Annotated in this window: 57 protein-coding genes and 1 pseudogene (1 of these 58 cut by a window edge); 35 read left to right on the forward strand and 23 right to left on the reverse strand. The window is 68.4% G+C overall.

The features are described from left to right. The coding region (locus FM069_RS18630; RefSeq protein ID WP_143489877.1) for a transporter substrate-binding domain-containing protein at positions 1-424 on the reverse strand (424 nt) is incomplete at its 3' end. 231 nt (positions 425-655) lie between these two features. On the opposite strand from FM069_RS18630, the gene purL reads away from it, so the two are divergent. From purL to FM069_RS18645, 3 genes are all read left to right on the forward strand, one after another. Then, positions 656-4,552 (forward strand): phosphoribosylformylglycinamidine synthase, encoded by a 3,897-nt coding sequence (purL, locus tag FM069_RS18635; RefSeq protein ID WP_143489878.1) that lies wholly within the window; start codon positions 656-658, stop codon positions 4,550-4,552. 38 nt (positions 4,553-4,590) lie between these two features. Then, positions 4,591-4,839 (forward strand): CDGSH iron-sulfur domain-containing protein, encoded by a 249-nt coding sequence (locus tag FM069_RS18640; protein WP_233282084.1) that lies wholly within the window; start codon positions 4,591-4,593, stop codon positions 4,837-4,839. Positions 4,840-5,008: 169 nt separating this feature from the next. After that, the gene (locus tag FM069_RS18645) at positions 5,009-5,326 is read left to right on the forward strand and encodes a Nif3-like dinuclear metal center hexameric protein (RefSeq protein WP_143489880.1); all 318 of its coding nucleotides are present in this window, start codon (positions 5,009-5,011) and stop codon (positions 5,324-5,326) included. Positions 5,327-5,357: 31 nt separating this feature from the next. Here the strand turns inward: FM069_RS18645 and FM069_RS18650 are convergent, their stop codons facing one another. Both FM069_RS18650 and FM069_RS18655 read right to left on the reverse strand, forming a co-directional pair. Then, complete coding sequence (locus FM069_RS18650) at positions 5,358-5,861, reverse strand: L,D-transpeptidase family protein (protein ID WP_143489881.1); 504 nt, start codon at positions 5,859-5,861, stop codon at positions 5,358-5,360. A 38-nt stretch (positions 5,862-5,899) separates the two neighbouring features. Further along, a complete protein-coding gene (locus FM069_RS18655) occupies positions 5,900-6,454 on the reverse strand; it encodes an NUDIX hydrolase (protein WP_143489882.1) in 555 nt (184 codons plus the stop codon). 146 nt (positions 6,455-6,600) lie between these two features. Here FM069_RS18655 and FM069_RS18660 point away from each other — a divergent pair, with 146 nt between their 5' ends. The 4 genes from FM069_RS18660 to purT all read left to right on the forward strand — a co-directional run bounded on the left by FM069_RS18660 (position 6,601) and on the right by purT (position 9,237). Then, on the forward strand, positions 6,601-7,203 hold the full coding sequence (locus FM069_RS18660) for a CoA pyrophosphatase (protein WP_143489883.1): 603 nt from the start codon (positions 6,601-6,603) through the stop codon (positions 7,201-7,203). Positions 7,204-7,243: 40 nt separating this feature from the next. Next, positions 7,244-7,771 (forward strand): gamma carbonic anhydrase family protein, encoded by a 528-nt coding sequence (locus tag FM069_RS18665; protein ID WP_143489884.1) that lies wholly within the window; start codon positions 7,244-7,246, stop codon positions 7,769-7,771. Next, entirely contained in the window at positions 7,768-7,968 is a 201-nt protein-coding gene (locus tag FM069_RS18670; protein WP_143489885.1) for a DUF1289 domain-containing protein, read from the forward strand. Before FM069_RS18665 ends, FM069_RS18670 begins: the two co-directional genes overlap by 4 nt. 87 nt (positions 7,969-8,055) lie before the next feature. Then, on the forward strand, positions 8,056-9,237 hold the full coding sequence (purT, locus tag FM069_RS18675) for a formate-dependent phosphoribosylglycinamide formyltransferase (protein ID WP_143489886.1): 1,182 nt from the start codon (positions 8,056-8,058) through the stop codon (positions 9,235-9,237). A gap of 98 nt (positions 9,238-9,335) precedes the next feature. Here purT and FM069_RS18680 read toward each other — a convergent pair whose 3' ends face one another. Then, positions 9,336-10,172 (reverse strand): transporter associated domain-containing protein, encoded by an 837-nt coding sequence (locus FM069_RS18680; protein WP_143489887.1) that lies wholly within the window; start codon positions 10,170-10,172, stop codon positions 9,336-9,338. A gap of 7 nt (positions 10,173-10,179) precedes the next feature. Beyond that, a complete protein-coding gene (locus FM069_RS18685) occupies positions 10,180-10,980 on the reverse strand; it encodes a cytochrome C assembly family protein (RefSeq protein ID WP_143489888.1) in 801 nt (266 codons plus the stop codon). Between the two features lie 177 nt (positions 10,981-11,157). Here FM069_RS18685 and ffh point away from each other — a divergent pair, with 177 nt between their 5' ends. From ffh to FM069_RS18740, 11 genes are all read left to right on the forward strand, one after another. Continuing rightward, entirely contained in the window at positions 11,158-12,534 is a 1,377-nt protein-coding gene (gene ffh / locus FM069_RS18690; protein ID WP_143489889.1) for a signal recognition particle protein, read from the forward strand. 154 nt (positions 12,535-12,688) lie between these two features. Next, positions 12,689-12,940: a 30S ribosomal protein S16 gene (rpsP, locus tag FM069_RS18695; RefSeq protein ID WP_143489890.1), complete on the forward strand. Its 252-nt coding sequence runs from the start codon at positions 12,689-12,691 to the stop codon at positions 12,938-12,940. 17 nt (positions 12,941-12,957) lie between these two features. Further along, positions 12,958-13,494 carry a ribosome maturation factor RimM gene (gene rimM, locus FM069_RS18700; protein ID WP_143489891.1) on the forward strand — a complete coding sequence of 179 codons (537 nt, stop codon included), beginning with the start codon at positions 12,958-12,960 and terminating at the stop codon, positions 13,492-13,494. Between the two features lie 4 nt (positions 13,495-13,498). Next, on the forward strand, positions 13,499-14,281 hold the full coding sequence (gene trmD / locus FM069_RS18705) for a tRNA (guanosine(37)-N1)-methyltransferase TrmD (RefSeq protein ID WP_143489892.1): 783 nt from the start codon (positions 13,499-13,501) through the stop codon (positions 14,279-14,281). Between the two features lie 9 nt (positions 14,282-14,290). Continuing rightward, positions 14,291-14,641, forward strand: coding sequence for a 50S ribosomal protein L19 (gene rplS / locus FM069_RS18710; RefSeq protein WP_143489893.1), 351 nt, complete (start codon positions 14,291-14,293; stop codon positions 14,639-14,641). Between the two features lie 126 nt (positions 14,642-14,767). Then, complete coding sequence (xerD, locus tag FM069_RS18715) at positions 14,768-15,664, forward strand: site-specific tyrosine recombinase XerD (protein WP_143489945.1); 897 nt, start codon at positions 14,768-14,770, stop codon at positions 15,662-15,664. 79 nt (positions 15,665-15,743) lie between these two features. Further along, positions 15,744-16,496, forward strand: a complete 753-nt coding sequence (locus FM069_RS18720; protein WP_143489894.1) for a DsbC family protein — start codon at positions 15,744-15,746, stop codon at positions 16,494-16,496. 111 nt (positions 16,497-16,607) lie between these two features. Next, positions 16,608-17,096, forward strand: a complete 489-nt coding sequence (locus FM069_RS18725) for a GFA family protein (RefSeq protein WP_143489895.1) — start codon at positions 16,608-16,610, stop codon at positions 17,094-17,096. Between the two features lie 122 nt (positions 17,097-17,218). Next, positions 17,219-18,523 carry a homoserine dehydrogenase gene (locus FM069_RS18730; RefSeq protein ID WP_143489896.1) on the forward strand — a complete coding sequence of 435 codons (1,305 nt, stop codon included), beginning with the start codon at positions 17,219-17,221 and terminating at the stop codon, positions 18,521-18,523. Between the two features lie 73 nt (positions 18,524-18,596). Beyond that, positions 18,597-20,021: a threonine synthase gene (thrC, locus tag FM069_RS18735; RefSeq protein ID WP_143489897.1), complete on the forward strand. Its 1,425-nt coding sequence runs from the start codon at positions 18,597-18,599 to the stop codon at positions 20,019-20,021. Positions 20,022-20,180: 159 nt separating this feature from the next. Continuing rightward, positions 20,181-20,465: a DUF3509 domain-containing protein gene (locus FM069_RS18740; RefSeq protein WP_143489898.1), complete on the forward strand. Its 285-nt coding sequence runs from the start codon at positions 20,181-20,183 to the stop codon at positions 20,463-20,465. A 253-nt stretch (positions 20,466-20,718) separates the two neighbouring features. Here FM069_RS18740 and FM069_RS18745 read toward each other — a convergent pair whose 3' ends face one another. Beyond that, positions 20,719-21,123, reverse strand: coding sequence for an NUDIX hydrolase (locus FM069_RS18745; RefSeq protein WP_143489899.1), 405 nt, complete (start codon positions 21,121-21,123; stop codon positions 20,719-20,721). A gap of 137 nt (positions 21,124-21,260) precedes the next feature. Between FM069_RS18745 and FM069_RS18750 the strand changes: the two genes are divergently transcribed. Further along, positions 21,261-22,589 carry a DEAD/DEAH box helicase gene (locus FM069_RS18750; RefSeq protein WP_143489900.1) on the forward strand — a complete coding sequence of 443 codons (1,329 nt, stop codon included), beginning with the start codon at positions 21,261-21,263 and terminating at the stop codon, positions 22,587-22,589. A gap of 86 nt (positions 22,590-22,675) precedes the next feature. Here FM069_RS18750 and FM069_RS18755 read toward each other — a convergent pair whose 3' ends face one another. Both FM069_RS18755 and FM069_RS18760 read right to left on the reverse strand, forming a co-directional pair. Next, positions 22,676-22,981: a hypothetical protein gene (locus tag FM069_RS18755; RefSeq protein ID WP_143489901.1), complete on the reverse strand. Its 306-nt coding sequence runs from the start codon at positions 22,979-22,981 to the stop codon at positions 22,676-22,678. Positions 22,982-23,042: 61 nt separating this feature from the next. Continuing rightward, entirely contained in the window at positions 23,043-24,851 is a 1,809-nt protein-coding gene (locus tag FM069_RS18760) for a S8/S53 family peptidase (RefSeq protein ID WP_143489902.1), read from the reverse strand. A gap of 423 nt (positions 24,852-25,274) precedes the next feature. On the opposite strand from FM069_RS18760, the gene FM069_RS18765 reads away from it, so the two are divergent. Beyond that, positions 25,275-25,673 carry a transcriptional regulator gene (locus FM069_RS18765; RefSeq protein ID WP_143489903.1) on the forward strand — a complete coding sequence of 133 codons (399 nt, stop codon included), beginning with the start codon at positions 25,275-25,277 and terminating at the stop codon, positions 25,671-25,673. A gap of 84 nt (positions 25,674-25,757) precedes the next feature. Here the strand turns inward: FM069_RS18765 and egtD are convergent, their stop codons facing one another. The 3 genes from egtD to FM069_RS18780 form a co-directional block, all read right to left on the reverse strand. Beyond that, positions 25,758-26,720, reverse strand: coding sequence for an L-histidine N(alpha)-methyltransferase (gene egtD, locus FM069_RS18770; protein ID WP_143489904.1), 963 nt, complete (start codon positions 26,718-26,720; stop codon positions 25,758-25,760). 2 nt (positions 26,721-26,722) lie between these two features. Further along, on the reverse strand, positions 26,723-28,069 hold the full coding sequence (gene egtB, locus FM069_RS18775) for an ergothioneine biosynthesis protein EgtB (protein ID WP_143489905.1): 1,347 nt from the start codon (positions 28,067-28,069) through the stop codon (positions 26,723-26,725). Positions 28,070-28,234: 165 nt separating this feature from the next. Beyond that, positions 28,235-28,543: a hypothetical protein gene (locus FM069_RS18780; protein WP_143489906.1), complete on the reverse strand. Its 309-nt coding sequence runs from the start codon at positions 28,541-28,543 to the stop codon at positions 28,235-28,237. Positions 28,544-28,851: 308 nt separating this feature from the next. Here FM069_RS18780 and FM069_RS18785 point away from each other — a divergent pair, with 308 nt between their 5' ends. The 3 genes from FM069_RS18785 (at position 28,852) to FM069_RS18795 (ending at position 33,853) form a co-directional block, all read left to right on the forward strand. Beyond that, positions 28,852-29,457, forward strand: a complete 606-nt coding sequence (locus FM069_RS18785; RefSeq protein ID WP_143489907.1) for a biliverdin-producing heme oxygenase — start codon at positions 28,852-28,854, stop codon at positions 29,455-29,457. Continuing rightward, complete coding sequence (locus FM069_RS18790) at positions 29,445-31,625, forward strand: ATP-binding protein (RefSeq protein ID WP_178106847.1); 2,181 nt, start codon at positions 29,445-29,447, stop codon at positions 31,623-31,625. The genes FM069_RS18785 and FM069_RS18790 overlap by 13 nt, the downstream gene beginning before the upstream one ends. Before the next feature lie 98 nt (positions 31,626-31,723). Then, positions 31,724-33,853, forward strand: a complete 2,130-nt coding sequence (locus FM069_RS18795) for an ATP-binding protein (protein ID WP_143489908.1) — start codon at positions 31,724-31,726, stop codon at positions 33,851-33,853. A gap of 10 nt (positions 33,854-33,863) precedes the next feature. On the opposite strand, the gene FM069_RS18800 is transcribed toward FM069_RS18795, so the two are convergent. After that, positions 33,864-34,583 (reverse strand): RNA pseudouridine synthase, encoded by a 720-nt coding sequence (locus FM069_RS18800; RefSeq protein ID WP_143489909.1) that lies wholly within the window; start codon positions 34,581-34,583, stop codon positions 33,864-33,866. Between the two features lie 56 nt (positions 34,584-34,639). Next, on the reverse strand, positions 34,640-35,356 hold the full coding sequence (locus tag FM069_RS18805) for a TorF family putative porin (RefSeq protein ID WP_143489910.1): 717 nt from the start codon (positions 35,354-35,356) through the stop codon (positions 34,640-34,642). 372 nt (positions 35,357-35,728) lie between these two features. Here FM069_RS18805 and FM069_RS18810 point away from each other — a divergent pair, with 372 nt between their 5' ends. From FM069_RS18810 to FM069_RS18820, 3 genes are all read left to right on the forward strand, one after another. Then, complete coding sequence (locus FM069_RS18810) at positions 35,729-36,571, forward strand: CvfB family protein (protein WP_143489911.1); 843 nt, start codon at positions 35,729-35,731, stop codon at positions 36,569-36,571. Between the two features lie 93 nt (positions 36,572-36,664). Then, on the forward strand, positions 36,665-37,435 hold the full coding sequence (locus tag FM069_RS18815; protein WP_143489912.1) for a substrate-binding periplasmic protein: 771 nt from the start codon (positions 36,665-36,667) through the stop codon (positions 37,433-37,435). Between the two features lie 171 nt (positions 37,436-37,606). Next, positions 37,607-37,885 carry a DUF3509 domain-containing protein gene (locus FM069_RS18820; RefSeq protein ID WP_178106848.1) on the forward strand — a complete coding sequence of 93 codons (279 nt, stop codon included), beginning with the start codon at positions 37,607-37,609 and terminating at the stop codon, positions 37,883-37,885. Positions 37,886-37,925: 40 nt separating this feature from the next. Here FM069_RS18820 and FM069_RS18825 read toward each other — a convergent pair whose 3' ends face one another. The 3 genes from FM069_RS18825 to FM069_RS18835 are packed head-to-tail and all read right to left on the reverse strand — an operon-like array spanning position 37,926 to position 39,764. Next, positions 37,926-38,906, reverse strand: coding sequence for a zinc-dependent alcohol dehydrogenase family protein (locus FM069_RS18825; protein WP_143489914.1), 981 nt, complete (start codon positions 38,904-38,906; stop codon positions 37,926-37,928). Positions 38,907-38,952: 46 nt separating this feature from the next. Then, positions 38,953-39,555 carry a DUF488 domain-containing protein gene (locus FM069_RS18830; RefSeq protein ID WP_233282085.1) on the reverse strand — a complete coding sequence of 201 codons (603 nt, stop codon included), beginning with the start codon at positions 39,553-39,555 and terminating at the stop codon, positions 38,953-38,955. After that, positions 39,552-39,764 (reverse strand): hypervirulence associated TUDOR domain-containing protein, encoded by a 213-nt coding sequence (locus FM069_RS18835; protein WP_143489915.1) that lies wholly within the window; start codon positions 39,762-39,764, stop codon positions 39,552-39,554. The genes FM069_RS18830 and FM069_RS18835 overlap by 4 nt, the downstream gene beginning before the upstream one ends. Positions 39,765-39,996: 232 nt before the next feature. On the opposite strand from FM069_RS18835, the gene FM069_RS18840 reads away from it, so the two are divergent. Beyond that, a complete protein-coding gene (locus FM069_RS18840; protein WP_143489916.1) occupies positions 39,997-40,188 on the forward strand; it encodes a CsbD family protein in 192 nt (63 codons plus the stop codon). Positions 40,189-40,524: 336 nt separating this feature from the next. Continuing rightward, complete coding sequence (locus FM069_RS18845; protein ID WP_143489917.1) at positions 40,525-40,767, forward strand: DUF2789 domain-containing protein; 243 nt, start codon at positions 40,525-40,527, stop codon at positions 40,765-40,767. 55 nt (positions 40,768-40,822) lie between these two features. Here the strand turns inward: FM069_RS18845 and FM069_RS18850 are convergent, their stop codons facing one another. The 4 genes from FM069_RS18850 to FM069_RS18865 all read right to left on the reverse strand — a co-directional run bounded on the left by FM069_RS18850 (position 40,823) and on the right by FM069_RS18865 (position 42,754). Then, positions 40,823-41,266 carry a GNAT family N-acetyltransferase gene (locus FM069_RS18850; protein ID WP_143489918.1) on the reverse strand — a complete coding sequence of 148 codons (444 nt, stop codon included), beginning with the start codon at positions 41,264-41,266 and terminating at the stop codon, positions 40,823-40,825. A 10-nt stretch (positions 41,267-41,276) separates the two neighbouring features. Then, positions 41,277-41,498 (reverse strand): hypothetical protein, encoded by a 222-nt coding sequence (locus FM069_RS18855; RefSeq protein ID WP_143489919.1) that lies wholly within the window; start codon positions 41,496-41,498, stop codon positions 41,277-41,279. Positions 41,499-41,618: 120 nt separating this feature from the next. Further along, on the reverse strand, positions 41,619-42,191 hold the full coding sequence (locus tag FM069_RS18860) for a hypothetical protein (protein WP_143489920.1): 573 nt from the start codon (positions 42,189-42,191) through the stop codon (positions 41,619-41,621). 227 nt (positions 42,192-42,418) lie between these two features. Beyond that, entirely contained in the window at positions 42,419-42,754 is a 336-nt protein-coding gene (locus FM069_RS18865) for a DUF2025 family protein (RefSeq protein ID WP_143489921.1), read from the reverse strand. Positions 42,755-42,988: 234 nt separating this feature from the next. Here FM069_RS18865 and dgt point away from each other — a divergent pair, with 234 nt between their 5' ends. Continuing rightward, positions 42,989-44,485 carry a dGTPase gene (gene dgt, locus FM069_RS18870; RefSeq protein WP_143489922.1) on the forward strand — a complete coding sequence of 499 codons (1,497 nt, stop codon included), beginning with the start codon at positions 42,989-42,991 and terminating at the stop codon, positions 44,483-44,485. Between the two features lie 44 nt (positions 44,486-44,529). Further along, complete coding sequence (locus tag FM069_RS18875) at positions 44,530-45,717, forward strand: hypothetical protein (protein ID WP_143489923.1); 1,188 nt, start codon at positions 44,530-44,532, stop codon at positions 45,715-45,717. Between the two features lie 121 nt (positions 45,718-45,838). Here the strand turns inward: FM069_RS18875 and FM069_RS18880 are convergent, their stop codons facing one another. After that, positions 45,839-46,177 carry a YajD family HNH nuclease gene (locus tag FM069_RS18880; protein WP_143489924.1) on the reverse strand — a complete coding sequence of 113 codons (339 nt, stop codon included), beginning with the start codon at positions 46,175-46,177 and terminating at the stop codon, positions 45,839-45,841. Positions 46,178-46,579: 402 nt separating this feature from the next. Here FM069_RS18880 and FM069_RS22405 point away from each other — a divergent pair. The 4 genes and pseudogenes from FM069_RS22405 to FM069_RS18895 form a co-directional block, all read left to right on the forward strand. Continuing rightward, positions 46,580-47,476: pseudogene (locus FM069_RS22405) on the forward strand (HAMP domain-containing protein); the annotation flags it as partial. A gap of 141 nt (positions 47,477-47,617) precedes the next feature. After that, on the forward strand, positions 47,618-48,331 hold the full coding sequence (locus tag FM069_RS22410) for a methyl-accepting chemotaxis protein (RefSeq protein WP_407681598.1): 714 nt from the start codon (positions 47,618-47,620) through the stop codon (positions 48,329-48,331). Between the two features lie 91 nt (positions 48,332-48,422). Continuing rightward, positions 48,423-49,196, forward strand: coding sequence for an SDR family NAD(P)-dependent oxidoreductase (locus tag FM069_RS18890; protein WP_218570315.1), 774 nt, complete (start codon positions 48,423-48,425; stop codon positions 49,194-49,196). A 522-nt stretch (positions 49,197-49,718) separates the two neighbouring features. Beyond that, a complete protein-coding gene (locus FM069_RS18895) occupies positions 49,719-50,546 on the forward strand; it encodes an inositol monophosphatase family protein (protein ID WP_143489927.1) in 828 nt (275 codons plus the stop codon). Between the two features lie 255 nt (positions 50,547-50,801). Here the strand turns inward: FM069_RS18895 and FM069_RS18900 are convergent, their stop codons facing one another. Together FM069_RS18900 and FM069_RS18905 are read right to left on the reverse strand one after the other, a co-directional pair. Then, the gene (locus FM069_RS18900) at positions 50,802-51,701 is read right to left on the reverse strand and encodes a LysR family transcriptional regulator (RefSeq protein ID WP_143489928.1); all 900 of its coding nucleotides are present in this window, start codon (positions 51,699-51,701) and stop codon (positions 50,802-50,804) included. A 195-nt stretch (positions 51,702-51,896) separates the two neighbouring features. Further along, positions 51,897-52,670: an SDR family oxidoreductase gene (locus FM069_RS18905; protein ID WP_143489929.1), complete on the reverse strand. Its 774-nt coding sequence runs from the start codon at positions 52,668-52,670 to the stop codon at positions 51,897-51,899. 289 nt (positions 52,671-52,959) lie between these two features. Between FM069_RS18905 and FM069_RS18910 the strand changes: the two genes are divergently transcribed. Further along, positions 52,960-53,836, forward strand: the 5' portion of a protein-coding gene (locus FM069_RS18910) for a hypothetical protein (RefSeq protein WP_143489930.1). Its footprint extends 128 nt past the window's final position; the window shows 877 of its 1,005 coding nt (coding positions 1-877); its start codon is at positions 52,960-52,962; the stop codon falls past the right edge of the window.

The following is a 53,836-nucleotide window of genomic DNA, read 5'->3' on the forward strand; positions in this document are numbered from 1 at the left end:
GGCGGGGGGCGCCGTCGCGGTAGACGATCTGCGGGGTGACGTCCAGGTAGGAGTGGGAGAAGCGCGCCTGGACCTTGCGGGCATCGCTGGCCACCAGGCCGGCGGCCGCCAGCACCGGGCCGTTGGGCTGGTTCAGGCGGGCGTAGAGGTCGTCCAGGTTGTCCGCGGTCTCCACCTGCAGCTTCACCCCCAGGTCCTCGGCGAACCGCTTCACCAGCTCGTACTCGAAGCCGGTCTCGCCGTTGCGGTCCTGGAAATAGGTGGCCGGGCTGTTGCGGGTCACGACCCGCAGCACGCCGGCTTCCTTGACCCGCTCCAGGGTCGTGGGCTGCTGTTTCTCCTCGCAGCCGGCAAGGGCCATGAGCAGCCCGAGGGCCAGCGGCCAGACGGCGCGACGGAAACGGAACGCGGAGGGGTTGGGCATCGGCGCAGTATACGCAAAGCGGCGAGGGCGCCATATCTGGACAGCGGCGGGGCGCTCTGCTAGGCGGATGGGGTTTCCGGATCGGCGTGGGATCGCCGCCGAAGGGCCCAGGAAACCCGCGAAGAGCCGCCGGTTCGCCACCTCGGGCCGGGCCCGCCGCAGCCTTGGGCGATCAGCCCCGATAGGCTAGAATGCACGGCCCCAACGCACCCCCTCCGAGGCTGTTCCCCGATGCTTATCCTGCGCGGCGCTCCTGCTCTTTCCGCTTTCCGCCACGGCAAACTGCTCGAACTCCTGACCGCCCGCGTGCCGGCCGTGACCGGCCTCTACGCCGAGTTCGCGCACTTCGCCGACGTCGCCGGGACCCTCGGCGATGACCAACGGCAGGTACTGGAACGCCTGCTGGAATACGGGCCGAGCGTGCCGGTGCGCGAGCCGAGCGGCCGCCTGTTCCTCTGCGTGCCGCGTTTCGGCACCATTTCGCCCTGGTCGAGCAAGGCCACCGACATCGCCCGCAACTGCGGTCTGGACGGCATCCGGCGCCTGGAGCGGGGCATCGCCTACTACGTCGAGGGGACCCTGAGCGAAGCCGAGGCCGGCGAGGTCGCCGCGCTGCTGCACGACCGCATGACCCAGCGGGTGCTGCCGCGCCTGGAGGATGCTTCCGCGCTGTTCAGCCACGCCGAGCCGCGGCCGCTGACCGCGGTGGACGTGCTGGGGGGCGGGCGCGCTGCCCTGGAGCAGGCCAACGTGGCGCTGGGGCTGGCGCTGGCCGACGACGAGATCGACTACCTGGTGAAGAGCTTCGGCGAGCTGGGGCGCAACCCCCACGACATCGAGCTGATGATGTTCGCCCAGGCCAACTCCGAGCACTGCCGGCACAAGATCTTCAACGCCAGCTGGGACATCGACGGCGAGAGCCAGGAGAAGTCGCTGTTCGGCATGATCAAGAACACCCACGCCCTGCACGGCGAGGGGGTGCTCAGCGCCTACAAGGACAACGCCGCGGTGATCGTCGGCCACCGTGCCGGGCGTTTCTTCCCCGACCCCGAGTCGCGCCGCTACGGCGCCGTCGAGGAGCCGGTGCACATCCTGATGAAGGTGGAGACCCACAACCACCCCACGGCCATCGCCCCGTTCCCCGGCGCTTCCACCGGTTCCGGTGGCGAGATCCGCGACGAGGGCGCCACCGGCCGCGGTGCCAAGCCCAAGGCCGGGCTGACCGGCTTCACCGTCTCCAACCTGAACATCCCCGGCTTCCAGCAGCCCTGGGAGAAGCCCTATGGCAAGCCCGAGCGTATCGTCACCGCTCTCGACATCATGATCGAGGGCCCGCTGGGCGGCGCCGCGTTCAACAACGAATTCGGTCGCCCGGCCCTGACCGGCTACTTCCGTACCTTCGAGCAGGCCATCGACACGCCCCGCGGCGAGGAAGTGCGCGGCTACCACAAGCCGATCATGCTCGCCGGCGGCATGGGCAACATCCGCGAGGAGCACGTGCAGAAGGCGGACATCCCGGTGGGCGCCAAGCTCATCGTGCTGGGTGGCCCGGCCATGCTCATCGGCCTCGGCGGCGGCGCGGCATCCTCCATGGACACCGGCGCCAGCTCCGCCGACCTGGACTTCGCCTCGGTGCAGCGGGACAACCCGGAAATGGAACGGCGCTGCCAGGAGGTCATCGACCGCTGCTGGCAGCTGGGCGCCGACAACCCCATCACGTTCATCCACGACGTCGGCGCCGGCGGCCTCTCCAACGCCCTGCCGGAACTGATCAACGACGGCGGCCGCGGCGGCCGCTTCGAACTGCGCAACGTGCCCAATGACGAGCCGGGCATGAGCCCGCTGGAAATCTGGTGCAACGAATCCCAGGAGCGCTACGTGCTGTCGGTGGCCGCCGCCGACTTCGAGCGCTTCAAGGCCATCTGCGAGCGCGAACGCTGCCCCTTCGCGGTGGTCGGCGAGGCCATCGAGGAGCGCCGCCTGACCGTGGCCGACACGCACTTCGGCAACGACGCCGTGGACATGCCCCTGGAGGTGCTGCTGGGCAAGGCCCCGCGCATGCACCGCAGCGCCGGTCGCGAGGCGGCCCTGGGCGATGATTTCGACGGCACCGGCCTGGACCTGGCCGAGTCGGTCGAGCGCGTGCTGCGTCACCCGGCGGTGGCCAGCAAGAGCTTCCTCATCACCATCGGCGACCGCACCATCACCGGTCTGGTGGCCCGCGACCAGATGGTCGGCCCGTGGCAGGTGCCGGTGGCCGACTGCGCGGTGACCGCCACCAGCTTCGACGTCCACACCGGCGAGGCCATGGCCATGGGCGAGCGCACCCCGCTGGCCCTGCTGGACGCGCCGGCCTCCGGGCGCATGGCCATTGGCGAGACCCTCACCAACTTGGCGGCGGCGCGCATCGAGCAACTGGGCGACATCAAGCTGTCCGCCAACTGGATGGCCGCCGCCGGCCACCCGGGCGAGGACGCACGGCTCTACGACACCGTGCACGCGGTGGGCATGGAGCTGTGCCCGGCCCTGGGCATCGCCATCCCGGTGGGCAAGGACTCCATGTCCATGAAGACCCGCTGGCAGGAAGACGGCGCGGACAAGAGCGTCACCGCGCCGCTGTCCCTGATCGTCACCGGCTTCGCGCCGGTGAGCGACATCCGCGGCACGCTGACCCCGCAGCTGCGCCTGGACAAAGGCGAGACCGACCTGATCCTGATCGACCTGGGCCGCGGGCAGAACCGCCTGGGCGGCTCGATCCTGGCCCAGGTTCACGGCAAGATCGGCCGCCAGGGCCCGGACGTGGACGATGCCGAGGACCTCAAGGCGTTCTTCGCGGTGATTCAGGGGCTGAACGCCGACGGCCACCTGCTGGCCTACCACGACCGCTCCGACGGCGGCCTGCTGACCACCGTGCTGGAAATGGCCTTCGCCGGCCACTGCGGCCTGGACCTGGCCCTGGACCCCCTGGCCGACGACCGGTCGGAGCTGGCGAGCGTGCTGTTCAACGAAGAGCTGGGGGCGGTGATCCAGGTGCGCCAGGACGCCACTCCCGAGGTTCTGGCCCAGTTCAGCGCCGCCGGCCTGGACGATTGCGTCGCGGTGATCGGCCAGCCGGTGAACGGCGCCGACGTCGCCATCCGCTTCGACGGCGAGCAGGTGTTCGTCGGCCAGCGGCGGCTGCTGCAGCGCCAGTGGAGCGAAACCAGCTACCGCATCCAGCGCCTGCGGGACAACGCCGAGTGCGCCGAGCAGGAATTCGACGCCCTGCTGGACGAGGACAACCCGGGGCTCTCGGTGAAACTGGCCTACGACGTGAACCAGGACGTCGCCGCGCCCTACATCAAGAAGGGCGTGCGGCCGTCGGTGGCGATCCTGCGGGAGCAGGGCGTCAACGGCCAGGTGGAAATGGCCGCGGCCTTCGACCGCGCCGGCTTCGCCGCGGTGGACGTGCACATGAGCGACGTGCTCGCCGGTCGCGTGGACCTGGCGGACTTCAAGGGCCTGGTGGCCTGCGGCGGCTTCTCCTATGGCGATGTGCTGGGTGCCGGCGAGGGCTGGGCCAAGTCGATCCTGTTCAACGCCCGGGCGCGGGATGCCTTCCAGGCGTTCTTCGAGCGCAAGGACAGCTTCGCCCTGGGCGTCTGCAACGGTTGCCAGATGATGTCCAACCTCCATGAACTGGTGCCGGGCAGCGAAGCCTGGCCGCACTTCGTGCGCAACCGCTCGGAGCAGTTCGAGGCGCGGGTGGCCATGGTCCAGGTGCAGGAGTCGCCGTCGATCTTCCTGCGCGGCATGGCCGGTTCGCGGCTGCCCATCGCCATCGCCCACGGCGAGGGCCACGCCGAGTTCGAGTCCGAGGAAGCCCTGCTGGAAGCCGACCTCTCCGGCTGCGTGGCGCTGCGCTTCGTCGACAACCACGGCAAGGTCAGCGAGCGCTATCCGGCCAACCCCAACGGCTCGCCCCGGGGCATCACCGGCCTGAGCAGCCGCGACGGCCGCGTGACCATCATGATGCCGCACCCGGAGCGGGTGTTCCGCGCCGTGCAGAACTCCTGGCGCCCGGATGACTGGCAGGAAGACGGCGGCTGGCTGCGGATGTTCCGCAACGCCCGGGTCTGGGTGGACTGATGGAGGCGGGCGGCGATCCCCGCAAGGAGGCGCCGCCGTTGCCGGAAGCTCGCCGGGTCAGGCCCGGCGAGGCGCTGCACTTGTGCACCTGCCGGCGGTCTCCCTATTCCCCCGATTGCCCGGCCACCTGTGGCGCGGGCCTGCGGGTCACGGTGGCCCGGGAGCGCCTGCTGCTGCTGTGCCGCTGCGGCGGTTCCCGGCAATTGCCGTGGTGCGACGGCAGCCATGTCCCGCCCACGCCCTCGCTGCGGGCGCGCTGGCGACGCTTTCTCTACGGCGAGGGATAGCGGGAGGCTTACGCCAATCCCAGCCGTACGTCGCCGAACAGCGCGATGGGTAGCCGGTCGAATTCACTGGGCGCGTGAGCAAGTCCTTGTGGTTGAAGGCATAATGCCATCAATGCCTGGCGCATCTGGTCGCCGCATCCCATCCTCGCGTCTGTCTCCGGAGGCTCCGATGTACAAGCTGTGTTTCTTCGTTCCCGAAACCCATCTCGAAGCGGTCAAGCGCGCGGTCTTCGCCGCCGGGGCGGGGCGGATCGGCGCCTATGACCAGTGCGCCTGGCAGGTGCTGGGCCAGGGCCAGTTCCGTCCCCTGGAAGGCAGCAAGCCCTATCTGGGGGAAACCGATACCTTGGAGCGGGTGGCGGAATGGAAGGTGGAGATGGTGGTGGCCGACGAGCTGATCCACGCGGCGGTCAAGGCGCTGAAGGCCAGCCACCCCTACGAGACACCGGCCTTCGACGTCTGGCGGCTGTCCGATCTGCAGTTCTAGCGAGATCCTGTTCTGAGCGAGATGCGGCGCCTCAGGGGCGGATCTCGATCATCGTGCCGTCCTTCACCAGGTTCCACACTTCGCGCATGTCGCTGTTGGTCATGGCGATGCAGCCCTCGGTCCAGTCCAGGGTGTGGAAGTACCATTCCGGGTATTCCGCGCTCAGCGGGGTCCCGTGGATCAGGATCATCCCGCCCGGCTTGACGTTGCGCGCCTTCGCCTCGGCGATGTCGCGGGCGTTGGGGTAGGAAATGTGCATGGCCAGGTTGTAGCGGGAGCTGGGCTTGCGCCAGTCGATCCAGTAGAAGCCTTCCGGCGTGCGCTGATCCCCCTCGCGGACCTTCGGCCCCTTCGGCTGCTTGCCCAGGGAGATGCGGTAGCTCTTCACCAGCTCGCCGCGATTGAGCAGGTGCAGTTTGTGCTCGCCCTTGAGCACCAGCACCTTGTCCACCGGCTTGCCTTCCACCCGGGCAGCAGTGTCGGCATGAGTAAAGGCCGCCGCGGCCAGGCAGAAGAGGGCGAACAACCAGCGCATCGAAGAGAATTCCCAGGGGGATCGCGACCGCGGCGCGGTCAGGGTTTGTCGAGAGCGGCCGCCAACGGCGCCAGGGGCTCGTTGCGAACCGGGAAGACCTGGGTCCGGCGGTCGGCGAAGAAGCATTCTAAGGTACGCCCCACGGTGGGGAAAGCCAGCTCTGACCAGGGGATCTCCTGTTCGTCGAACAGCCTCACCTCCAGGCTTTCCTCGCCCACCGCATAGGTCCCGTCGGCCAGCTCGGCACGGAAGAACAGGTACACCTGGTCGATGTGGGGCAGGTCGAAGAGCATGTAGAGCGCCAGGTCCTTCACCGGGGCGCCGGCTTCCTCCAGGGTTTCCCGGGCGGCGGCCTGGGCCAGGGTCTCGCCGTTCTCCATGAAACCGGCGGGCAGGGTCCAGTAGCCGCGGCGCGGTTCGATGGCGCGCCGGCAGAGCAGCACCCGGCCTTGCCACACCGGCAGGCAGCCGGCCACCACCCGCGGGTTCTGGTAGTGGATCGCCTGGCAGCCGTCGCAGACGTAGCGCAGGCGGTTGTCCCCGCTGGGGATGCGCTGGCACACGGGGCTGCCGCACTGGTTGCAGAATTTCATCGGGACTCCTCGAAGGCTGCGGCCATCTTGGCGGCAGTCACCGTCCCCGGCAAGCGCGGGCGGGCATCCGGGCGCGCGGTGGCGGGGCTTGGGCCGCTGGCGCGTTCGTGCCATGATGCCCGGCAGAACCCAAATCGAGGCCCCCGATGCTGGACGAGTTGCTGCGGCGCGTGCAGAGCCATACTCCCCGCCTGCTGGAAACCGACCGGGTATTCCCGGAAGCCGCCGTCCTGGTGCCGGTCACCCGCAGCGACGAGCCGGAGCTGGTGCTCACCCTGCGCGCCAGCGGCCTGTCCACCCACGGCGGCGAGGTGGCGTTCCCCGGCGGGCGCCGCGACCCCGAGGACCGCGACCTGGTGCATACCGCCCTGCGCGAGGCGGACGAGGAAATCGGCCTGCCGCCCGGCCTGGTGGAGGTGATCGGCCCCCTGAGCACGCTGGTGTCGCGCCACGGCATCAAGGTCACGCCCTACGTGGGCTTCGTGCCGGACTTCGTCGAGTACCGCCCCAACGACGCCGAGATCGCCGCGGTGTTCTCGGTGCCCCTGACATTCTTCTGCCGCGACCCCCGGGAAACCACCCACCGCATCGACTACCTGGGGCAGAGCTGGTACGTGCCCAGCTACCGCTTCGGCGAATTCAAGATCTGGGGCCTCACCGCGATCATGGTGGTGGAACTGGTCAACCTGGTCTTCGACGCCGGCATCGACCTGCACACGCCGCCGGCCACCTATCTCACCCTGAGCTGAGCCGGCACCCGCCGGCCCGAGTCCCGCAGAGGAACGCCTGATGAAATACGTCCTGGGCAACGACCGCGTCGACACCCATCCCGGCAGCTGGGTCGCCCCCGGCGCCACTCTGATCGGCAAGGTGCGCCTGGAGGCCGGCTCCAGCGTCTGGTTCGGCGCCGTGCTGCGCGGCGACAACGAGCTGATCCTGATCGGCGAGAACAGCAACGTGCAGGACGGGACGGTGATGCACACCGACCCCGGCTCGCCCCTGACCATCGGCCGCGGCGTGACCATCGGCCACAACGCCATGCTGCACGGCTGCAGCGTCGACGACTACAGCCTGATCGGCATCAACGCCGTGGTGCTCAACGGCGCCCGCATCGGCAAGCACTGCATCATCGGCGCCAACGCGCTGATTCCCGAGGGCAAGGTCATCCCCGATGGCAGCCTGGTGGTGGGCTCGCCCGGCCGGGTGGTGCGGGAGCTGGATGCGGCGCAGAAGAAGATGCTCGAAGCCAGCGCCGCCCACTATGTGCAGAACGCCCGGCGCTACGCCCGGGACCTGGTGGAGCAGCAGGACGGATGAGCGCGCCGCCGCGGGTCCCGTCGCCCTGCGTGCACATCTGCGCCCTGGACGACGAGGACATCTGCATCGGCTGCCAGCGCTCCATGGACGAGATCGTCCGCTGGGGCCGGATGGATGACGCCGAGCGCCGCCAGGTGCTGGTCCGCTGCGCCGCGCGCGGGCGGGCCAAGGGCGCCTATTTCGGCGATTCGCCCTGAGCGACCCGCCAGCCTTTCCCGGCCCGCGTCGCGGGCCTCCCCTCGCGGCCTCGGCCGCTCGTTCACCCGGATTGAGGAATGTCAGCGATGCCACGTATCGGAACCCCGCTTTCGCCCAGCGCGACCCGTGTCCTGCTTTGCGGCTCCGGCGAGCTCGGCAAGGAAGTGGCGATCGAACTGCAGCGCCTGGGCGTGGAAGTGATCGCGGTCGACCGGTATGCCGATGCGCCGGCCATGCAGGTGGCCCACCGCAGCCACGTCATCAGCATGCTGGACGGCGAGGCGTTGCGAGCGGTGATCGAGCGCGAGCGGCCCCACTTCATCGTCCCGGAGATCGAGGCCATCGCCACCGCGACCCTGGTGGAGCTGGAAGCCGAGGGCTACACCGTGGTGCCCACCGCCCGCGCCGCCCAGTTGACCATGAACCGCGAGGGCATCCGCCGGCTGGCCGCCGAGGAGCTGGGCCTGCCCACGTCGCCCTACCGCTTCGCCGACAGCCTGGAGGAGTACCGCGCCGGGGTCGCCGCGGTCGGTTACCCCTGCGTGGTGAAGCCGATCATGAGTTCCTCCGGCAAGGGCCAGAGCGTGCTCCGGTCCGACGCCGACCTGCAGGCCGCCTGGGATTACGCCCAGGAGGGCGGGCGCGCTGGCAAGGGACGGGTGATCGTCGAGGGGTTCATCGACTTCGACTACGAGATCACCCTGCTGACGGTGCGCCATGCCGGTGGCACCACCTTCTGCGCGCCCATCGGCCACCGTCAGGTGAAAGGCGATTACCACGAATCCTGGCAGCCCCAGGCCATGAGCCCGGCGGCCCTGGCCGAGTCCGAGCGTGTCGCCCGGGCGGTCACCGAGGCCCTGGGTGGGCGCGGGCTGTTCGGCGTGGAACTGTTCGTCAAGGGTGACCAGGTGTGGTTCAGCGAGGTGTCGCCGCGGCCCCACGACACCGGTCTGGTGACCCTGGTCTCCCAGGACCTGTCGGAATTCGCCCTGCACGCCCGGGCGATTCTCGGCCTGCCGATCCCGGCGATCCGCCAGTGCGGGCCGTCGGCCTCGGCGGTGATCCTGGTGGAAGGGGAGTCCACCCAGGTGAGCTACGGCAACCTGGGCGCGGCCCTGGCCGAGCCGGACACCGCGCTGCGCCTGTTCGGCAAGCCCGAGGTCAGCGGGCAGCGGCGCATGGGCGTGGCCCTGGCGCGCGATGAGTCCGTGCAAGCGGCCCGGGACAAGGCTGTGCGGGCGGCGGCTGCGGTACAGGTCCGGCTGTAAGCGAGAGGCCTGGCACGAGCCGAGCCCGCAGGGATACTCCTGGCGGGCTTGTTCGAAAGCGGTGATTGACCGTCGGGTGGGCGGAAGGCGTGTCCGGGCTAGCGCGCCCAGCGCTCGGCGGTGAAGCCGGCGTTCCACAGCTTCACCTGCTCCACCCGGTTGTGGGCGATCTCCTGGACCTCCAGGCGATACGGCCCGATCTTCAGGCACACGCCGCTTTCCGGCAGGCTCTCCAGGGCCTCGGTGATCAGGCCGTTGAGGGTCTTCGGCCCTTCGCTGGGCAACTGCCAGGACAGGCGCTGGTTGAGTTCGCGGATCAGCACGTTGCCGCTGATGCGGAAGCTGCCGTCCCCCAGCGCCTGGATGCCCTGGGGGAAGGGGGTCTCCAGGCTGGCGAAGTTGCCGATCAGTTGCTGGAGGATGTCCTCCAGGCTGACCAGGCCCACCAGTTCGCCGTACTCGTCCACCACCAGGGCGAGCCGGCGTTGCTGCTTCTGGAACTGGCGCAGCTGCTTGTCGAGGCTGGTGCTCTGGGGCACGAAATACGGCTCGCGGCTGGCGGCCAGCAGGGTATCCGCCTCGAACGTGCCTTCCCCCAGCAGACGGGCGATCTGCCGTACGTGAATCACCCCCTGGACCTGATTGACGTCGCCCCGGTACAGCGGCAGCCGGCTGTGGGGCGTGCGGCCCAGTTGCTCGATCATCTGCGCCGGCGTGCCGTTCAGGTCCAGCCCCTGGATCTGCCCGCGAGGCACCATCACCTCGCTGACCGTCAGGTGCTCGAGCACGCGCAGCGGGTCGTCGGCGGTCGGCACCGCGGCGTCAGCGGCCACGGGCGTACGCCGCCGGTGGCTCAGGTACACCAGCAGCAGGGCCAGGATCAGGGCGACCGACAAACCGAGCAGCAGGCCGGGAAGAAAACCGAAACCGTTCATGGGGCGTTCAGACGTGCAGGATGAATTCGCGGACCAGCTTGCTGCCGAAATACGCCAGCATCAGCAGGCAGAAGCCGGCCAGGGTCCAGCGGATCGCCTTGTGGCCGCGCCAGCCCAGGCGGTGGCGTCCCCACAGCAGCACGCCGAACACCACCCAGGCGAAGCAGGACAGGATGGTCTTGTGGGCCAGGTGCTGGGCGAACAGGTTCTCGACGAACAGCCAGCCGGACACCAAGGACAGCGACAGCAGCGCCCAGCCGGCCCAGAGGAAGCCAAACAGCAGGCTCTCCATGGTCTGCAGCGGCGGGAAGTTGCGGATCAGCCCGGACGGGTGCTTGTGCTTGAGCTGGTAGTCCTGCATCAGCAGCAGCAGCGACTGGAACACCGCCATGGTCAGCAGGCCGTAGGCGAGGATCGACAGCAGGATGTGGGCGAGAATGCCCGGCGCCTCGTCGATCGGGCTGACCGTGCCGGACGGCAGGAACTGCGCCAAGAGTACCGTCAGCAGGCCCAGGGGCAGCAGCACCAGCAGCAAGTTTTCCACCGGAATGCGCAGGCAGGCCAGCAGGGTCAGCAGGATGACCGCGAAGGCGATCAGGCTGGCGGCGTTGAAGAAGTCGAGGGACAGGCCCGGCGCCGCATGCAGCTGCATGAACAGGCTGCTGCCGTGGAACAGCAGCGCCACGGCGATGAGCAGCGCGAGCAGGGGTTTGTTCGGCTTTTCGTGTCTGGCCAGGCGAAGGCCTTGGTAGAAAGTGGCGCCGGCGTACAGGGCGGAGGCCACCAGGCTGGGCAGCAGGGGGTGCATAAATCCTTGTAAGGCAAGCCCGAAAGAGCGCGAGTGTGGCACAGAACCGGCCGCCCACGAAAGACCGCGGGCGGTGTCGAGGCGTTGAACTCTTCTATATAATCCGCGGCCTGTCGCATTGCCCGGGCGCGCTCGCCGTCGCCACGGCCTCCGCCTCCACGTTTCCAAGGAACGCGCATGTTCGAAAACCTCACAGACCGCCTCTCGCAGACGCTGCGCCACGTCACCGGCAAGGCCAAGCTGAGCGAGGAGAACATCAAGGACACCCTGCGCGAGGTCCGCATGGCCTTGCTGGAGGCGGACGTCGCGCTGCCGGTGGTCAAGGACTTCGTCAACAAGGTCAAGGAGCGGGCGGTGGGCACCGAGGTGTCCAAGAGCCTGACCCCGGGCCAGGCGTTCGTGAAGGTGGTGCGCGCCGAGCTGGAAGAGTTGATGGGCGCGGCCAACGAGGACCTGGCGCTGAACGCGGCGCCGCCCGCGGTGATCCTGATGGCCGGCCTGCAGGGCGCGGGCAAGACCACCACCGCCGGCAAGCTGGCGCGCTTCCTCAAGGAGCGCAAGAAGAAGACGGTGATGGTGGTGTCCGCCGACGTCTACCGCCCGGCGGCCATCAAGCAGCTGGAAACCCTCGCCGGGGAAGTCGGGGTGACTTTCTTCCCCTCCGACCTGAGCCAGAAGCCGGTGGCCATCGCCGAGGCGGCGATCCGCGAGGCCAAGCTCAAGTTCATCGACGTGGTCATCGTCGATACCGCCGGTCGCTTGCACGTCGACGCCGAGATGATGGACGAGATCAAGGCCGTCCACGGCGCGATCCGCCCGGTGGAGACCCTGTTCGTGGTGGACGCCATGACCGGTCAGGACGCCGCCAACACCGCCAAGGCCTTCAATGACGCATTGCCCCTGACCGGCGTGGTGCTGACCAAGGTGGACGGCGACGCCCGTGGCGGCGCGGCGCTGTCGGTGCGGGCCATCACCGGCAAGCCGATCAAGTTCCTCGGCATGGGCGAGAAGAGCGAGGCGCTCGACCCGTTCCACCCGGACCGCATCGCGTCGCGCATCCTCGGCATGGGCGACGTGCTCAGCCTGATCGAGCAGGCCGAGCAGAACCTGGATCGCGAGAAGGCCGAGAAGCTCACCAAGAAGCTGAAGAAGGGCAAGGGCTTCGACCTGGAAGACTTCCGCGACCAGTTGCAGCAGATGAAGAACATGGGCGGCCTCGGCGGCCTCATGGACAAGCTGCCGATGCTCGGCGGCCTCAACCTGGGGCAGATGGGCAACGCCCAGAACGTCGCGGAGAAGCAGTTCAAGCAGATGGAGGCGATCATCGACTCCATGACCCCGGCGGAGCGCCGCGACCCGGACATCATCAGCGGCTCGCGCAAGCGGCGCATCGCCCTGGGCTCGGGCACCCAGGTCCAGGACGTGGGCAAGCTCATCAAGCAGCACAAGCAGATGCAGAAGATGATGAAGAAATTCACCGCCAAGGGCGGCATGGCGAAGATGATGCGCGGCCTGGGCGGCATGCTCCCCGGCGGCGGCATGCCCAAGCTGTGAGCGGCGCGGCCCGCCCGGGCCGCTACCGTTGAGAGCGCCGGCTAAAAAGGCATTTGCAAACCGCCGGATAACCCTTAGAATATGCGGCCTTTCGGGCCCATGGCCCAGCCTGCAATCTCGTTTTGCAAAGCACCGACTACAGGAACGAAGTTCAATGGTAACCATCCGTCTTGCCCGTGGCGGCTCCAAGAAGCGCCCCTTCTACCACCTGACCGTGACCAACAGCCGCAATGCGCGCGACGGTCGTTTCGTGGAGCGTATCGGTTTCTTCAACCCGATCGCCACTGGCGCTGAAGTGAAGCTCTCCGTGGACCAGGAACGCGCCAACTACTGGCTGAGCCAGGGCGCCCAGCCGTCCGAGCGCGTCGCTCAACTGCTGAAGGAAGCGGCCAAGGCTGCTGCCTGAGCACGCTCCCAACCGACATGACCACGCTCCCGGCGCCTGCCGATGACCTCATTGTTCTCGGCACGATCACGTCGGTGCATGGCATACGGGGTGAAGTGAAGGTCTACTCCTTCACCGATCCGCTGGACAACCTGCTGGAGTATCGCCACTGGACGCTTCGGCGCGAGGGCGAGAGCCGGCAGGCCGAGCTGGTCTCGGGACGCCTGCAGGGCAAGGTCCTGGTGGCCAAGCTCAAGGGGCTGGACGATCGCGAGATCGCCCGCACCTACGCCGGCTACGACATCTGCGTGCCGCGCAGTGAACTGCCCGTATTGGACGACGACGAATACTACTGGTACCAGCTCGAAGGCCTGAGGGTCATCGATCTGGAGGGCCGGTTGTTCGGCGTCATCGACCACCTGCTGGAAACCGGCGCCAACGACGTCATCGTCGTCAAACCGTGCACCGGCAGCCTGGACGATCGCGAGCGCCTGCTGCCCTACACGGAGCAGTGCGTGCGTTCGGTGGACCTGGCGGCCGGCGAGATGCGGGTCGACTGGGACGTGGATTTCTGAGTCCATGTGCGCCATGCGGGTCGACGTCATCAGCATCTTTCCGGAGATGTTCGCCGCCATCGGCGAGTACGGCATCACCAGCCGGGCGATGAAGCAGGGGTTGTTGCAGTTGACCTGCTGGAATCCCCGGACCTTCACCGAAGACCGTCACCAGACCGTGGATGACCGGCCCTTCGGCGGCGGCCCCGGCATGGTGATGAAGATTCAGCCCCTGGAACGTGCCCTGGCTGCTGCCAGGCAATCGGCCGGGGAGGGGGCGAAGGTGATCTACCTGTCGCCCCAAGGCCGCCCGCTTCGGCAGGCGGCCGTGCGCGACCTGGCGAACGAGGAGGCGTTGATCCTCATCGCCGGTCGCTACGAAGGCATCGACGAGCGCTTCATCGAGGCGCACGTCGACGAGGAATGGTCGATCGGCGATTACGTGTTGTCCGGCGGTGAGCTGCCGGCGATGGTGCTGATCGACGCGGTGACCCGCCTGTTGCCCGGCGCGCTGGGCCATGCGGATTCCGCCGAGGAGGATTCGTTTACCGACGGCCTGCTCGACTGCCCTCATTACACCCGACCCGAGGTGTATGAGGGTAAAGGTGTTCCACCGGTGCTGCTCAGCGGCAACCACGAACACATCCGGCGCTGGCGTTTGCAGCAGTCCCTCGGACGGACCTACGAACGACGCGCCGATCTTCTGGATTGCCGCTCGCTTTCTGGAGAAGAACAGAAGCTGCTGACGGAGTACCTCCGCCAGCGGGACGATAGTCAACGTATCGATGGCGAACCCGGTTCGTCTTAGGAGCACAGCATGACCAACAAGATCATTCAGCAACTCGAAGCTGAACAAATGAGCAAAGAGATCCCGGCGTTCGCCCCCGGCGACACCGTGGTCGTACAGGTGAAAGTGAAGGAAGGCGACCGTTCCCGCCTGCAGGCCTTCGAAGGCGTGGTCATCGGCAAGCGTAATCGCGGCCTGAACAGCGCGTTCACCGTGCGCAAGATCTCCAGCGGCGTGGGCGTCGAGCGTACCTTCCAGACCTACTCCCCGCTGGTCGACAGCATCAGCGTCAAGCGCCGCGGCGACGTGCGCAAGGCCAAGCTTTACTACCTCCGCAACCTGTCCGGCAAGGCTGCGCGCATCAAGGAAAAACTGGCCTGAGGCCGGTCTTCCGTTCGAACGGAGCAGCCCTCGGGCTGCTCTTTTCGTTTCTGGCGTACCCTCCGTATGTCCGCGTCGCCCAAGACGGGCGCTGATCGTCACCCACTCGACCCGTTGCCGATGCCAATGGCCGTACTCGACCATCCGCTGATCGACCGCTACCTCGATGCCCTCTGGCTGGAGAAAGGCCTGTCGGCGCATACCCGGGCGGCCTATCACAGCGACCTCGGGCATTACCATGCCTGGCTGCACCAACGTGGCCTGGAACTCGAGCACGCCGGGCGCGAGCCGATCCTCAACTACCTGGCCTGGCGCCTGGGCGAGGGCTACAAGGCGCGCTCCACGGCACGGTTTCTCTCCGGCCTGCGGGGCTTTTACCGGTTCCTGCTGCGGGAGCGCCTGGTAATGGTCGACCCCACCTTGCAGGTAGAGATGCCGCAACTCGGCCGTCCCCTGCCCAAGTCGCTGTCCGAGCAGGATGTGGAAAGCCTGCTGGCTGCGCCCGAGGTGGACGACCCCCTGGGCCTGCGGGACCGCGCGATGCTGGAAGTGCTCTATGCCTGCGGGCTGCGGGTCAGCGAGCTGGTGGGCCTGACCCTGGAGCAGGTCAACCTGCGCCAGGGCGTGGTGCGGGTGACCGGCAAGGGTGACAAGGAGCGCCTGGTGCCGCTGGGGGAAGAGGCCATCGCCTGGCTGGAGCGCTATCAGCGGGAAGCGCGTCCGCTGTTGCTGGCGGGCAAGCCCAGCGACGTGCTGTTCCCCAGCCTGCGGGGCGAACAGATGACCCGCCAGACCTTCTGGCATCGGATCAAGCTTCACGCGAAGGTGGCCGGCATCGCCAAGGCGCTGTCGCCCCATACCCTGCGGCATGCCTTCGCCACCCACCTGCTCAACCACGGCGCTGACCTGCGGGTGGTGCAGATGCTGTTGGGCCACAGCGACCTTTCTACCACGCAGATCTACACCCATATCGCCCGGGCCCGCCTGCAGGACCTGCACGCCCAGCATCACCCGCGCGGCTGATGATGCCGCTCGGCAGCGGGCCCGGACGGCGCGCCGGCGATCTGTGGTAGGCTTTTCCCATTCCAGACAGGAGTGCCTCATGCGCGTTTCCCGAATCTTGACCGGCGCGGCGTTCACCCTCGCCGCCGCTTTCGTCCAGGCCGCTGCTAGCGATCCCGACAAAGCGATCCGGCAGACTCTCACGTCCATCCAGCCCGATCTGCCCATCGAGGCCGTTTCCGAGAGCCCGCTCAACGGCGTGTTCCAGGTGCACCTCAAGGGTGGCCGCGTCCTCTATGCCAGTGGCGATGGCCAGTACGTCATGCAAGGCATGCTGTTCCATGTGGAAAACGGCGAGGCGGTGAACCTCACCCAGAAGGCGGAAAGCAAGGGCATTGCCAAGGCGATCGGCAGCATTCCCACCAGCGACATGGTGGTGTTTGCGCCGAAGAATCCCAAGACCCACATCACCGTGTTCACCGACACCGACTGTGGTTATTGCCAAAAGCTGCACAGCGAAGTCGCCGAGCTGAACCGCGAAGGCGTCGAGGTGCGTTACGTGGCGTTCCCGCGCCAGGGCATCGGTTCACACGGCTACAACACCCTGGTCAGCGTCTGGTGCTCCAAGGATCGCCAGGCGGCCATGAACAAGGCGAAGAACCGCGAGGACATTCCGCCGGCCCAATGCGACAACCCGGTGGCGCGCGAGTACCAGCTCGGCCAGTCCATCGGCGTCAACGGCACCCCCGCGGTCGTGCTGGCCGACGGCCAGTTGATCCCCGGCTACCAGCCGGCCCCCGACCTGGCGAAGATCGCCCTGGCGGCCAGCAAGGCGGCCACCCAGGCCAACTGAGCCTGACCGCTCATCGGCCGCGGCGTCCTGCCGCGGCTTTCCTGGCAACCCTCCGGGTCGCTCCGGCTCGAACAGGTAACGGGTTCGCCCCGGTCCACCGGAGGAGATGCCATGAAACTCGAAGGGTCCTGCCATTGCCGCGCCGTGCGGTTTTCCCTGGAATCCGCCCAGCCCTATCCCTTCATGCGCTGCTATTGCTCCATCTGTCGCAAGACGGCGGGCGCCGGTGGCTACGCCATCAACCTGGGCGGCGACAACCGGACCCTGAAGATCCAGGGGCGCGAGCACGTCGCGGTCTACCGGGCGCGCTTGGAGAATGCCGAAGGGGGCACCACCCTTAGCTCCGGTCACCGGCACTTCTGCAAGACCTGCGGCAGCGCCCTGTGGCTGTGGGATTCCAACTGGCCGGACCTGGTGCACCCCCACGCGTCGGCCATTGACACGCCACTGCCGGTGCCGCCTGAGCACACCCACCTGATGCTGGACGCCAAGCCCGCCTGGGTGGAGCTGCAGAAGGGTCCCCGCGACCAGTGCTTCGCCGAATATCCCGAGGAGTCCCTGGCCGACTGGCACGCCCGCCTCGGCCTGGACGGTCGCTGAACCCCGTCCATCGCAGGTCGCGCCCGGTCCGCGCCATTTGACTAAAGACCGGACGCTTCGTAATGTTCGGCTCCTTTTCCTTGGTCGGATCGCCGACCGTCTGCAGTAATGGGGAGCGCAGCGTGAATCCGGTCAAAGTAGGCATCTGTGGGTTGGGGACCGTCGGGGGCGGCACCTTCAATGTACTCAAGCGAAACGCCGAGGAAATCGCCCGCCGTGCCGGCCGCGAGATCGAAGTGGCCCAGATCGCTGCCCGTCGTCCCAACCCGAAGTGCGAAACCGGCGAAACCCCCCTCACCGCCGACATTTTCGCCCTGGCGGACAACCCCGAGATCGACATCGTCGTCGAGTTGATCGGCGGCTACACCCTGGCCCGCGACCTGGTGCTCAAGGCCATCGACAATGGCAAGCACGTGGTGACCGCCAACAAGGCGCTGATCGCCGTGCACGGCAACGAGATCTTCGCCCGCGCCCGGGCCAAGGGGGTGATCGTCGCCTTCGAGGCAGCGGTGGCCGGCGGCATCCCGGTGATCAAGGCGATCCGCGAGGGCCTTGCCGCCAACCGCATCGACTGGCTGGCGGGCATCATCAACGGCACCGGCAACTTCATCCTCAGCGAGATGCGCGAGAAAGGCCGCGCCTTCGCCGACGTGCTGCAGGAAGCCCAGGCCCTGGGCTACGCCGAGGCTGACCCGACCTTCGACGTCGAAGGCATCGACGCCGCCCACAAGCTGACCATCCTCGCCTCCATCGCCTTCGGCATCCCGCTGCAATTCGACAAGGCCTATACCGAGGGCATCAGCCGCCTCACCAGCGCCGACGTCGGCTATGCCGAGGCCCTGGGCTACCGGATCAAGCACTTGGGCGTGGCACGCCGCACCGCCAGCGGCTTCGAGCTGCGGGTACACCCCACCCTGATCCCTGCCGACCGCCTGATCGCCAACGTCAATGGGGTGATGAATGCGGTGATGGTGCATGGCGATGCCGTGGGCAGCACCCTGTTCTACGGCTCCGGCGCCGGCATGGAGCCCACTGCTTCGGCGGTGGTGGCGGACCTGGTGGACGTGGTGCGGGCTATGACCTCGGACCCGGAGAACCGCGTGCCGCACCTGGCGTTCCAGCCCGACTCGCTGTCGGATCACCCGATCCTGCCCATCGACGCCTGCGAGAGCGCCTACTACCTGCGTATCCAGGCCAAGGATCACCCGGGTGTGCTGGCCCAGGTGGCCACCATCCTCTCGGAGCGCGGCATCAACATCGAGTCGATCATGCAGAAGGAGGTCGAGGAGCACGACGGCCTGGTGCCGATGATCCTGGTCACTCACCGCGTGGTGGAAGCGCGCATCGACGACGCCATCTCCGCCCTGGAAAGCCTGGAAGGGGTGTCCGGCAAGGTGGTGCGGATCCGCGTCGAACAACTGAATTGACCGGCCGACCCGCCGCGACTCACCGGCCGTCACGGCCCTCACGGTTCGCCACCCAACGCGAAGGTTTTTGAAGATGCGCTACATCAGTACCCGCGGCCAAGCCCCCGCCCTGAATTTCGAAGACGTGCTGCTCGCCGGCCTGGCCAGCGACGGCGGCCTCTACGTGCCGGAAAGCCTGCCCCGCTTCACCCTGGAGGAAATCGGCTCCTGGGCCGGCCTGTCGTACCCGGAACTGGCCTTCCGGGTGATGCGGCCCTTCGTCGCCGGCAGCATCGCCGACGCCGATTTCCGCCGCATCCTGGAGGAAACCTACGCCACCGGTCCCCAGGGCGTGTTCGCCCACTCTGCGGTGGCGCCACTGCGCCAGCTAGGCGGCAACGAGTGGGTGATGGAGCTGTTCCACGGCCCGACCCTGGCCTTCAAAGACTTCGCCCTGCAGCTGCTGGGCCGCCTGCTGGACCACGTGCTGGCCAAGCGTGGCGAGCGGGTGGTGATCATCGGCGCCACCTCCGGCGATACCGGCTCGGCCGCCATCGAAGGCTGCCGCCGCTGCGACAACGTGGACATCTTCATCCTCCACCCGCACCAGCGGGTGTCCGAGGTCCAGCGCCGGCAGATGACCTCGGTGTTCGGCGACAACATCCACAACATCGCCATCGAGGGCAACTTCGACGACTGCCAGGAGATGGTCAAGGCCAGCTTTGCCGACCAGTCGTTCCTCAAGGGCACCCGCCTGGTGGCGGTGAACTCCATCAACTGGGCGCGGATCATGGCCCAGATTGTCTATTACTTCCATGCGGCGCTGCAGCTCGGCGCGCCGGCGCGCTCCGTGGCGTTCTCGGTGCCCACCGGTAACTTCGGCGACATCTTCGCCGGCTACCTGGCGCGCAACATGGGGCTGCCGATCAACCAGCTGATCGTCGCCACCAACCGCAACGACATCCTGCACCGCTTCATGAGCGGCAACCGCTACGTCAAGGAAACCCTGCACCCGACCCTGTCGCCGTCCATGGACATCATGGTCTCGTCCAACTTCGAGCGCCTGCTGTTCGACCTGCACGGCCGCAGCGGGGCCGCCATCGCCGGGCTGATGGACACCTTCCGCCAGGGCGGCGGCTTCAGCGTCGAGGAAGCGCGCTGGACCGAGTCGCGCCGGCTGTTCGATTCCCTGGCGGTGACCGACCAGGAGACCTGCGAGACCATCGCCGAGGTGTACCGCGACTGCGGCGAGGTCCTCGACCCCCACACCGCCATCGGCGTGCGCGCCGCGCGGGCCTGCCGTCGCCATGGCGCCACGCCCATGGTCATCCTCGGCACGGCCCACCCGGTGAAATTCCCCGACGCGGTGCGCCAGGCCGGCGTCGGCCGCGCCCTGGATCTGCCCGCCCACCTGACCGACCTGTTGCAGCGGGACGAGCGCTGCACCGTGCTGCCCAACAGCCTGGAAGCGGTGCAGGCCTTCGTCGCCCAGCATGGCAACCGCGGCAAGCCGCTCTGACACGCCCCACCGCGCGTTGAATGGAAAAAGGCCGGCTCGCCGTGAGGGAGCCGGCCTTCTCGCTTGTGGCTTACGCAGAATTACGGTAAGAGTTCATAGAACTTCGGGCTATGAACCGGAGTCAGTGATGAACCTACCACTCTTCTACAGGTGATCGACATGGACAGCACGATTCAATTGCTGGTTGATGCCCTGGCACCCTACGAGGTGTCCCTGGGACTTCCCGGTCCCGATGGCGCACGGCTGATTACGCTGCGGAACGAGTCCGGAGAGGCCGTGGCGAAGCGCCTGGTGCGGGCGTTCGAGCTGAACGACCGTACGCTGCTCACCGACGTGGTGGATGGCCTGCGCCGTGACCTGCTGGTGAGCCGGAACCGCATCGACCCGATGGTGGCCGCTGCCGCCCTTGCCCGCAGCCAGCAGCAGGTCTATGCCGCCTGTTGAGCGTCACGCAAGTCGTGAATCGAAAAGAGCCCCGCCCGTCGGGGCTTTTTTCATTGGGGAACATGATGGGTTCGGGGCGGTCAGTATCTTTACGGCGCGTCATACCATTCCGCTCCTATGGTGACCCCACGCGCCGGCCTGGCTCTCTGAGCCGGGTGTTTAACCCCGAGCCTCCCTCCCCAGGGCTCGGGGTTTATTTTTTTCCGCTTCTGGAAAAATGTCTTCCCGATCGACTTCCGCCGGCACGCCTCGCCTAGAGGTCGTCCCGTAGCCGCTGGCGAAGGATCTCGTCCTTCAGCAATGGCGCCAGCGGTACGTCCGCCGGGGTGCCCGGATGCCACCAGTGCAGCGCCTCCAGTTCCGCCTGCGGCGTCACCGCGTCGTCGAGGCGCGCCGTATAGAGGTCGGCGTCGATCCAGGTATCGGCCTCGTTGGCCGCCCGGGCCTGGAAGCGGCCCAGAGGCGTCAAGGCCTCGGGGGGCAGGCGCAGCTCCAGTTCCTCCCACAGCTCGCGGGTCAGTGCGGCCAGGGACGTCTCGCCGGGTTCGCGCTTGCCGCCGGGCAGCATGAAGAAACGGGTGCCACGCTTGCGTACCAGCAACAGGCGACCTTGGGCGTCCCGCAGGCAGGCGGCGGCGATGGACAACTGGACAGGCATGGACGGCTCCGGACATACCCCGGATCGGGGCGGCGGCGAGGATAACCCAGGGGCGGTCGTCATGCGGTACGGGCGTTGTGCGGCGACAACCGGTACCCTATGCGGCTGTTTTCTCCGCTTTCCATCGAGGTAGCCCCGTGTTTGCCCAATTCGCCCTGCACGAACGCCTGCTCAAGGCCGTCGCCGAACTGAATTTCGACGAACCCACCCCCGTGCAGGTGGCGGCCATCCCGCCGGCGCTGGAAGGCCGCGACCTGCGGGTGATCGCACAGACCGGCAGCGGCAAGACCGCCGCTTTCCTCCTGCCGCTGCTCAACGGCCTGATGGGCGACCCGCAGCCGCGGGTGCGCATCCGCGCGCTGATCCTGCTGCCGACCCGGGAACTGGCCCAGCAGACCCTCAAGGAAGTGGAGCGCTTCTCCCAGTTCACCTTCATCAAGTCGTCGCTGGTGACCGGCGGCGAGGACTTCAAGGTCCAGGCGGCGGTGCTGCGCAAGGTGCCGGACATCCTCATCGCCACCCCGGGCCGGCTGATCGAGCACCTGGACGGCGGCAAGCTCGACCTGTCGGAGGTGGAAGTGCTGGTCCTCGACGAGGCCGACCGCATGCTGGACATGGGCTTCTCGGACGACGTCCAGCGCATCATCGGCTGCTGCGACAAGCGCCGGCAGACCCTGCTGTTCTCCGCTACCAGCGGTGGCGCCGCGCTGCGGGAGATGGTCGCCCAGGTGCTGCGCGATCCCCTGCACCTGCGCCTGAACGCCGTGGGCGAGCTGAGCGAGGGCGTCCGCCAGCAGATCATCACGGCCGACGACACCGCCCACAAGGAACGCCTGGTGGCGTGGCTGCTGGCCAACGAGACCTACCGCAAGGCCATCGTCTTCACCAACACCCGGGCCCAGGCGGAGCGCCTGAGCGGCCTGCTGATCGCCCGCGAGTTCAAGGTGTTCGTCCTGCACGGCGAGAAGGACCAGAAGGACCGCAAGCTGGCCATCGAGCGCCTGCGCCAGGGCGCGGTGAAGATCCTGGTGGCCACCGACGTTGCCGCCCGTGGCCTGGACGTGGAGGGGCTGGACCTGGTGATCAACTTCGACATGCCGCGCTCCGGCGATGACTACGTGCACCGGGTGGGCCGCACCGGCCGCGCCGGCGCCGAGGGCCTGGCGGTCTCGCTGATCTGCCACACCGACTGGAACCTGATGTCCAGCGTCGAGCGCTACCTGAAGCAGCAGTTCGAGCGGCGCGTAATCAAGGAGCTCAAGGGCAGCTACAGCGGGCCGAAGAAGGTCAAGGCCTCCGGCAAGGCGGCCGGGACCAAGAAGAAAAAGCTCGACAAGAAAACCGACAAGGCCAAGCCGGCCGCCAAGCGCAAGCCGACGGCCCGCCGCCCCAAGGGCGATGCGCCGGCGCCCCTGGTCAGCCAGGATGGGCTGGCGCCGCTCAAGCGGCGTACCCGCGAGGAGTGAGGCACGCGCCCATGGCGCTCGCATCCCCATGAAAAAGGCCGCCCCGAGGGGCGGCCTTTTCGTTTCCGCTGAGAGGCGTCAGCGGGTCATGGGCTCTTGCTGCTCTTGGCAGGCGCCGGATCGGCCCTGCGGTCCGCTTCGTCCAGCTCCTTCAGGCGACGGTCGTAGGCGGCGCAGTCATCGGGGAGCGACTCGGCAGTGCTCTTCACCGGCATCTTGTTCAGCTCTTCGTTGATCTCCTTGGCCTTCTGCGGGTTCTGCTCGGTGACTTCCTTGACCTTGGCGGCCAGTTGCTTGGCCTTGGCCTCGGCTTCATCCGGGGTGCAGGTGGCGAACGCCGACAGCGGCGCGAGCAGGGCGAGGGCGGTGCCCAGGGCGTAGAGGGTCTTCATGATCGGCTCCTTGAGGCGCTACACGGTGATATCCAGTTGATGGCCACGGCCGCGGGAAAGTTCAGCGAACCCGGTCGCGGCTCTGCACCGCCAGTTCCAGGGCCTTCTGCATGTCCAGGCGCGCCGAGCGGCCGATGTCCTTGTCATGGAGGTCGTAGCCACGCTCCGAGGGAATGATCGGTGCGGTCAGGTCGTCGCCGTCCACCGGTTCGAAGTCGTAGTTCTCGCCGATGGTCATGGCGCTGCGCCGCAGCAGCATGCGCACTTGCTCGGGCTGCAGGCGCGGGTTGATGGACAGCATGGCGGCGACGATGCCGGTGACCATGGGCGTGGCGTAGGAGGTGCCGCAATGCACCGCGCCGCGCTCCCCCGGCGCCAGGGTAGAGGCCCGGGTACAGGCGGAGGCGGTGATGTCCACCCGCATGTCGATGTTGGAGGTCTCGCGCTTCACCGCGAAGCCGGGGTCCTGCACCGGCAGGCCCTTGTCCTCGCTGCGCTGGTGGCCGCCCACCACCAGCAACTGCTCGGTGATGAAAGAGGAGGGCAGGCGGTACTCGTCGGTCCCGGAGAACGATGAGCCGTTGCCGGCGGAGTTCACCACCACCACGTCCGGGTGCTCGCGGCGCAGCCAGAGGAAGAACTCCTCCAGCAACTCTTCGTAGCCACCCATGGCGATGCCGGAGCGCACCAGGGAATCCACCTCGTCGCCCTCGACGTTCACGGCGCCGACCCGGTGGATGCCCCAGCTCCAGTTGAGGACCCGCACGCCGTCCTCCACCAGGTTCACCGAGGCGGCGATGTTGGCGGTGATGCCGGCGTCGGAGTTGCGCTCGACGATCACCTCGAAGCCGGGGCCGGCGCGGTCCAGGCCGCTGAGGAACCCCATGTTGCCACCCGGCTCCCAGCTGGCGGCGAGGATGCCGGCCACGGTGGAGCCATGGCCATCGGGCGCGTGGGCATCCCGCGCGTACAGGCAGGTGCGCTGCTGCCGGCTGTTGCAGCCGCCGCGGTAGGGGGAGAAGTCCGGCGAGTCGAAGTCCACCTCCCGTTCGATCACGCCGATGCGCAGGGGCGTGGTGGCCACCGGCGAGGCCTGGCTGGGGATGCGCCGGCGGTAGTAGTTCACAGCGTCCATGAAGCGGTTGGCGGCCCATTCGTCGCCGTGGGGCTTGTCGGGCTTGTCGTCGGCCTTCGGCTTGGCGGCTTCGCCTTCCTCGCCTTTCTCCGGGGCGGACTCCTCGACGATCACGGCGTCGACAGTGACTTCGCTGCCCAGGCGCAGCACCAGTGCGTCTCGCTCGGTGAGGTCTTTCGCCGGCAGGCGCAGCTGGTAGACGTTCAGCGGCGGGATCGCCCCCACCACCTGGGCGCCGTAGCGCTCGGCGAGACGCTTGGCTTCGTCGAGGCCGGGGTGGTCCTCCTCGATCAGCACGCTCACCAGGTTCACGTAGGTGGTGAGCCCGTCCATGTTCTTCGCCACCTCGTTGGGCGTGGCCGCCAGCACCTGGCTGGCGTTGAGGGACAACCACACCGGGTTGCTTTCCCGGCTGCCCTGGCGGAGCCACACCGGGCCGCTGCGCTGCTGCCCGGCCTGCAGTTCCAGGCGCAGGGTCTCGCCCTCCCGGGTGACCTGCCGGGCGGGCAGGGCCCGGCCGTCTAGCAGGACCTGGTACGGCCCGTCGGCGAGGCCGGCGGCATCCAGGCAGAACCGTTGCTGCTTCTGCTCCAGCAGGTCGCCGCAGCGTTGCAGGCGTTCCACCCGCAAGGGCTCCTCGGCGCCGGCGGATGTGGCGCCGCAGGCCAGTAGAAGAGGCAACCAGGGCAGGGAAAAAGGGCGGGAGCGACGCGGGGAACAGCGGAACGACCACATGGGCAACCAGCACTCGAAAACCGTCGGATAGCGGTGTGACTGCCCCCCGCTCGCATTCGTTCAGGACGCCGGTAAGCGGCCGCCGGCTTGGTGCGGCTGGCGGGTCAGGCATGGTTGGCGAAGGGCGACCGGCGGGCGCCAGCCCGTGAGGGGGAGCGGGCGAGGTACGGCTGTCGAGCCGGCACATTCCCAAGTCGCCGCCAAGCAGTAACCGGTGTTCTTCGACTCGATGCCCGCCCCAGGTTGTCACCGGAGCGACTCTCTGGCCGTGGCGGCTGCCCTCCCAGAGTCTCACCCGTCGGCCTTGGCCCCACCCGTGACCCCGGGTCGCACGGCCTCGCGTGGATCGAACCATCCCCGAGCGGCGGGGGTCGGTATTTTCAGGGACGCGATTCCACGTCCTCATGACGAGAGGATTTTCGTATGGCTTACGATTGGGAGCTCATCGAGCGTTTGCTGCACGAGGCGCAGAACTCGGCCAACGACTCGTTCAAACCCCGCGTCTACGCGGAAGAACTGGCCAGTGACCGTCTCGCGGCCGGCCAGCCCATCGGCGGCAGCGTGGACCACCTCAAGCAGGTGGCTGGCGACCTGGAAGGCGTGCTGTACGAAGGCGGCTTCATCGAGGAGCGCCCGGAGGAGCTGGGCGGTGGCGCCAACAACTACATCCTGACCGCCCGGGGTTCGCGCCTGCTCAGCCTGATCGGCAGCAGCTTCCCGGAGAGCGTGGCGTTTCGCCGGCTGCTGGACGAGCAGGGCGAGGTGGTGCTGTCGGACGGTTCGATCTTCGACCGCATCGCCGATAACGCAGCGCGCGCCTGATCGCGTAGGCGGCCCATCGGCCGCCGCCCCCGGCATGAAAAACGGCGCGGCCTTCGGGTCCGCGCCGTTTTCATTGGGCCCGGGTCAGGCCTTGCGCAGGTAATGCACGCTGAACAGCTCGCGGTCGTCCAGCCACACGTGAACCGGGGCGAACCCGGCCGTACCCGCCAGGTGCTGGAAGCCCTCAACGGTGTACTTGTAGGAGTTCTCGGTGTGCAGCGTCTCGCCCGGGGCGAAGTGGAACTGCTGGCGCTCGATGCGCACCGTCTGCGCCCGCGGGCTGGCCAGGTGCATCTCGATGCGCGATTGCGCCTCGTTGTAGAACGCGCGGTGGGAGAAATGGGCCGGACGGATATCGCTGTCCAGCTCGTCACGAATACGCCAGAGCAGGTTCAGGTTGAACGCCGCGGTGACCCCGGCGCGATCGTTGTAGGCCGCTTCCAGGGTGCGGGTGTCCTTCACCAGGTCGACGCCGATCAGCAGCCCGCCGCCGGCCGGCAGCAGGGCGTGCAGGTTCTCCAGAAAGGCGCGGGCGTCCTGGGGATCGAAGTTGCCGATGCTGGAGCCGGGGAAGAACGCCAGAGGCCGTTCACCGATGGCGTCCGCCGGCAGACTCATGGGGCGGGTGAAGTCGGCGCAGGCGGCATGTACCTCCAGCCAGGGGTAGTCGGCGCCCAGGCGGTGGGTGCTGCTGAGCAGGAAGTCCCGGGAGATGTCGATGCCCAGGTAGCTGGCCGGGCGCATTGCTTCCAGCAGCAGGCGCACCTTGCGGCTGGCGCCGCTGCCCAGTTCCACCAGGCTGGCGCCCGGGCCGGCGATCTCGGCGATCTCGGCGGCGGCACGGCGCAGGATCGCCTCTTCGGTACGGGTCGGGTAGTACTCCGGCTGCAGGCAGATCTGCTCGAACAGCTCGGAGCCGCGCCGATCGTAGAAGAATTTCGGCGGCGTGTGCTTGGGGGAGGCGGCGAAACCTGCCAGGACATCCTGGCGCAGTTCGTTGTCGTCGTGCAGGTCGTACTGGTCGTGCAAGCGGATCGCAAGGGCCATGCTCAAGCCTCCTGTGCCAGGCGCAGGCCGGAGAACTGCCAACGCATCGCGGGGTAGAAGAAGTTGCGGTAGGTCGCGCGGATGTGGTCCGCCGGGGTGACGCAGCAACCGCCGCGCAGCACCATCTGGCCGGACATGAACTTGCCGTTGTATTCGCCCAGGCTGCCTTCCAGGGGGCGGAAGCCGGGGTAGGGGCGGTAGGCGCTGCCGGTCCATTCCCAGACATCGCCGAACAGCTGGCCGGGGCCACGCGCCGGTGCGTGACCGGCCATGGGTTGCAGGCAGTCGGCCTCGACGAAATGGCCGCGGGCCGAGGTGCCGCGCGCAGGCGTATCGCGGCCTGCCGTGTCGCCCAAGGCCAGGTCGCGGGCGGTCGCTTCCTGGGCGGCCACTTCCCATTCCGCCTCGCTGGGCAGGCGTGCGCCGGCCCAGGTGGCATAGGCCTCGGCCTCGTAGAAGCTCAGGTGGCAGACCGGCGCCAAGCGGTCCAGGGGCCGCAGGCCGCCCAGGGTGAATTCGTACCAGGCGTCGCCGTCGCGGCGCCAGTAGAGGGGCGCCTGCCAGCCCTGCTGGTTGATCAGGGCCCAGCCGTCCGCCAGCCAGAGGTCGCTGCGCCGGTAGCCGCCGTCCTCGATGAAGGCCAGGTACTCGCCGTTGTTCACCGGGCGGCTGGCCAGGCGGAAATCATCGACGAAGACCCGATGGCGCGGGCGCTCGCAATCGAAGGCGAAGGCGTCGCCGTCATGGCCGATGGAGCGCACCCCGCTGGTGTAGGCCTGCCAGCGCAGCGGGGCCTCCGTGCCCGGGGCGCTCACCTGCAGGTCGCGGCGGTAGACCGGGTCCAGGGGGTTCTGGACGAAGATGTGCTTGATGTCCATCAGCAGCAGCTCCTGGTGCTGCTGCTCGTGCTGCAGGCCCAGTTCGACGCGCCGGGCGATCTCGTCCCCGGCTCCCGCTGGCGGATCGCCCAGCAGCGCTTCCATGGCCCGGTCGATGTGGGCGCGGTAGGCGTAGACCTGCTCCACGGTGGGCCGCGCCAGCAGGCCCCGGGCCGCCCTCGGGAAGGGGACGCCGTGGGTCTGGTAGTAAGAGTTGAACAGGGTGTCGTAGGCGCGATCGGGTGTCCGGTAGCCTTTCAGGAAGGGCGTCAGCAGGAACGCCTCGAAGAACCAGCTGACGTGGGCCAGGTGCCATTTCGGCGGGCTGACGTCGGGCATGCTCTGGATCACGTAGTCTTCGGTCTGCAAGGGGGCGCAGATGCGTTCGGAGGCGTGGCGGACCTGTCGGTAACGGGCCAGCAGGGTGTCCGGGATGGCCGCGAAGCCGGTATCCAGGGCGGGATGGGGCATTCGACGCACTCCTTCCTGTGCAGGGTGGGCGTGGACGCTTCGCCGGACGCGGCGCGAACCGGGCGGTCTCTGGAAACCGACCGGACGCTATAAGCAAAGTTTCAAACGGCATGAGGGCCGCTGCCGGGCGGTGCGGGGTGCACCGCGGCAGGGTGGGGGAGAGGATCAGTAGTTCGGCGGGGTCTCGGGGATGCCGGTGGCGTCGGTCAGCACCGGCATGGTCCAAGGCTCCAGTTCGTGGCCCTTCTTGCCCAGGTCCAAGCGGGCCCGCTGCAGGGCTTCGCCCAGGCGCACCGGGTCGCCGTAGACCTCGGCGCCCAGGGTCGGCACCGCCAGCAGTTCCTGGCCCTGGCGGTCGCTGACGCGGAAGGAGAAGCCGTCGCCGGCGGCGTTGCGCTCGACGGTGCTGGTGTAGGGCTTGAAGGCTTCGCGGGCCAGGTCGCTGGCTTTTTCGTAGCTGATGGACTTACTCATGGGGCTCTCCAGGTGACGGTGTATTAGGATGGACCGCCCGTTACCGGTAGAAGGTTCCCCGGGGTGACCGTCCATCCCGGGACAAGGTAAAGTCTGCCCCCCGCCGCAACGGACTTGTTACGCTGCGCCTCGGCGCTGCGGAACCGCCGCCGGGTTGAACTTTGCAGGTCGACAGGGTCTGTTTCCTAACGCGACGGCGAGTGCTCCGTCACACGTCACCCTTCCCAGCGTTTTCAGTGTTCAGGCGCACCCGTGCGCAGTTCTCCCTGATTCATCACTCACGAGGCATCACCCGGAATGCAGATGGCATGACCGCAGGTTTCCAGATTTCTCCCGTGCTGTTCGCACTGCGCGACGCGACGCGTCAGCTGCATGCGGAGTTGGATGCGACGTCCCCCTTGATCCAGCCCAACCTCGACGAGGCCCGCTACGTGCGCTACGTGCGCCAGGTGCTCGGCTGGATGCGGCCGCTGGAAGCCGGGCTGGCGCGTCTGCAATGGCCGGTGGAGCTGGAAGCGCCGCAGCGCTTCGCCAAGTCCCGCTGGCTGGAGGCCGACCTGCTGGCCGCCGGCCTGGACCGCGAGGACCTGGCCGCCATCGCCGACTGCCCGGATGCTCCCCAGGCCACCGACCTGGCCAGCGGTTTCGGTATCGCCTATGTGGTGGAGGGTGCGACCCTCGGCGGCGCGATCCTCTACAAGCGCCTCTCGCCGCGCCTGCCCGGCCTGCCGCTGGAATGGCTGCGCGGCTACGGCGGCGACACCGGGGTCCGCTGGCAGCGCTTCCAGCAGCAACTGGCCCGCCACGTGCTGAGCGAAGCCGACATCCGTTTGGCCCAGCGTTCGGCCCAGGAGGCCTTCCGTTCCTTCCGTCATTGGGTGACGCCCGAGATCGAGGTTGCATGTCCGATATGAGGGCGCCCGCCCGCGTCGACGAACCGGTCACCCTGGCCAACTGCGAAGACGAGCCGATCCACCTGCCCGGTGCGATCCAGCCCCACGGGGCGCTGATCGCCCTGGACGTGGACCGGCGCGTCGTCAGCTTCAGCGAGAACCTGCCGCTGCTGCTGGGCTTCACCCCGTTGCTCAACGAACCCCTGGACGTCGAGCGCGTCGGCGTCGAGGTGGTCAGCCTGCTGGACGAGCGCGACGTGGGCGCGATGCGCTGGAGCAACGCGGTGGAAGCCGTGATCGGCGACTCCCTGTTCGACGTGGTGGGGCACTTCTTTTCCGACGTGCTGTACCTGGAGTTCGAACCGCGCCCGGCCGCCACGGCGGCGTTCACCGCGTTCGCCCTCAACGCCCAGCGGATCATCGGCCAAGTCCAGCAGCGCCACGAGCTGCAGGACCTGCTGGTCAGCGTAACCGAGGAAATCCGCCGCATGACCGGCTACGACCGGGTCATGGCCTACCGCTTCAAGCCGGACCTGTCCGGCGAAGTGGTGGCCGAGGCGCGGCGCGAGGACCTGGAGAGCTACCTGGGCCAGCGCTACCCGGCTTCGGATATCCCCGCCCAGGCGCGTCGCCTGTACATCGAGAACCCGATCCGCCTAATCGCCGACGTCAGCTACCGCCCCGCGCGCCTGGTGCCGGACCGTCACCCGCGCAGCGGCAAGCCGTTCGACCTGAGCTTCAGCACCCTGCGCAGCGTCTCGCCGATCCATTGCGAGTACCTGACCAACATGGGGGTCGCCGCCTCCATGAGCATTTCCATCGTGGTGGGTGGCGAGCTGTGGGGGCTGTTCTCCTGCCACCACATGACCCCCAAGCAGGTGCCGTACCCGGTGCGCATGGCGTTCCAGGTGTTCTCCCAGGTGTGCAGCGCGGTGATCGAGCGCCTGGAAGCCAGCAAGGCGGCGGAGGCCCAGCGCCAGGCCGCCGAACTGCAGCTCAGCCTGGTGCGCCACGCCCGCGACGCCGACGACATGCTCGGCTCCCTGTCCCAGCAACTGGCGGATGTCGCCCAGTTGCTGCCCTGCCACGCGGCGGCGGTGACCTTCGGCGGCCGCCTGAGCTGCCGTGGCGACAACCTGCTGGACGACTTCGTGCGACGCGTGGTTCAGCAACTGGAGCTGGACGACGGCCTGGAGAATTTCTACACGGACAAGTGGCCGCACCTGCACCCGCAACTGCCGGAAGCGCGCTTCTGCGGGGTGCTGGCGATCCGTTTCCACCGCCAGGCTTCGGGCTGGATCCTCTGGTTCCGTCTGGAGGAAGTGCAGACCATCAACTGGGGCGGCAAGCCCGAGAAGATCGTCACCGTCGGCCCTTCCGGTTCGCGCCTGACCCCGCGGGGCTCGTTCGAGGCCTGGGAAGAGGTGGTGAGCGGCAGCTCGGCGCCCTGGACCGCCGGTGACCTGAGCATCGCCGAGAAGCTGCGGGTGGAGCTGATGGAGCTGTGCCTGAACCGGGCCAGCGAGATCGACCGCATGCGCCAGCGGCTGATCGCCGTGCTCGGCCACGACCTGCGCAACCCGCTGCAGTCCATCTCCATGGCGGCGGCGATGCTCTCGTCCAACGACTCGCGCACCGCCGAGCTGCGCCAGCACATCACCAACTCCAGCGGCCGCATGGAGCGGCTGATCAGCCAGATCCTGGAGATGAGCCGCCTGCAGGCCGGCGCCGGCATCACCGTGCAGTGCGTGCCCACTGACTTCAGCCGGCTGGTGGCGGACATCGTCAACGAGACCTGCCTGGCCTACCCGGGCCTGGCCATCGAGACGGCCATCGCCCCCGAGATCATGGCCCACATCGACCCCGACCGCATGGCCCAGGTGGTCGCCAACCTGCTGAGCAACGCCCGCCACCACGGCGCCCAGGGTCGGCCGGTGCAGGTGCGCCTGAGCCAGGACGAGACGGTCATCACCCTGGCGGTGATCAACGAGGCGGACTTCCTCTCCGAGGAGCGCCTGGGCACGCTGTTCACCCCGTTCAAGCAGCCGCCGCCCGAGCACGGCCGCAACAAGAGCGGCCTGGGCATCGGCCTGTACATCTCCCAGGCCATCGTGCTGGCCCACGGCGGCACCATCGACGTGAGCCAGGCGGGAGGCCGCGTGACCTTCCGCGTGTGCATCACCCGCTGAGCCCGAACAAACACGCGTCGGCCGGGGCGGGCAGGGCTTGCCCCGGCTCGACGGCCGCGCGACGATGCCGCGCCCGACCTTGCCCTTCCGTGTAACCCATGACGTCCGAGTCCCCCCTGCTCCCCGCGTTTCCCGCGTTTCCCGGCGAGATGGCCACGCTGATCCGTCGCTTCGACTGGAGCACCACCGGCCTCGGGCCCCTGGCGGAATGGCCGGGCTACCTGCGGACCAGCGTCGACCTGATTCTCGCCGTGTCCACGCCCATCGTGCTGATGGTGGGCCGGCCCGGGGTACTGATCTACAACGACGCCTACGCCGCCACCGTGGCCGGCGACCGCCACCCCGGGACCTTCGGCGTGCCGGTGGAGGACGCCTGGCCGGAGATCGCCGGCTGGAACCGCCACGTGCTGGACCTGGGCCTGCGGGGCGAGTCGCTGTCCTACGAGGACCTGCACTTCGTCCTGCCGCGCCGCGGCCGCCCGGACGACTCGTGGATGAACGTCTACTACAGCCCGGTGTACGACGAGATCGGCACGCCCGCCGGGGTGATGTGCATCATCGTCGAGAACACCGACAAGATCATGGCCGAGCGTGGCCGCGCCGAAGCCGAGACGGAGCTGCGCCTGGCCAACGAGCGGGTCAGCCTGGCGCTGAACGCCGGCGCGGTGATCGGCACCTGGGTGTGGGACATCCCCACCAATCATTTCGTGGCCGACGAGCGCTTCGCCCGAGCCTTCTCCCTCGACCCGGCCCAGGCCGCCCAGGGCCTCACCCTGGAGCAGGTGGTGGAGTCGATCCACCCCGAGGACCGCCCGGCCATCGAGGCGCTGATCGCCCATACCCTGCGGGTGGGCGGGCCGTACCGGGCCGAGTACCGGGTACGCCAGCTGGACGGCACCTACCGCTGGATCGAGGCCAACGGCGAGTGCCAGCTGGATGCCTACGGGCTGGCCCTGCGCTTTCCCGGGGTGCTCATCGACATCCACGAGCGCAAGCAGACCGAAACCACCCTGCGCGACCTCACCGCGACCTTGGAGCAGCGGGTCGCCGAGGCGGTGGCCGAGCGCACCCTGGCCGAGGAACGGCTGCGCCAGGCGCAGAAGATGGAAGCCATCGGCCAGCTCACCGGCGGCATCGCCCATGACTTCAACAACCTGCTGGCCGGGGTGATCGGCAGCCTGACCATCGTCCAGCGCCGGCTACACCCCGATACCAAGGCCGAGGTGCAGCGCTTCCTCGAGGCGGCCAACCACGCCGCCCAGCGCGGCGCCTCCCTGGTGCAGCGCATGCTGGCCTTCGCCCGCCGGCAGTCCCTGGACAACCGGCCCACCGACATCAACGCCCTGGTGCACTCCCTGGAGGAAATGCTGCGGCGCACCCTGGGCGAGCGGGTGATCCTGGAGACCCGCCTGCAACCCGGCCTGTGGTCGGTGCTCACCGACATGCCGCAGCTGGAGAGCGCGTTGCTCAACCTGGCGATCAACGCCCGGGACGCCATGCCCCACGGCGGGCGCCTGAGCATCGTCACCGGCAACCTGAGCCTGGGCGCCGACCACGGCGAAGACCACGACCTGGACCCCGGCGACTACGTGCGGGTGGAAGTGAGCGACACCGGCACGGGGATGGACGCGGAAGTGCTCAGCCACGTGTTCGAGCCCTTCTTCACCACCAAACCCATCGGCCAGGGCACCGGCCTCGGCCTGTCCATGGTCTACGGCTTCGTCAAGCAGACCGGCGGCCACATCCGCCTGAGCAGCACGCCGGGGCGGGGCACCCGCTTCCGCCTGTACTTCCCGCGCCACGCCGATGCCGCCGCAGCCGAAGCGGAAGCCGCGGCGCTGCCCCACACCCCCAGTGGCGGCGGCGAACGCATCCTGGTGGTGGAGGACGACCCGGTGGTGCGCATGCTCACCGTGGAGGTGCTGGAAGACCTGGGCTACCAGGTGCTGCAGGCCAGCGACGGCCTGGAAGCCCTGGAGACCTTGCGCCGGGAACCCTTCGACCTGCTGCTCACCGACGTCGGCCTGCCCGGCATGAACGGCCGGCAACTGGCGGAAAGCGTGCGCCAGGTGCTGCCCGAGGTGCCGGTGCTGTTCGCTACCGGCTACGCCGAAGGGGCGGAGACCCGCGCCGGGTTCCTCGACGAGGGCATGGAGATGATCGCCAAGCCGTACACCATCGACGTGCTGGCGGCGACCCTGCGGGCGATGCTGGAGCGCCGCGCCTGAGGCGGGCGCCTCAGAAGCGTTCCTGCTCCCCCAGGTAGCGCCACTGGCCGGGTTGCAGGCCCGCTAGGGCGACCCGGCCAATGCGCAGGCGGCGCACCGCCCGTACCGTCAGCCCGGCCTGCTCGCAGAGGGTGCGTACCTGCCCCGGCTCCGGGGTCTTCAGGGCGAAGCGCAGGCGCTGTTCGCTCAGCCAGCTCACCTTGAACGGTGGCAGCGGCCGCCCGCGATAGCGCAGGCCCGGGTGGAAAGCCGCCAGGGCGTCCCGCGGCGGGGTGCCGTCCAGGTCGACGGTGAATTCGTGTTCCAGGCGCGTGGCGTCCTCCGTCAGGCGGCGCTTCACGCCCCAGGCCTGGCTGAACACCACCAGGCCGCTGGCCTCGGTTTCCAGGGACGCCAGCAGGTCCAGGCGGGCGCGATGGCGCGGCAGCGGGCGGATGCCGGAACGGTCCTCGGGGGCGTGCTGCGCATCGGCCAGCAGGGTCTGCAGGTCTGCCCGCTCCAGAGCCACCCCGGCGGGCTTGTACAGCAGCAGGGTGACCGGTGGCTGCGGCGTGGCGCTGGCGCCGGGCAGCAGCTCGACGCGCTGCTCGGGCTCGACCTTGTACTGCGGCGTGTCCACCACCTCGCCGTCGACGCTGACCCAGCCGCCCTCGATGTACAGCTCCGCCTCGCGGCGCGAGCAAGGCAGCAGCTCGGCGAGGCGTTTGGACAGGCGCACGGGTTCGGTCATGACGGCTCACCACGAAAAAGGGCGGCCAGTGTAGCGCCGCGGCGGCGCTACTCCCATCAGAACAGCGGGTGGGACGCCTTGAGCACCAGGTAGCCGTCGCAGTAGGTGTTGATGCCGGAGTAGGCGGTGCAGGCGCCGCCACGCAGGCTGGAGTCGCTGTAGGACAGGTTGAGGTCGATGCCCTGCCAGGGCCGGGTGAGGTTCAGCGACCAGTCGTTGAACACCCTTACGGCACCGTCGGCGTAGCTCACCGGCGTGTCCAGGGAATGGTTGGCGTACTTCAGGCCGATGTCGAAGCCCAGCAGGGCACGGGTGCCGAAGTCCGCATAGAGGGTGCCGTTCAGCCGCCCCGGCTCGTCCGACAGGGCTGCGCCGAGGCGGCTGTCGTACAGGCTCAGGCCGGCATAGGCCTGGTGGCGATCGAAGGCGGGCGCCTGGGGCCGGGCGAAGCGGATCAGCCCCAGTTCGTAGCCTAGGGTGTCGTCGAAGGCGTGCTTGAAGCCGGTGTAGGAATCGATTTCCAGGCGCTTGGGATCGAACACATCCATGTTCGGCGACCACTGGCCGACGTACCAGCCATCCGCGTGAGTCAGGTCGAAGCCGCCATGGAACGAGCCGGCGGAATTGGTCTGCACCAGGCCCTGGGCCATGCTGCGGGTCGGGGTGGTGGCGAGCTTCAGCTCGAAGTCACCCAGGTCGCGCTGCATCACCTGGGCCAGGGCCGCGCTGCTCAGGAGCAGGCCCAGGCCGATCAATAACGGCAACTTGTACATCGGTGCACTCCTAACGGGCGATCAGGCCACCGCGGACGGCCTGGGAGCGGATCGGAGTGGCGCGCGCCCGCTTGGAAACGCAGCCCTGAACACGGCTGGCGGGCCCGGCGGCCCGTCTGCACCGGGCAGCCGCGGCCGTCCCGGCCCACCGGTCGACCGCCGCAGGATACCGGCTGAGGCCCGGGCCACGGCACCGCTCGTCGATCCGTGGGTGAAAAAGACCCGAGGCTGATGGCGCGGTGATCGCGCTGCGCTGGCCCGCTGCTGGCCCTCTCGGGCACCGCGCCCGATGACGGGCGGATCGTCTGGACGGCAGCGGCGGGGCGAGTCGGCTAGAATGCCGGCCTTTTCCCTTTTCGAGTCCTTCCCTCCATGGCGCTGATCGGTCGTTTCAATTCGCTGCAGGTGGTCAAGCAGACCGACTTCGGGCTCTACCTGGATGGCGACGCGGAGGGCGAGATCCTGCTGCCCAACCGCTACGTACCCCAGGCGCCGGTCCCGGAAATCGGCGACTGGCTGAACGTCTTCGTCTACCTGGACAGCGACGACCGTCCCATCGCCACGACCGAGACGCCCAAGGCCAGGGTCGGGGAGTTCGCCAGCCTCAAGGTGGTGGATATCAACCGCGTCGGCCTGTTCCTCGACTGGGGCCTGCCCAAGGACCTGCTGCTGCCCCATTCCGAGGAAAAGCGCCCGCTGCAGGTGGGCGACTACTGCGTGGTGTACCTGTACCTGGACCCACGCACCCGGCGCATCACCGCCACCGCCCGGCTGGACCGCTACCTGGACAACCAGCCGGCCCGCTACCGGGTCGGGCAGGCGGTGCAGGTGCTGGTGGCGGAGCCTACCGACCTGGGCTTCAAGGCGATCATCGAGGACCGCCACTGGGGCCTGATCCACAAGAACGAGGTGTTCAAGTTCCTCCGCAGCGGCCTGCGGGAAACCGCCTACATCAAGGCCCTGCGCCCGGACGGCAAGATCAGCCTGAGCCTGCAGCCGGTGGGCGAGCAGGCCGGCGAGGCCCTCGGCCAGCGCATCCTCGACGAGCTGGAGCGCAACGGCGGGCGCCTGGACCTCAGCGACCGCAGCCCGGCCGAGCGCATCGGCGCCCTGTTCGGGGTCAGCAAGGGCACCTTCAAGAAGGCCATCGGCGGGCTCTACAAGCAGGGGCTGATCGTCATCCACGACGACCACATCACCCGCGTCCGCCCCTGAAGCCGGCGCCGTCACGGCGTGAGGCCACGCCGGGCGGCCCCCCTATACTCTGTGTCCCACCTTCTCGTCGTCCCGTGGGCCGCCGGAGACCCGATGTCCTGCCGATCCCTCGCTGTGCTGTGGTTGTCCGTGCTGCTCTGCGCCCCGGTGGCGTGGGCCGACCCCATCCGGCTGTGCTACGAGGACCGCGACTCCTACCCCTGGAGCATGGCCGACGGCAGCGGTCTCGATCAGCTGTTGATGGCGCAACTGGCCGAGGCCCTGCCGGTGGCCTTCAGCTACGTGGCGCTGCCCTGGCGGCGCTGCCTGGACGGGGTCGACCGCGGCCTGTACGACGGCGCGCTGGCCGCCAGCGCCAACCCCGAGCGCTTGGCCCAGGCGGTCTTCCCCCAGGACAAGGGCCTGCTGGACCGGGACAAGCGCCTGCACACCGCCACCTATGCCCTCTACCGGCGCGTGGGCGACGGGCCGCAGTGGGACGGCGAGCGCTTCACCGACCTGCGTGGTCGGATCGGCTCCCTCAGCGGGTTCTCCATCGTCGACTTTCTCCGCGAGCACGGCGCCGAGGTGGACGAGACCAGCCGGGACCCGCTGTCCCTGCTGATGATGGTCAAGAGCCGGCGCATCGAGGCGGCGGCCCTGCAGGTGTCCCGGGCGGATTTCCTCCTGGCCGGCCACCCCGACCTGGCCATGGCCCTGGAAAAGGCCACGACGCCGCTGCAGGTGAAGGACTACTACCTGATCTTTTCCCGGGCGTTCACCCGCGCCGAGCCCGAGCGGGTGCGGGAGATCTGGGCGATGATCCCGACGCTGCGGGAAGCCCCGGCCTACAAGGCGCGTTTCAAGCGGCTGGTGCTCGATTGAAATCGTGCGAAATGCACGGTAACAAGCGAAGCGGGGCGCGTTTTGCATGCGCGGCATTTCCCTCGGGCGGTGCCAAACCCTTGATCTGCCTGGGCGTCAGCGAATGGGTGGATGTGGCATGGGCCGTGCAAGCGTCCAGGCGTCATCCCATCGCCCCGCAGGAGCGCGTCCATGAGCCTCGATCTCGCCAAGCTGTCCCAGGCCTTTCCCGGCTATACCTTTTCCACCCGCGCCTGCCCTGATGGCAGTTTCCTGCTGGGGCTGGAGAAGGACGGCCGTACCGTGCGCCGGGTGATCCCGTCCCTGACCGTCCCGGTGCACCTGGAATGGGCCCTGAGTGCCCTGCGTCGCGACCTGAACGGGGTGGCCGTCGAAGGGCCGACCCTGGAAGCTCTGGAGTGGTCGAGCCAGGCCCACCCGGTCCTGCAGGCCGCCGCCAGCGCCGCCTGAGGTCCGAGACAGGCGCCGTCCCGGACGGCGCCCGCCGGCGTCAGGCCGGCACCACCATCACCTTGCCGTTCTTCTCGCCCTTGGCCGCTGCCGCCACCGCCTCCTTGATCCGCTGCACCGGAAACGTTTCGCCCACCTCGCCGTGCAGGGTTCCCTCCACGATCAACTCGATAAGCTCCTGCAGCACCGCCTGGCGCTGCGCTGGCTGGGCCTGGCGAAACCAGCGGTCCAGCCAGAAGCCGCGCACCTGGATGTCATGGAAGATCAGCAGGCTCGGGTCCACCTGGCACGGCTGGTCGCTCATGCGCCCATAATTCACCAGGGTGCCGCCGTCGGCCAGGCAGGCCGCCAGGCGATTGCACACCTCACCTCCCACCGGATCGATGGCCAGACGGATCGCCGCCTGGCCGGTGGCGTCCGCCACGCGCTGGGGCAGGTCGTCGCCGTCCAGCAGCACCACATCGCCCCCGTTGCGCCGCACCGCGTCGGCAGTGGCCTCGCGGCGCACCACGTTGACCGTGCGCAGCCCCTGCCGCCGGGCCAGTTGCACCAGGTAGCCGCCGACGGCGGAATTGGCGGCGTTCTGCAGCACCCAGTCGCCCGGTTTCAGGGGGACGAATTCCCGCAGCATCAGCAAGGCCGCCGGCGGGTTGACGGTGAGCATCGCCAGTTGCCGGACATCGCCGGCCTCGGGCAACGGCAGCAAGGCGTCGGCCTTGGCCACCAGGTGGGTCGACCAGCTGCCGGCGCCGCTGGGGATCAGCACGCGCTGTCCCTCCGCCAGGTTCTCGACGCCGGGGCCACGGCCCCGCACCACCGCCACCCCCTCGTTGCCGGCGAAGGCCGGCAGGGGCGGCAGGCGGCCGTATTCGCCACTCAGGGTGAGCAGGTCGGACGGGTTGATGGGCGCCGCCAGCACCTCCAGCCAGACCTCGCCAGGTTGCAGGGACGGGTCGGGCAGTTCGACGGCTTCGATCACCTCTTCGGGGGTGCCATGGCGGCTATAGCGGGCTCTGAGCATGAACGTTCTCCTGGGAACGGGTCGGGGGGGCTGACGCCGGGCGGCGTCAGGGCGGGGAGTCGGTGGCGAACAGGTCACCCTGGCGCACCGGGGGTTCGGTCGCGGGGTAGGTCACCTGGTCGGCCACCTCGCGCAGGGCTGGGTTGGGCACGTGAGGTTCCACCTGCTCGGCGCCGAGCAGGTGCAGCACCTCGATGCCCCGCAGGCTCAGCACGTCGGCGATCAGTGATCGGTGGCACTGGCGCCACTGGCGCTCGGCACAGAGCACGGCGACCCGGCGCCCGTGGGCGAACGCCAGCAGCGCAGCGAGCCCCTCGGCGAAGAGGGCGCTGTTCAGGTGGTCGGCGTAGCCACGGAAGGCCGGCTGGCGCCAGGCGGTGTTGGGCGAATCGGCCCGGGGCTCGCGCCGCCCGCCCAGCTCGGGCAGCCAGCGGTAGGCGATTCCCTGTTCCTCCAGGGCGGCCTGCAAGGCCTGCTCGGCGAACTGCGGATGACGCCGGGACGACGGGAACCGCCGCACGTCCGCTACGCCCTGGATGCCGTGTCGCTGCAGCAGCTGGAGGAAGACCGGCAGCGCCAGGGTGGAATGGCCGACGGTCCACAGGGTCGCCGGCAGGCCCTTGGCGCGCTCGTCGGGAGGCATGCTCATGGGCGCAGGTGCAGCGCCGAGGGTTTGTGCAGGGCAACGTGGCCGGTCTTGTCGCTGCGTACTTCATACTGCGGTTCGTCCGGGCTGGCGCGGCGCTGGCGTCCCAGGAACGTCAGGTCGTGGGTGTGCACTTTCACCACCGTGCCTTCGATCTCGCCGTCCTCGGAATTCCAGCGCACCGCGTCGCCGACCTTGAACGGGGTTGTCATGGCATGCCTCCTGGCGGGTCGATAACCCTGCTGATGACCCCGTCGTTTCCCTTGGGATTCCTTACCCACGACCAGCGGAATAATGAACGCTTGCTTCACACGAGCCACTGTGACCGTCCATCCGAAGTTATCCGTCGATCTTCGAATGATGAAAAAAAGGAGAAACTCTCCGCTTCGGTGTGGAGTCAGTCTTTATGTCGATTGTGACGAATCCCAACCGAGGAGAATTCTCATGGGCAGCACTATGGATAAAGTGAAAGGCGCTACCAACGAAGCCGTCGGTAAAGCCAAACAAGGTATCGGCGAAGCCACCGACAACGATCGCCTGAAAGGCGAAGGCAAGGTGCAGGAAACCAAAGGCGAAGCCCAACAAGTCGTGGGTAAGGCCAAGGATGCGCTGAAAGACAGCATCGACAAGGCCTGACGGGCCGCGCCCTGGCTAGCCGCGGGCGATATTCGCCCGGCCCGCCACCGGCGGCTTTCCCTGGTCTCGCGATTCTTCTTTCGTTAAACGAGACAGGCGATATAAAGAAGAAGGCAGAATAACATCGCGTTATTCTGCCTTTCTTTTATGCAGTAATTGATGATGAATACGCATTCATAGCGCTTCCTGTCGAAACGTATTCTTACAAGTAGCGGATTCATTCTCCAATAGCGTTTCTTGAATCAATTAAAACCGCCGCAGGTTTTTGGAATTTCCCTCACCGCCCGTCGGTCCTAGTTTCAGGATATGAACACTGCCGTGCTGAGGAGAATAATCATGGAATTACCCAACCCTGACCTGTCGACCCTGTTCGCGCAACTGGGCCTGGACAACGACCCGGCCAGCATCGATGCCTTCATCGCCGAACACTACCCGCTGCCGGATGACGTGAAGGTCACCGAGGCGCCGTTCTGGAGCAAGGCCCAACGCACCCTGCTCAAGGACGAAATGATGGGCGACGGCGACTGGGCGCCGGTGGTGGACGAACTGAACGTCCGGCTCCACGCCTCCGCCAAGTGAGCCGCTGACCCGGGCTTTCGGGGCAGCATGAAAAGACCGGCTTCGGCCGGTTTTTTCATGGGTGCGAAACAGGCGTCTCGGCAGGTGGGAGGGGCTGCGAGACCAGCGCCAGCAGCGGCTTGTGTCGCCGGTAGCGGGCCAGGCGCTCGGCCAGGGGCGCGGGAAGTGCGTCGGCGTGGCGGTAGCCGAGGGGGTGGTAGAAGGCATCGAGATCAGGGTGGCAGAACAACCAGACCGGGCCGGGGAGGGTGTCCCGCACCCGTCGCATCAACTCGGAGCCCACGCCTCGCTGGCGGAAGGCCGGGTCTACCAGCAGGCCGGTGAGCCAGTGCCCGCCCGCCAATGGGGTCAGGCAGAGCGCCGCCACCGGGTCGGCGGCCCGGGCGACCCAGGCCTGCTGGTCGCCCCGGGCGCGGCTCGGCGAGCGGTGGCTGCGGTAGAAGCGGTTGACCAGGGGCTGGCGCAGCGTGTCGAGCGGCTCGTAACGCAGGTCCGTCACACGGGTGGCGTCAGCGCTTGCCCATGGAACGGCGGCTACCCCGGGGCGCCGGCCCGGGACGGGAATCGTGGCGGCTGGGGTTGGCCTTCCAGTGGTTCGGCTGCTCGTCCTTGGCCTTCTGGAAACGCTTGGGGGAGAAGGGGAAGGCGAAATCGGGAATCGCCCGTTCCGTCGTGTCGGCGGCCGCGTCGGTGGGCGCAAGGTCGGGGGTGGAGTCGTCGGCAGAAGTCATGGGGGTTACCGCAGTGGAGTCGTCGGCCGCTGGCCGGAAGGCGCGCATTATAGCGAGGCCGCGGGGCCGGAAGGCAGGCCCCGCGAGTGCCGCCCGGCGGCGAGGTCGGCGCGAGCCGGCTCAGGGCGCCGGGTCTTCGTCCTCGTCGGCATCGTCGTCTTCCGCGTCGCTGCTCTGGGGCGCGGCCAGCAAGGCGTTCACCAGGGCCATGGCCTTGTCGAAGGATGGGTAGCCGCTCTTGGCCACGTCCAGCCCGGCATAAGCCTTGCGGTACTTCTCGGCCTGCTGGGGGTCGGCCTCGGTGATCAGGTACGGGTCGCTGTAGATCTTGTAGAGCAGGGCGGTGGCGTAGGGGTGCTTGCGCTCGGCGGAGCGCTCCAGCAGCTTCATCACCTCGTCCACCTGGGGCCCCTGGCGGATCATCAGCACGGCGCGGTAGAAGTCCGCCTCGCCGGTCTTGTCCTGGGTGGCGGCGCGGTCCAGCAGCGCCTGGGCCAGCTCGTAGTTCTCCATGTCGCCGGAGGCGATCAGCAGCTTCGCCTGGAGCATGTCGTTCTGGTACAGCAGGCGTTCTTCGCGGCAGTGGTCGCCGCTCATGGGCTCGTCGCAGGTGGGCGAGGAGGAGCAGCCTGCCAGGCCTAGCAGCAACGCAGCGCCGAAGGCCAGGCCGGTACCGGGGAAAGGGTGTGCCATGGGGTTCGCTCTGAACGGATTCGGGGTTCGACCCGGCAGCGCCCCGAAGGGTTCGCCGCCGGCCAGGTTTCCCGAGCTTAGCGGAATCGCCGGGCATCCGGCACCCTCGGCCCCGATACGGCAGGGCCGTGCCCGCGACGCCGCCTTCGACGAGCCCGCTTGCCTCTGGAGGGGATGGCGAGACGCCGAGGGAGCGCCTTCCGCACCCTCTACCACAGGCCGCGGATTTACGCCGGGCTGCGTCCCAGGGGCTGGCGGTGGGCGACGATCTCCGGCAGGTCGTGGCGGCGCATGTACACCCGCAGCGGTTCGCCGAGGTTGAGGCGGTCGTCGATATGCAGGTCCAGCAGCAGCTGGATGCGCTGGCGTTCCAGGGTCATGGTGCCGGCGCCCTCGGCGCGCCAGACGAACTCGCTCACCGGGGCGATGCTGTCCTCGGCCACATCCATGCCGAAGGAGTCCTCGCTGAAGCGGACGATGTGGCGACCGGTCTTGGTGTTGTAGCCGACGAAGCCGTTCAGGCGGTCGGCGGCCTCGCAGATGTGGGTGGAGGTGATGCTCATGGCTGGCCTCGCTGGAGGCGCGCGGGGAACGGACCCGCGGCCGGGGTGAAGGGGACCACGCAAGGGCGCCGCGTCTTCGTCGGATGCGGTCGATTCGCGTTTATACCAGCGGCGCGGGCGGCGCGCGTCGCGACCTGGCGTCGCAGCGTCGCCACCGTGCGAGCCGCCGCCACCTTGGTATCCGCGCGCCGCCGCGCTAGGCTGCGGCATTGCCCCCTCGCCACGAGCCCGCAGATGCCCGGCCCCCTCGATTTCAAACGGAAGATTTCCTGCCGACGCCCTCACTCGCGTGGCGACACCGAGGGCGCCGGGCCGACCGGCTTCGTCCTGGACGAGGTGGTGGACCAGCTGGAGAGCGACCGCGGCCGGATCATCCAGTCCGCCGCGGTGCGGCGCCTGCAGCAGAAGACCCAGGTCTTTCCCCTGGAGCGCAACGCCGCGGTGCGCAGTCGCCTGACCCATTCCCTGGAGGTCCAGCAGACCGGCCGCTTCATCGTCCGCACCCTGTACAAGCAGCTGGGCGGGGAGGCGGCCCGCCATGGCCTCGACGGCCTGGAGCGGGCCCTGGAAAGCCTGGTGGAGATGGCCTGCCTGATGCACGACGTGGGCAACCCGCCGTTCGGCCACTTCGGCGAATTCGCCCTCAACGACTGGTTCGCCCGCCACTTGGACGCCCTGTTCGACGCCGCCGTGCCCGCCGGCACCGGCGATGCGCCGCTGGCCGCGCGCATGCGCGCCGACCTGCGCGCCTTCGAGGGTAACGCCCAGGCCATCCGCCTGGTGGTGCGCCTGCTGCGGCTCAACCTGACCTACACCCAGACCGCCGGCCTGCTGAAGTACGTGCGCCCGGCCTACCGGCCGCGCCCCGGCAACGGCGAGCCGGCGGCCTACCTGAACAAGAAGCCGGGCTTCTACCTGTCCGAGGAAGGCTTCGTCGCCGACCTGTACGCCGCGTTGCACATGGCCCCGGGCACCCGCCACCCCATCACCTACGTCATGGAGGCGGCCGACGACATCTCTTACTGCCTGGCGGACATCGAGGATTCGGTGGAGAAGGGCATCCTCGACGTGCCGCGTCTGGCGAAGCTGCTGATCGACACCTATTCCGGGCTGGCCGGCGACCGGGCGGGGCAGCCGGTGGCCGAGGCGGTGCCGAGTTTCCAGGCGATGGTGGAAGCGGCCGTGGCGCGCTGGGAAAACGAGCCCATCAACAAGGTGGGCGAGTTCTTCATCGGCCTGCGGGTGAGCGTGATCCACCCCCTGGTGCGCCACGCCGCCGGGCAGTTCATCGCCAACCTGGAGGCGGTCTACCACGGCACCCTGGACCGGGCGCTGATGGAGGATGACAGCCTGCCCCACGCCATCGTCCAGACCTTCAAGAACGTGGCCCTGACCCACGTGTTCTGCCACCGCGAGGTGGAGACCCTGGAGCTGCAGGGCTACCGGATCATCCAGGGCCTGCTGGACTTCTACGCGCCGCTGCTGCGGCTGGACGCCGAGGCCATGCAGTGCCTGGCCCGGGGCGAGGGCGGGGCGCCCCACGCGGTGCTGCTGGCGCGGCGCCTGCCGACCCAGCAGCGCAAGGCCTACCTGGAGGCGCTGAGGGACCACCCCGGCCATGACGCCGGGCTCTGGGAGTTCTACTACCGCTGCCGGATGCTGCAGGACTTCGTCAGCGGCATGACCGACCAGCACGCCCAGGACGAATACCGGACCCTGTCAGCCTTATGAATCTGCCATCCCGCCACGCCGGCCCGGGCGCGCGCCTGCCCGAGGTGCTCCGTATCCTGCTGCGTCACGCCAAGGCGATCACCGGCACGGCCTCCCTGGTGGGCGCAGGCCTCGGCCTGGTCTTCCTGCGCGTCTACCTGGGGGCGATCGGCCGGCCGGAGCTGTTCATGGATTCCCTGGACGTGGGGCCGGCACTGTTCGCCTGGCTGGGGGCGTCCGCCCTGGTGGGCGTGGCGACCCTGGCGGCCTTGGCGATGCCGTCGATCGTGCTGGGCATTTTTGTCTCGGCGCTGCGCCTGCCGGAGGCGGTGCGGGCGACGGTGATGAAACGCGCGCTGGTGACGGTGGCGGTGGGCTTCGCCAGCTTGTTCGGCTGTCTGCTATGGATTACTACAGAAATGGCGCGGCTGGCCTTGCCGGTGGTGCTCATCAGTGTAGGAACAACATTGGTGATGTTTAGGCGTTGGGACCGAGGTTTCCAAACCGCGTGGGCTTCTACCCTAGCAGCACAGGCCAACCCAGACGCCCATGGCACTCGCTATGGCATGTTGGCAATCGCCATCGTCCTTTTGGCTTTTGCTGCTCTTGCTGGCGTGTATCCAGTTTCCTTGGCGCTTGAGGCTTATCGAGGTGGCGATGGCGAATGGGCGCAGTGGAAGGGCCTACTGGTGGGTTTCCTGTCCATGCTGCTAACTCTACTGCCGGCCGCCACCTTCTACCTGAACGAAGGCGCAATTTTGCGCAGGTTTCAAAACCTGGCCCTCGGCACCGCGATCATGGCGATCCCGATGCTGTTCATGTCTACTGCGATCGTCCAGATCGTCGTCTATGGCGCCGCCGGCCTGGTGCAGGTGCGCCAACAGGCGGTGCTGACCCTGGCCCTGGACGCCCGCTACCCGCCGGCCGCGTTCCAGGGCGGGGCCTGGCACGGCCAGCCCTTGGGCGACGGCCGGGTGCGTATCGAGGCGTTCCGCCTGTACAGCTTCGGCGGGTTGCACCTGCTGTGCCCGGCCCGCTGGGTGGACACCCGGCTTGAGAACTGGCCATCCCGCGCCAGCGCCTGCGTGCCGGTGCACACGGATGACTACGTCGTGTTGCCACCGACTTCCCGCGTGTCGCCGCCCGCAACAGAAGGTGAGGGGCCAGTGGGCTGCGTCTCGGCCCGGCCTTTCGCCCAGCCGCCGAGGCTGCGGCCCGACGGACGGGTCTGCCTGTTCGCCCAGCCGCTCTGAGGCGCTCCGGTTGCCCGCCGGGCAATGTGCGCCCGGCTTCGTTCGCCTCGGGTTGGATACGCGGGGCGGTCCCGCGTCGTACCGCTCCGCGATGCACTGCCCAGGGCCCGACAGCCTGGCGTCACGGGTCCTTCTTCAGCAGGTCGGCCAGTCCGGCCAGGCCCTTGAAGGTGCTCTTGGGGCCGCGGTCGCTGCCCGGGGTCGGTTCGGCGAAATACTGGTTGTCGGTGTAGCGGGAGTGCTCGTTGTCGTGGCAGTACAGGCAGAGCAGCTCCCAGTTGGAGCCGTCCTCGGGGTTGTTGTCGTGGTTGTGGTCCTTGTGGTGCACGGTCAGTTCGCTCAGGCGCTTGCCGGAGAATTCCCGGGCGCAGCGTCCGCATACCCAGGGGTACAGCTTCAGGGCCTTTTCCCGGTAGCCTTGCTCGCGCTGGCTGTAGGGGATGGGTTTCGTGCCGCTCATGGATGATCGTCTCCCTGCTGGGGTCGCCACCGGTCGTGGCAGCGCCTATCGTCAGTTAATCCGATCCCTGGCCGGCTGGCCATCGGCGGCGTTGACCCGCGTCAGTCGGAGCCGGTTTGATGCCAAACAGATAGCACTTTTCCGGAATAATGGGTTCGCATGGTCACTTTCCTTAGAGCCAGGGACTGGTTCCGCTTCGAGGTTCCAATGACACAACGCGAAAACCGTCGCGCCGGCTGGCTCGACAACCTGTCCGTGGGCAAGAAACTCGGCCTCGGCTTCGGCTCGATGCTGGTGGCGATCCTGCTGGTGGCCGGCATCGGCGCCATGAGTACCTCGCAGCTCAGCGCCCTGGTGAACAAGACCGAACTCACCTCCGCGATCCTCAACCACGGCCTGGAGATGCGCCTCTACGAGGTGGGCTACGCCACCACCGGCGACCCCGCCCAGCTCAGCGCCCAGGCGGACGCAGCGCGGCGCATGGACGAGAAGATCGACGAGGGCCTGCGGCGCCTGGTCCGCCCCGCCAGCCTCGCGCTGCTGCGCCAACTCAAGGAGAGCATCGGCGCCCACCACGCCGCCTTCGACGCCCAGGTGCGGGCCAAGCAGGCCAGCGGCGATGCACGCAAGCCCATGGTGGAGGTGGCCGATCAGCTGAGCGCCTCCTACGCCGCGCTGCTGGCGGAGAGCCAGCGCATGGCCGAACAGAACCCCTCCGCCGACACCGTGAATGCGGTCAAGGTGGCCATCGGCCTGGAAGAGCAGGTCTCGGCCACCCGGGTGCTGAACCTGCCCTACCTGTCCACCCCCACGCCGCAGACTTCCGGGGCGATCCTCGCCAGCATCGAGCGGCTGGCCCAGGCCACCGCCGCGGCCCGCAGCAGCCTGTCGGCGGAATACGCCGACGAGCTGCAGCGCGCCAGCACCGCCCTGGAGCATTACCGCAGCCTGCTGCAGACCGTCTTCCAGCAGGACCAGCAGTTGCAGGCCCGGGAGCGCGAGCTGACCCAGCTGACCGCCCAGAACGTGGAGCGCCTGCACGCCCTGACCGCCGACCAGCTGAAGGGTGCCGAGGAGCAGCGGGCCAGCGCCGAGACCGAGCTGGCGATCATGGTTATCGTCGCCCTGGCGCTGGGCTGCCTGGCGGCGTGGCTGGTGCACCGGCAAATCGTGCCGCCCCTGCGGCGGACCGTGGAGGTGGTGGAGCGGGTCGCCGCCGGCGACCTCACTGTGCAGACCGACAGCGCCCGCCGCGATGAGCTGGGCCTGCTGCAGCGCAGCATGCAGGAGATGGCCCGCAGCCTGCGGGAGTTGGTGGGCGGCATCACCCAGGGGGTGACCCAGATCAGCACCGCGGCGGAGGAGCTGTCCGCGGTCAGCAACCAGACCAGCGCCGGGGTCGGCCAGCAGAAGAGCGAGATCGAGCAGGTGGCCACCGCCATGAACGAGATGGCCTCCACCGTCCACGAGGTGGCGCGCAACGCCGAGGACGCCTCCCACGCCGCCAGCGACGCCGACGGCAAGACCGCCCACGGCACCGCCGTGGTGGCCGACACCGTGCGCCAGACCTCGGTGCTGGCCCAGGACATCGAGCAGCTGGGCGAGGCCATGGTGCGCCTGGCCGGGGAGAGCGAGAAGATCGGCAGCGTGGTGGACGTGATCAAGAGCGTTGCCGATCAGACCAACCTGCTGGCGCTGAACGCCGCCATCGAGGCGGCCCGGGCCGGCGAGCAGGGCCGCGGTTTCGCCGTGGTGGCCGACGAGGTGCGCGCCCTGGCCCGGCGCACCCAGGACTCCACCCAGGAGATCGAGAGCCTGATCGCCGCGCTCCAGGCCGGTACCGGCGACGCCGCCCAGTTGATGGAACGCAGCCGCGAGCGCACCGAGCAGACCGTGGCGTTCGCCCGGCAGACCGAGGACGCCCTGCAGGCCATCAACCAGGCGGTCTCGCGCATCCAGCAGATGAACCAGCAGATTGCCACCGCCGCCGAGGAGCAGAGCGCCGTGGCCGAGGAGATCAACCGCAGCGTGGTGAACGTCCGCGACATCGCCGACCAGTCGGCGGCGGGCTCGGAGCAGACCGCCGCGTCCACCGTGGAGCTGGCGCGCCTGGGCGCCCAGTTGCAGGGGCTGGTGGCCCGCTTCAAGGTCTGACCCGGCGGCGACGGCCGGGCGGCGATTCGCCGGAATCGCTCGCCGGCCCTCGCGGTCCAGATGAATTCCCCATCGGTAAAGGAGGTTCATCATGGGCAAGCTGACCGGCAAGATCGCCATCGTCACCGGCTCCGACTCGGGTATCGGCCAGGCCACCGCCATCGCTTTCGCCCGCGAGGGCGCGGACGTGGTGGTGACCTACCACACCGACCGCCAGGGCGCCGAGGCGACCCTGGAGCAGGTCCGCCAGGCCGGCCAACGCGGCCTGCTGCAGCGCCTGGACGTAACCGATGAGAGCAGCGTCGAGGCGCTGTTCCAGAGCGTGGAGCACGAATTCGGCGCCCCGGACATCCTGGTCAACAACGCCGGGGTCGGCGTCAGCGGGCCGGTCACCGAGCTGAGCACCGCCGACTTCGACAAGGTCATCAAGACCGACCTGTATGGCCCGTTCTTCTGCACCCGGGCCTTCCTGCGTCGCCGCCAGGCCCGGGGCGGCCAGGGCAAGCTGATCAACGTCACCTCGGTCCACGATTCCATCCCTAGCCCCAACCACGCCGCCTACGGTGCGGCCAAGGGCGGGCTGCTGACCTTCACCCGCAGCGTCGCCCTGGAAGCGGCGCCGCTGAAGATCAACGTCAACGCCATCGCGCCCGGCCTGATCCACACCCCCATGACCCAGGAGCGGGTGGAAGACCCGGAGACCCGAGCCAAGGAAATGCCGCGCATTCCCTGGCGCCGCCCTGGCCAGCCCGAGGAAGTGGCGCAACTGGCGGTTTACCTGGCCAGCGCCGACGCCGACTACGTCACTGGGCAGAACTTCGTCATCGACGGCGGCCTGGAGATGAACTGGGGCCAGGGCGCCTGACGTTTCCCCCTCGCATCGGCAAGACGGCCCATCGGTTTCGTCCGGCCGATGCCCGGGGGACGATCGCGAGGCTTTCGTCGCCCCCGACAGAAGGCCTGAGCGGTAATCCGTTGGGGCACCTGGCCAGCCGCGACCTCTGCCGGCTGCATGACCTCATCGGTAGCGAAGGGAATGGGCCGGTGCGCCCGTGAAGGACTGGAAGGTCACCGTGGGCCACCGCTCATCAGCCGCTGCGCTGGGAGGCTGAAGGCGCGTAGCGTCGTCATGTTCGTTATTCCGCCATGTCCAACCCGGGGATCACCGGAGCTTGAGTGAACCGGCCTGATCCTCTGGGGTGTGATGTCTGCGTGCACATCAGGCGCATCCGGTAGAGGCGCTGGCAGCCAGGCGCCCGCGGCTCTGGATCTTCCTGCGACCGCTGCGGGTCCAGGCAGATGCGTCCTTGGCGAGCCCACGGGTCGATCCGCTGAACCGCTGCCGGCGGGTCCGGTCTTCTCTGCTTTAGTACCCAAGGAGCCCGCTATGCCTGCCTATCCCGACGACCTGGACCTCGACGCCCGCTACGCCGCCGCCCGGGACATCGCCCTGGCCGCGGCCGCCCTGGGCATGGACTACTACCGTCGCCGTGACAGCCTCACCGTGGTGCACAAGGGCGGCGACATGCAGGACCTGGTGAGCGTCGCCGACCGGGCAGTGGAGGACTACATCCGCCAGGAACTGGGTCGGCGCTTCCCCGAGGATGGCCTATTGGGGGAGGAGGGCGGCCCCCAGGACCTGGGTGCCCGCTGCCTGTGGGTGATCGACCCCATCGACGGCACCACCTGCTTCCTCAACGGCCTGCACAACTGGTGCGTGTCCATCGGCCTGATGGTGGATGGCCGGCCCTGGCTGGGGGCTATCGCCGATCCCAACCATGGCGAACTGTTCCACGGCTGCCGTGGCCGCGGCGCCTTCTGCAACGACACCCCGCTGCGGGTCAGCGCGGCTACCCACGTCAGCCAGGGGGTCACCGCCGTGGGTACCAACCATCGCCTGGACAGCGGTCCGTTCCTGACCTTTCTCCAGGGCCTGCTGGCCGAGAGCGGGATGTTCCTGCGCACCGGGTCCGGGGCGTTGATGACCGCCTACGTGGCGGCGGGCCGGCTGATCGGCTACCACGAGACCCATTTCAAGAGCTGGGACTGCACCGCCGCCCTGGTGCTGGTGGAAGAGGCCGGCGGCCTTGCCAACGACTTCTTCCGCGACGACGGGCTGCTGCGGGGCAACCCCTTCCTGGTGGCGGCGCCCGGGGTCTACCGGCAACTGGAAGCCCTGATCGGGCCGACCCTGCACCAGCCGATTCCAGAGTGAGTCGACTGGAAAGGCCCGGCGTGGCTTGGTGCTGTGGCGCCGGCGGCCGGGTTCAGCCCAGTGACCTAAGGGCGAGAAGCCTGCGCCATGCGACAGGGTGGCCCAGCCGGACGTGCTCAGGCGCGACGTGCCGGGGTCGACGGGGCGAGGCCCGGCGCACATAGGCAACCCAAATGAACGCCCGGCCCGAAGCCCCTCCCCGTGGTCCACCGGGTGGCGCCGGGGCGCGGGTGGCTTTCGTCACGGGGCTGGCCGTCAGGGCATCAGGTGCGGGCGCATCAGCGCCTCGAACCAGTCCAGGAATACCGCCAGCCGCCGCGACCGCTGCCGGCGGTGCGGGTAGACCAGCGACACCGCCATGGCGGCGGGGCGGTGGTCCGCCAGGACTTCCCGGAGCGCCCCGGCGTCCAGCAGGTGTTGCACGTCGAAGCGCGGGATCTGCATCAGGCCGAGCCCGGCCTGGCAGCAGGCGATGTAGCTCTCGGCGTTGTTGGCCACCACCCGGCTGGGCACCGCCAGGGCCTCGCCGTCGGCGCCCGCTTCCCAAGGCAGTTCCCGGCCGGTGCGCGGCGAGGCATAGCCCACCGCCCAGTGGCCCTGGAGCAGGTCGTGGGGGTGCAGGGGCTCGCCGTGTTCCTGCAGGTAGGCCGGGCTGGCGCAGTTGATCAGGGCGATATGCCCCAGGGGCCGCACCGCCAGGCCACTGTCGTGCAGCGCGCCGATGCGCACCGCGCAGTCCACCCCTTCCCGCACCAGGTCGATGGCGCTGTCGCTGGACCCCAGCAGCAGCTGCAGGCGTGGGTGCTGGCGCAGCAGGCCCGGCAACGCCGGCGCGATCAGGCGTCGGGCGATGCGGCTGGGCACGTCCACCACCAGCCGGCCGGAAACCTGGCGCTGGCTGGCCTGGAACAGCTGGTCGATGTCGTCCACCTCCGCCAGCAGGCCGCGCACCCGCTCCAGCAACTGCTCGCCATCCGCGGTCAGGCGCACCCGGCGGGTGGTGCGGTGCAGCAGGCGCACCCCCACCTGCGCCTCCAATTGCTGGATCGCCGCGGACACGGAGGCCCGGGGCCGTTCCAGGGCGTGGGCGGCGCGAATGAAGCTGCCCATCTCCGCGACCCGGACGAACACCCGATATTGATCGACTCGATCCATGCACGCGCCCTCGACGCTGGCCTTGGCGGTTGAACGGCGACGCCTGCCCCGATCCGGAGCAGGCCGGTTACCGCTCGCCCGCTCACGGGCATCGATTCGACGCGGCCGGCGCCCCCGGCCTTCAGCGGGTGGCGCCGTTTCCGGGCGAGCGGCCGGCAGAGCATAACCGCAACGCGGGCAGGTGCGCCGGGGCACTCACTTGGTGGTGTAGCCGCCGTTGATGAGGATGGTCTGGCCGGTGATCCACCAGCCGTCGCTGACCAGGTGGCGGATGAAGGGCACCACGTCCTCGATGTCGGTGAGGCCGGTGGTGGAGAACGGCGACAGCGCCGCGGCGGTCTTGTGGTAGGCCACCGCGTCCGCGCCCTCGGCGGGGTAGAAGAACGGGGTGTCCATGGGGCCGGGGCCCACCGCCGTCACCGAGATGCCCCGTTCGCCGAATTCCTTGGCCGCCGCCCGGGTGAAGTGCTCCACCGGCGCCTTGGTCCCGGCATAGGCCGCATAGAACGGCGTGAAAGCCCCCAGCAGCGAGGTCACCAGGGTCAGCACCTTGCCGTTGTCGTTGACGTGCTTGCCGGCTTCCTTGAGGAAGAAGAACGCGGTCTTGGCGTTCACCGCGCTCATGGTGTCGTATTCGGCCTCGGTGACGTCCTGCAGCGGTTTCTTCAGCACCTTGCCCACGGTGTTGATGGCGATGTCGGGCCGCCCCACCGCCGCGATGGTGTCGGCGAACAACTTCTCCATGGCGGCGGCGCCGGTCAGGTCGCCTTGCAGCGCCACGGCCTTCGCCCCCAGCCCCTGGAGCGCGGCCACAGTGGCCTCGGCATCCGGTTTCGACGACTCGCTGTTGTAGTGAATGGCCACCGCCCGGGCGCCCTGGGCGGCCAGGTCACGGGCGATCAAGCCGCCCAGGTTCTTGGCGCCGCCGGCGATGAGTACGACCTTGCCCTGGATGGAGTGGTCAGCCATGGAAACCTCCTGTGCATGAGTGAGACCCCAGGGTAAGCAGACGGCCTCGCTGGATAAATCGGCTCGATTGGGATGGTTTGTCCAGGATTGTGGGCTAATGGGGCGGTGGGCGGCACCTGCTGATCACTCTGGATCGGTCACGTTTGAAGTTGTTTTTTGGTTACGTTCACGTTTTCGGGGCGCGCTTGCGTGCTTCCGTGATCCAGGCCCGCTTCGCCGTTGCGAGGCGCAAAACCGCTGTGCCACAGTCCCGCCGCGTTCACGGAAGGCAATTCACAAGAGGGAAACCATGAGCACCCGCGCCGAACCCGGCTTCTACATCGTCCAGGACCCGATGCCCCAGGGCAGCCTCGAACGGCTGCTGATGCCCGATGCAACGGCCCCGGTCCTGGAGAAATTCCGTAGCCTCAATCCCCACCTGAGCCAGTGGGCCAAGCCGGGCCAGATGGCGGTGATGAGCGCCTCCCCCGAACGCCTGTGTACCGTGCAGGAAGCGATGCTGATGGAAGCGGCCGCCAAGGTGGACGCCGCCCTGACGCCCCTGAGCGACGACGACGCCCGTTTCCTGGTGCGCAACCGCGACTTCATCGAACCCTTCTTGCAGGACGGGTCCGGCGCCCTCGGCACTGCGAGCCTGATGGTGGGCAAGCACCTGGACGACCTGGGCAACACCCTGCGGTCACTGGAACAGCTCTACCAGCGCAGCTTCGACCAGACCGGTACCCTGCGGGGCAACGCCTTCTTCGCCGAGCGCCAGCAGCTCATGCGCCAACTCGACGCCAGCCTCGGCCCGCTGGTGCGCAAGGGCGTCGGCCTGCCCGACCACCCCAGCCTGCGCCACGCCCTGGGCCTCTCCAGCCGCAGCCTGCTTCACCACTGGAGCAAAGCCGGCCGGGCCGGCGCCATTCCCGGCTACTCCACCTACCTCGAAGGCACCGCCCGGGCGTCCCGCTACATCAAGTACGGCGGCTATGTCGGCATCGCGCTCGATGCCGGCTACAGCGGTAGTCGCATCTACACTGCGTGCACCGTGGGACGCAGCGAGGAATGCCGGAGAGTGCAACTTATAGAGGCTGGTCGATTTGGTGGTGGCTTGGTAGGAGGAGCACTGGGAGGTTACGTCGGCACCTTAGCCGTGGCTCCAATCTGTGCTGCTATTGGAGTCG

This window comes from Pseudomonas mangiferae (assembly GCF_007109405.1).
Lineage (GTDB): Bacteria > Pseudomonadota > Gammaproteobacteria > Pseudomonadales > Pseudomonadaceae > Pseudomonas_T > Pseudomonas_T mangiferae.

Excerpts from the sequence above, each read along its gene's own strand:
- purT (WP_143489886.1), top strand. The coding sequence starts at position 8,056 with ATGCCACGTATCGGAACCCCGCTTTCGCCCAGCGCGACCCGTGTCCTG.
- FM069_RS22410 (WP_407681598.1), top strand. The coding sequence starts at position 47,618 with ATGAACGAGATGGCCTCCACCGTCCACGAGGTGGCGCGCAACGCCGAG.
- ffh (WP_143489889.1), top strand. The coding sequence starts at position 11,158 with ATGTTCGAAAACCTCACAGACCGCCTCTCGCAGACGCTGCGCCACGTC.
- FM069_RS18685 (WP_143489888.1), bottom strand. The coding sequence starts at position 10,980 with ATGCACCCCCTGCTGCCCAGCCTGGTGGCCTCCGCCCTGTACGCCGGC.
- FM069_RS18760 (WP_143489902.1), bottom strand. The coding sequence starts at position 24,851 with ATGTGGTCGTTCCGCTGTTCCCCGCGTCGCTCCCGCCCTTTTTCCCTG.
- FM069_RS18780 (WP_143489906.1), bottom strand. The coding sequence starts at position 28,543 with ATGAGTAAGTCCATCAGCTACGAAAAAGCCAGCGACCTGGCCCGCGAA.
- FM069_RS18895 (WP_143489927.1), top strand. The coding sequence starts at position 49,719 with ATGCCTGCCTATCCCGACGACCTGGACCTCGACGCCCGCTACGCCGCC.
- FM069_RS18900 (WP_143489928.1), bottom strand. The coding sequence starts at position 51,701 with ATGGATCGAGTCGATCAATATCGGGTGTTCGTCCGGGTCGCGGAGATG.
- FM069_RS18655 (WP_143489882.1), bottom strand. The coding sequence starts at position 6,454 with ATGAAATTCTGCAACCAGTGCGGCAGCCCCGTGTGCCAGCGCATCCCC.
- FM069_RS18830 (WP_233282085.1), bottom strand. The coding sequence starts at position 39,555 with ATGAGCATGCCTCCCGACGAGCGCGCCAAGGGCCTGCCGGCGACCCTG.
- FM069_RS18740 (WP_143489898.1), top strand. The coding sequence starts at position 20,181 with ATGGACAGCACGATTCAATTGCTGGTTGATGCCCTGGCACCCTACGAG.
- rplS (WP_143489893.1), top strand. The coding sequence starts at position 14,291 with ATGACCAACAAGATCATTCAGCAACTCGAAGCTGAACAAATGAGCAAA.
- egtB (WP_143489905.1), bottom strand. The coding sequence starts at position 28,069 with ATGCCCCATCCCGCCCTGGATACCGGCTTCGCGGCCATCCCGGACACC.
- FM069_RS18860 (WP_143489920.1), bottom strand. The coding sequence starts at position 42,191 with ATGGCACACCCTTTCCCCGGTACCGGCCTGGCCTTCGGCGCTGCGTTG.
- FM069_RS18855 (WP_143489919.1), bottom strand. The coding sequence starts at position 41,498 with ATGACTTCTGCCGACGACTCCACCCCCGACCTTGCGCCCACCGACGCG.
- FM069_RS18815 (WP_143489912.1), top strand. The coding sequence starts at position 36,665 with ATGTCCTGCCGATCCCTCGCTGTGCTGTGGTTGTCCGTGCTGCTCTGC.
- FM069_RS18785 (WP_143489907.1), top strand. The coding sequence starts at position 28,852 with ATGACCGCAGGTTTCCAGATTTCTCCCGTGCTGTTCGCACTGCGCGAC.
- FM069_RS18680 (WP_143489887.1), bottom strand. The coding sequence starts at position 10,172 with ATGAACGGTTTCGGTTTTCTTCCCGGCCTGCTGCTCGGTTTGTCGGTC.
- FM069_RS18905 (WP_143489929.1), bottom strand. The coding sequence starts at position 52,670 with ATGGCTGACCACTCCATCCAGGGCAAGGTCGTACTCATCGCCGGCGGC.
- egtD (WP_143489904.1), bottom strand. The coding sequence starts at position 26,720 with ATGGCCCTTGCGATCCGCTTGCACGACCAGTACGACCTGCACGACGAC.
- FM069_RS18660 (WP_143489883.1), top strand. The coding sequence starts at position 6,601 with ATGCTGGACGAGTTGCTGCGGCGCGTGCAGAGCCATACTCCCCGCCTG.
- thrC (WP_143489897.1), top strand. The coding sequence starts at position 18,597 with ATGCGCTACATCAGTACCCGCGGCCAAGCCCCCGCCCTGAATTTCGAA.
- FM069_RS18800 (WP_143489909.1), bottom strand. The coding sequence starts at position 34,583 with ATGACCGAACCCGTGCGCCTGTCCAAACGCCTCGCCGAGCTGCTGCCT.
- FM069_RS18840 (WP_143489916.1), top strand. The coding sequence starts at position 39,997 with ATGGGCAGCACTATGGATAAAGTGAAAGGCGCTACCAACGAAGCCGTC.
- FM069_RS18880 (WP_143489924.1), bottom strand. The coding sequence starts at position 46,177 with ATGAGCGGCACGAAACCCATCCCCTACAGCCAGCGCGAGCAAGGCTAC.
- FM069_RS18805 (WP_143489910.1), bottom strand. The coding sequence starts at position 35,356 with ATGTACAAGTTGCCGTTATTGATCGGCCTGGGCCTGCTCCTGAGCAGC.
- FM069_RS18650 (WP_143489881.1), bottom strand. The coding sequence starts at position 5,861 with ATGCGCTGGTTGTTCGCCCTCTTCTGCCTGGCCGCGGCGGCCTTTACT.
- FM069_RS18795 (WP_143489908.1), top strand. The coding sequence starts at position 31,724 with ATGACGTCCGAGTCCCCCCTGCTCCCCGCGTTTCCCGCGTTTCCCGGC.
- FM069_RS18865 (WP_143489921.1), bottom strand. The coding sequence starts at position 42,754 with ATGAGCATCACCTCCACCCACATCTGCGAGGCCGCCGACCGCCTGAAC.
- FM069_RS18745 (WP_143489899.1), bottom strand. The coding sequence starts at position 21,123 with ATGCCTGTCCAGTTGTCCATCGCCGCCGCCTGCCTGCGGGACGCCCAA.
- xerD (WP_143489945.1), top strand. The coding sequence starts at position 14,768 with ATGGCCGTACTCGACCATCCGCTGATCGACCGCTACCTCGATGCCCTC.
- FM069_RS18820 (WP_178106848.1), top strand. The coding sequence starts at position 37,607 with ATGAGCCTCGATCTCGCCAAGCTGTCCCAGGCCTTTCCCGGCTATACC.
- purL (WP_143489878.1), top strand. The coding sequence starts at position 656 with ATGCTTATCCTGCGCGGCGCTCCTGCTCTTTCCGCTTTCCGCCACGGC.
- trmD (WP_143489892.1), top strand. The coding sequence starts at position 13,499 with ATGTGCGCCATGCGGGTCGACGTCATCAGCATCTTTCCGGAGATGTTC.
- FM069_RS18670 (WP_143489885.1), top strand. The coding sequence starts at position 7,768 with ATGAGCGCGCCGCCGCGGGTCCCGTCGCCCTGCGTGCACATCTGCGCC.
- FM069_RS18645 (WP_143489880.1), top strand. The coding sequence starts at position 5,009 with ATGTACAAGCTGTGTTTCTTCGTTCCCGAAACCCATCTCGAAGCGGTC.
- FM069_RS18725 (WP_143489895.1), top strand. The coding sequence starts at position 16,608 with ATGAAACTCGAAGGGTCCTGCCATTGCCGCGCCGTGCGGTTTTCCCTG.
- dgt (WP_143489922.1), top strand. The coding sequence starts at position 42,989 with ATGCCCGGCCCCCTCGATTTCAAACGGAAGATTTCCTGCCGACGCCCT.
- FM069_RS18765 (WP_143489903.1), top strand. The coding sequence starts at position 25,275 with ATGGCTTACGATTGGGAGCTCATCGAGCGTTTGCTGCACGAGGCGCAG.
- FM069_RS18890 (WP_218570315.1), top strand. The coding sequence starts at position 48,423 with ATGGGCAAGCTGACCGGCAAGATCGCCATCGTCACCGGCTCCGACTCG.
- rpsP (WP_143489890.1), top strand. The coding sequence starts at position 12,689 with ATGGTAACCATCCGTCTTGCCCGTGGCGGCTCCAAGAAGCGCCCCTTC.
- FM069_RS18665 (WP_143489884.1), top strand. The coding sequence starts at position 7,244 with ATGAAATACGTCCTGGGCAACGACCGCGTCGACACCCATCCCGGCAGC.
- FM069_RS18845 (WP_143489917.1), top strand. The coding sequence starts at position 40,525 with ATGGAATTACCCAACCCTGACCTGTCGACCCTGTTCGCGCAACTGGGC.
- rimM (WP_143489891.1), top strand. The coding sequence starts at position 12,958 with ATGACCACGCTCCCGGCGCCTGCCGATGACCTCATTGTTCTCGGCACG.
- FM069_RS18825 (WP_143489914.1), bottom strand. The coding sequence starts at position 38,906 with ATGCTCAGAGCCCGCTATAGCCGCCATGGCACCCCCGAAGAGGTGATC.
- FM069_RS18790 (WP_178106847.1), top strand. The coding sequence starts at position 29,445 with ATGTCCGATATGAGGGCGCCCGCCCGCGTCGACGAACCGGTCACCCTG.
- FM069_RS18835 (WP_143489915.1), bottom strand. The coding sequence starts at position 39,764 with ATGACAACCCCGTTCAAGGTCGGCGACGCGGTGCGCTGGAATTCCGAG.
- FM069_RS18720 (WP_143489894.1), top strand. The coding sequence starts at position 15,744 with ATGCGCGTTTCCCGAATCTTGACCGGCGCGGCGTTCACCCTCGCCGCC.
- FM069_RS18810 (WP_143489911.1), top strand. The coding sequence starts at position 35,729 with ATGGCGCTGATCGGTCGTTTCAATTCGCTGCAGGTGGTCAAGCAGACC.
- FM069_RS18755 (WP_143489901.1), bottom strand. The coding sequence starts at position 22,981 with ATGAAGACCCTCTACGCCCTGGGCACCGCCCTCGCCCTGCTCGCGCCG.